Source organism: Pseudoalteromonas sp. G5_S1_54_S4 (assembly GCF_054968565.1).
The window spans coordinates 1-57,671 of record NZ_JBQKUL010000002.1; the positions used below are offsets into that span (position 1 = coordinate 1).

48 protein-coding genes and 1 pseudogene (1 of these 49 running past the window's edge) are annotated in these 57,671 nt (G+C 38.9%); 30 read left to right on the forward strand and 19 right to left on the reverse strand.

Translation table 11 applies throughout. The annotated features are described in order from the left end of the window. From ACTRWE_RS01230 to ACTRWE_RS01270, 9 genes are all read right to left on the reverse strand, one after another. Positions 1–989: DEAD/DEAH box helicase family protein (locus ACTRWE_RS01230; protein ID WP_462879333.1), on the reverse strand; the 989-nt coding region annotated here is incomplete at its 3' end. Beyond that, positions 913–1,737: a type I restriction endonuclease gene (locus ACTRWE_RS01235; protein ID WP_462879334.1), complete on the reverse strand. Its 825-nt coding sequence runs from the start codon at positions 1,735–1,737 to the stop codon at positions 913–915. The genes ACTRWE_RS01235 and ACTRWE_RS01230, both read right to left, overlap by 77 nt. Before the next feature lies 1 nt (position 1,738). Further along, the gene (locus tag ACTRWE_RS01240; protein ID WP_462879335.1) at positions 1,739–3,760 is read right to left on the reverse strand and encodes a DUF262 domain-containing protein; all 2,022 of its coding nucleotides are present in this window, start codon (positions 3,758–3,760) and stop codon (positions 1,739–1,741) included. Next, positions 3,753–5,192 carry a DUF262 domain-containing protein gene (locus ACTRWE_RS01245; RefSeq protein WP_462879336.1) on the reverse strand — a complete coding sequence of 480 codons (1,440 nt, stop codon included), beginning with the start codon at positions 5,190–5,192 and terminating at the stop codon, positions 3,753–3,755. Before ACTRWE_RS01245 ends, ACTRWE_RS01240 begins: the two co-directional genes overlap by 8 nt. 163 nt (positions 5,193–5,355) lie before the next feature. Beyond that, positions 5,356–6,822, reverse strand: a complete 1,467-nt coding sequence (locus tag ACTRWE_RS01250; RefSeq protein WP_462879337.1) for an ATP-binding protein — start codon at positions 6,820–6,822, stop codon at positions 5,356–5,358. Then, on the reverse strand, positions 6,822–8,174 hold the full coding sequence (locus ACTRWE_RS01255) for a restriction endonuclease subunit S (protein ID WP_462879338.1): 1,353 nt from the start codon (positions 8,172–8,174) through the stop codon (positions 6,822–6,824). Before ACTRWE_RS01255 ends, ACTRWE_RS01250 begins: the two co-directional genes overlap by 1 nt. Further along, positions 8,171–10,651 carry a type I restriction-modification system subunit M gene (locus tag ACTRWE_RS01260; RefSeq protein WP_462879339.1) on the reverse strand — a complete coding sequence of 827 codons (2,481 nt, stop codon included), beginning with the start codon at positions 10,649–10,651 and terminating at the stop codon, positions 8,171–8,173. The genes ACTRWE_RS01255 and ACTRWE_RS01260 overlap by 4 nt, the downstream gene beginning before the upstream one ends. Before the next feature lie 32 nt (positions 10,652–10,683). Then, a complete protein-coding gene (locus ACTRWE_RS01265) occupies positions 10,684–10,923 on the reverse strand; it encodes an HTH-like domain-containing protein (protein ID WP_024611833.1) in 240 nt (79 codons plus the stop codon). A 155-nt stretch (positions 10,924–11,078) separates the two neighbouring features. Next, positions 11,079–11,792 (reverse strand): hypothetical protein, encoded by a 714-nt coding sequence (locus ACTRWE_RS01270; protein WP_462879340.1) that lies wholly within the window; start codon positions 11,790–11,792, stop codon positions 11,079–11,081. A gap of 180 nt (positions 11,793–11,972) precedes the next feature. Here ACTRWE_RS01270 and ACTRWE_RS01275 point away from each other — a divergent pair, with 180 nt between their 5' ends. The 7 genes from ACTRWE_RS01275 to ACTRWE_RS01305 all read left to right on the forward strand — a co-directional run bounded on the left by ACTRWE_RS01275 (position 11,973) and on the right by ACTRWE_RS01305 (position 20,341). After that, positions 11,973–12,947 carry a helix-turn-helix transcriptional regulator gene (locus tag ACTRWE_RS01275; protein WP_462879341.1) on the forward strand — a complete coding sequence of 325 codons (975 nt, stop codon included), beginning with the start codon at positions 11,973–11,975 and terminating at the stop codon, positions 12,945–12,947. A gap of 74 nt (positions 12,948–13,021) precedes the next feature. Further along, complete coding sequence (locus tag ACTRWE_RS01280; protein ID WP_462879342.1) at positions 13,022–14,113, forward strand: cell division protein FtsZ; 1,092 nt, start codon at positions 13,022–13,024, stop codon at positions 14,111–14,113. A gap of 81 nt (positions 14,114–14,194) precedes the next feature. Continuing rightward, positions 14,195–14,521, forward strand: coding sequence for a cyclic-phosphate processing receiver domain-containing protein (locus ACTRWE_RS01285; protein WP_462879343.1), 327 nt, complete (start codon positions 14,195–14,197; stop codon positions 14,519–14,521). Between the two features lie 25 nt (positions 14,522–14,546). After that, positions 14,547–15,266 carry an SIR2 family NAD-dependent protein deacylase gene (locus ACTRWE_RS01290; RefSeq protein ID WP_462879344.1) on the forward strand — a complete coding sequence of 240 codons (720 nt, stop codon included), beginning with the start codon at positions 14,547–14,549 and terminating at the stop codon, positions 15,264–15,266. A 166-nt stretch (positions 15,267–15,432) separates the two neighbouring features. Continuing rightward, positions 15,433–16,254 (forward strand): prolipoprotein diacylglyceryl transferase family protein, encoded by an 822-nt coding sequence (locus ACTRWE_RS01295; RefSeq protein ID WP_462879345.1) that lies wholly within the window; start codon positions 15,433–15,435, stop codon positions 16,252–16,254. Between the two features lie 241 nt (positions 16,255–16,495). Then, positions 16,496–19,423: a TonB-dependent receptor gene (locus ACTRWE_RS01300; protein WP_462879347.1), complete on the forward strand. Its 2,928-nt coding sequence runs from the start codon at positions 16,496–16,498 to the stop codon at positions 19,421–19,423. A 120-nt stretch (positions 19,424–19,543) separates the two neighbouring features. Continuing rightward, complete coding sequence (locus ACTRWE_RS01305; protein WP_462879348.1) at positions 19,544–20,341, forward strand: response regulator transcription factor; 798 nt, start codon at positions 19,544–19,546, stop codon at positions 20,339–20,341. A 37-nt stretch (positions 20,342–20,378) separates the two neighbouring features. On the opposite strand, the gene ACTRWE_RS01310 is transcribed toward ACTRWE_RS01305, so the two are convergent. The 6 genes from ACTRWE_RS01310 to ACTRWE_RS01335 form a co-directional block, all read right to left on the reverse strand. After that, positions 20,379–22,466 carry an EAL domain-containing protein gene (locus ACTRWE_RS01310; protein WP_462879349.1) on the reverse strand — a complete coding sequence of 696 codons (2,088 nt, stop codon included), beginning with the start codon at positions 22,464–22,466 and terminating at the stop codon, positions 20,379–20,381. 179 nt (positions 22,467–22,645) lie between these two features. Continuing rightward, positions 22,646–23,323 carry an SDR family oxidoreductase gene (locus ACTRWE_RS01315; RefSeq protein WP_462879350.1) on the reverse strand — a complete coding sequence of 226 codons (678 nt, stop codon included), beginning with the start codon at positions 23,321–23,323 and terminating at the stop codon, positions 22,646–22,648. 57 nt (positions 23,324–23,380) lie between these two features. Beyond that, on the reverse strand, positions 23,381–24,379 hold the full coding sequence (locus ACTRWE_RS01320; protein WP_462879351.1) for a DUF4382 domain-containing protein: 999 nt from the start codon (positions 24,377–24,379) through the stop codon (positions 23,381–23,383). Positions 24,380–24,508: 129 nt separating this feature from the next. Continuing rightward, positions 24,509–25,855, reverse strand: a complete 1,347-nt coding sequence (gene astB / locus ACTRWE_RS01325) for an N-succinylarginine dihydrolase (RefSeq protein WP_462879352.1) — start codon at positions 25,853–25,855, stop codon at positions 24,509–24,511. 428 nt (positions 25,856–26,283) lie between these two features. Continuing rightward, positions 26,284–27,378, reverse strand: coding sequence for an L-dopachrome tautomerase-related protein (locus tag ACTRWE_RS01330; RefSeq protein WP_462879353.1), 1,095 nt, complete (start codon positions 27,376–27,378; stop codon positions 26,284–26,286). Positions 27,379–27,425: 47 nt separating this feature from the next. Continuing rightward, complete coding sequence (locus ACTRWE_RS01335) at positions 27,426–27,860, reverse strand: MarR family winged helix-turn-helix transcriptional regulator (RefSeq protein WP_462879405.1); 435 nt, start codon at positions 27,858–27,860, stop codon at positions 27,426–27,428. Between the two features lie 129 nt (positions 27,861–27,989). Here ACTRWE_RS01335 and ACTRWE_RS01340 point away from each other — a divergent pair, with 129 nt between their 5' ends. The 5 genes and pseudogenes from ACTRWE_RS01340 to ACTRWE_RS01360 all read left to right on the forward strand — a co-directional run bounded on the left by ACTRWE_RS01340 (position 27,990) and on the right by ACTRWE_RS01360 (position 33,473). Beyond that, positions 27,990–28,418, forward strand: coding sequence for an organic hydroperoxide resistance protein (locus tag ACTRWE_RS01340; protein ID WP_462879354.1), 429 nt, complete (start codon positions 27,990–27,992; stop codon positions 28,416–28,418). 201 nt (positions 28,419–28,619) lie between these two features. Further along, positions 28,620–28,976 (forward strand): metalloregulator ArsR/SmtB family transcription factor, encoded by a 357-nt coding sequence (locus ACTRWE_RS01345; protein ID WP_462879355.1) that lies wholly within the window; start codon positions 28,620–28,622, stop codon positions 28,974–28,976. 16 nt (positions 28,977–28,992) lie between these two features. Further along, a complete protein-coding gene (locus tag ACTRWE_RS01350; RefSeq protein ID WP_462879356.1) occupies positions 28,993–30,006 on the forward strand; it encodes an ArsJ-associated glyceraldehyde-3-phosphate dehydrogenase in 1,014 nt (337 codons plus the stop codon). A 15-nt stretch (positions 30,007–30,021) separates the two neighbouring features. Then, positions 30,022–31,242, forward strand: coding sequence for an organoarsenical effux MFS transporter ArsJ (gene arsJ / locus ACTRWE_RS01355; RefSeq protein ID WP_058155776.1), 1,221 nt, complete (start codon positions 30,022–30,024; stop codon positions 31,240–31,242). 113 nt (positions 31,243–31,355) lie between these two features. Continuing rightward, a pseudogene (locus ACTRWE_RS01360) lies at positions 31,356–33,473 on the forward strand (methyl-accepting chemotaxis protein). Between the two features lie 124 nt (positions 33,474–33,597). Here the strand turns inward: ACTRWE_RS01360 and ACTRWE_RS01365 are convergent. After that, positions 33,598–34,185 (reverse strand): TetR/AcrR family transcriptional regulator, encoded by a 588-nt coding sequence (locus tag ACTRWE_RS01365; protein ID WP_013462952.1) that lies wholly within the window; start codon positions 34,183–34,185, stop codon positions 33,598–33,600. A 113-nt stretch (positions 34,186–34,298) separates the two neighbouring features. On the opposite strand from ACTRWE_RS01365, the gene ACTRWE_RS01370 reads away from it, so the two are divergent. After that, entirely contained in the window at positions 34,299–34,841 is a 543-nt protein-coding gene (locus tag ACTRWE_RS01370; RefSeq protein ID WP_462879357.1) for a carboxymuconolactone decarboxylase family protein, read from the forward strand. Positions 34,842–34,945: 104 nt separating this feature from the next. Here the strand turns inward: ACTRWE_RS01370 and ACTRWE_RS01375 are convergent, their stop codons facing one another. Further along, positions 34,946–35,476, reverse strand: a complete 531-nt coding sequence (locus ACTRWE_RS01375; RefSeq protein ID WP_462879358.1) for a hypothetical protein — start codon at positions 35,474–35,476, stop codon at positions 34,946–34,948. A gap of 51 nt (positions 35,477–35,527) precedes the next feature. Between ACTRWE_RS01375 and ACTRWE_RS01380 the strand changes: the two genes are divergently transcribed. Then, positions 35,528–35,893, forward strand: a complete 366-nt coding sequence (locus ACTRWE_RS01380; protein ID WP_290191171.1) for a DUF1294 domain-containing protein — start codon at positions 35,528–35,530, stop codon at positions 35,891–35,893. Positions 35,894–35,940: 47 nt separating this feature from the next. Here the strand turns inward: ACTRWE_RS01380 and ACTRWE_RS01385 are convergent, their stop codons facing one another. Then, positions 35,941–36,285, reverse strand: a complete 345-nt coding sequence (locus tag ACTRWE_RS01385; RefSeq protein ID WP_028834242.1) for a PEGA domain-containing protein — start codon at positions 36,283–36,285, stop codon at positions 35,941–35,943. A 176-nt stretch (positions 36,286–36,461) separates the two neighbouring features. Then, entirely contained in the window at positions 36,462–38,435 is a 1,974-nt protein-coding gene (locus tag ACTRWE_RS01390; protein WP_462879359.1) for a serine/threonine-protein kinase, read from the reverse strand. 394 nt (positions 38,436–38,829) lie between these two features. On the opposite strand from ACTRWE_RS01390, the gene tagH reads away from it, so the two are divergent. The 16 genes from tagH to tssH form a co-directional block, all read left to right on the forward strand. After that, entirely contained in the window at positions 38,830–40,101 is a 1,272-nt protein-coding gene (tagH, locus tag ACTRWE_RS01395; RefSeq protein ID WP_350605629.1) for a type VI secretion system-associated FHA domain protein TagH, read from the forward strand. 15 nt (positions 40,102–40,116) lie between these two features. After that, complete coding sequence (gene tssJ / locus ACTRWE_RS01400) at positions 40,117–40,581, forward strand: type VI secretion system lipoprotein TssJ (RefSeq protein WP_013462959.1); 465 nt, start codon at positions 40,117–40,119, stop codon at positions 40,579–40,581. Between the two features lie 15 nt (positions 40,582–40,596). Continuing rightward, complete coding sequence (tssK, locus tag ACTRWE_RS01405; RefSeq protein ID WP_013462960.1) at positions 40,597–41,925, forward strand: type VI secretion system baseplate subunit TssK; 1,329 nt, start codon at positions 40,597–40,599, stop codon at positions 41,923–41,925. Between the two features lie 22 nt (positions 41,926–41,947). Next, on the forward strand, positions 41,948–43,228 hold the full coding sequence (gene tssL, locus ACTRWE_RS01410) for a type VI secretion system protein TssL, long form (RefSeq protein ID WP_028834239.1): 1,281 nt from the start codon (positions 41,948–41,950) through the stop codon (positions 43,226–43,228). A 10-nt stretch (positions 43,229–43,238) separates the two neighbouring features. Further along, positions 43,239–46,748, forward strand: coding sequence for a type VI secretion system membrane subunit TssM (tssM, locus tag ACTRWE_RS01415; protein WP_462879361.1), 3,510 nt, complete (start codon positions 43,239–43,241; stop codon positions 46,746–46,748). Next, positions 46,730–47,458, forward strand: coding sequence for a type VI secretion system-associated protein TagF (gene tagF / locus ACTRWE_RS01420; protein WP_024602748.1), 729 nt, complete (start codon positions 46,730–46,732; stop codon positions 47,456–47,458). The genes tssM and tagF overlap by 19 nt, the downstream gene beginning before the upstream one ends. Further along, positions 47,451–48,248, forward strand: coding sequence for a PP2C family protein-serine/threonine phosphatase (locus ACTRWE_RS01425; RefSeq protein ID WP_024602747.1), 798 nt, complete (start codon positions 47,451–47,453; stop codon positions 48,246–48,248). Before tagF ends, ACTRWE_RS01425 begins: the two co-directional genes overlap by 8 nt. Before the next feature lie 203 nt (positions 48,249–48,451). After that, positions 48,452–49,567, forward strand: coding sequence for a type VI secretion system protein TssA (gene tssA / locus ACTRWE_RS01430; RefSeq protein ID WP_462879362.1), 1,116 nt, complete (start codon positions 48,452–48,454; stop codon positions 49,565–49,567). 15 nt (positions 49,568–49,582) lie between these two features. Then, entirely contained in the window at positions 49,583–50,086 is a 504-nt protein-coding gene (gene tssB, locus ACTRWE_RS01435) for a type VI secretion system contractile sheath small subunit (protein WP_010389380.1), read from the forward strand. Further along, complete coding sequence (gene tssC, locus ACTRWE_RS01440) at positions 50,083–51,573, forward strand: type VI secretion system contractile sheath large subunit (RefSeq protein WP_013462966.1); 1,491 nt, start codon at positions 50,083–50,085, stop codon at positions 51,571–51,573. Before tssB ends, tssC (ACTRWE_RS01440) begins: the two co-directional genes overlap by 4 nt. Positions 51,574–51,610: 37 nt before the next feature. After that, positions 51,611–53,137 (forward strand): type VI secretion system contractile sheath large subunit, encoded by a 1,527-nt coding sequence (gene tssC / locus ACTRWE_RS01445; protein ID WP_462879363.1) that lies wholly within the window; start codon positions 51,611–51,613, stop codon positions 53,135–53,137. 2 nt (positions 53,138–53,139) lie between these two features. Then, complete coding sequence (locus ACTRWE_RS01450; RefSeq protein ID WP_024602744.1) at positions 53,140–53,919, forward strand: type VI secretion system accessory protein TagJ; 780 nt, start codon at positions 53,140–53,142, stop codon at positions 53,917–53,919. A gap of 15 nt (positions 53,920–53,934) precedes the next feature. After that, positions 53,935–54,420, forward strand: a complete 486-nt coding sequence (tssE, locus tag ACTRWE_RS01455) for a type VI secretion system baseplate subunit TssE (RefSeq protein WP_013462969.1) — start codon at positions 53,935–53,937, stop codon at positions 54,418–54,420. After that, positions 54,417–56,243 (forward strand): type VI secretion system baseplate subunit TssF, encoded by a 1,827-nt coding sequence (gene tssF, locus ACTRWE_RS01460; protein WP_013462970.1) that lies wholly within the window; start codon positions 54,417–54,419, stop codon positions 56,241–56,243. The genes tssE and tssF overlap by 4 nt, the downstream gene beginning before the upstream one ends. Continuing rightward, positions 56,240–57,229: a type VI secretion system baseplate subunit TssG gene (tssG, locus tag ACTRWE_RS01465; RefSeq protein ID WP_462879364.1), complete on the forward strand. Its 990-nt coding sequence runs from the start codon at positions 56,240–56,242 to the stop codon at positions 57,227–57,229. Before tssF ends, tssG begins: the two co-directional genes overlap by 4 nt. A gap of 23 nt (positions 57,230–57,252) precedes the next feature. Continuing rightward, positions 57,253–57,671, forward strand: the start of a protein-coding gene (tssH, locus tag ACTRWE_RS01470; protein WP_462879365.1) for a type VI secretion system ATPase TssH. Its footprint extends 2,200 nt past the window's final position; the window shows 419 of its 2,619 coding nt (coding positions 1–419); it begins with the start codon at positions 57,253–57,255; its stop codon lies off the right edge, out of view.

A 57,671-nucleotide genomic window follows, 5' to 3' on the forward strand; every position in this document is an offset into this window, starting at 1 on the left:
GTCACAATTGCACATTTGTTAGCTAAGTCTGATTTACTAAATAAGTCATAAACAACACAGGCCTGATGAACGCTTGCGCAAACTAACATAGCATTACCCCTGCCAGACATGAGTGCAGGTTTGATCTCCATATCCATTAAAATGTCACTAACAATTTGCTCTAAGCGAGATTTACTCGAGAGCACTTTTTGCATCGTGCCCCACTTTTGTTTGAGCTGCATTTTTGCAAGGTTTGAAAGCCCTTTTGTTTTTGCAGCAAACCACTGGTCTACTTTTTTATCAGAGGTTAAATGCTGATCTATATCTCTAGCTTCATACCTTAAGTCAAGTACTACACCATCATTTACAGCTTCATCAAACTTATAGGTGTGAATGTATGGGCCAAATACCTCTAAAGACTTTTTCTTGTCCTTTTTCATTAATGGTGTACCAGTAAATCCAACAAACATAGCCTCAGGTAAAAGCGCTTTCATTGCTTCGTGTAACTTACCCGACTGCGTTCTATGGCACTCATCCACAAACACAAATAAGTTGCCTTTAGCAGCAAAGTCATTGGGTAAGTTTTTAGTCAGTGCTTCAAGATAATCTTTTGTTGCTTCTTCATCGTCTTTATCGGTGGGAGCTTCACCATTGCGGCCAAATTTGTGCACTAATGAGCAAAATAGCCAAGGATTAGGTTGGTTTAAGGTGGCAACTAAATCTTGGCCACTTTGGGTACGATATATCTCTTCATCAACACCAGAAAAAACCTTCTCAATTTGTTCATCTAGTTCGGTTCTATCCGTCACGATTAATACTCGTGAGTCAGTTATGTTTTCGCGTATCCATTTAGCTAGCCACACCATAGTGAGGCTTTTACCTGAGCCTTGAGTGTGCCAAATAATACCATCTTGCTTTGCTGTTACATGTTTTTTAGCGGCTTGAATACCAAAAAAACTGATTATGCCGACAGGTTTTTTTAACGCCAGCATCAAACACAATAAAATCATGTATAAGCTGCAAAAATCGATGCTTATCGCATAATTGAGCAAGATGAGTATCTAGTAAGGTGTCTGCTGTTACCCCCGCAGCTGGTAAGCCTTGTGTTCTATTTGGCTCTTTCCATTCTAGGTAATATTTTTCAGAGGTTTCAATTGTACCGTAGCGTATACCTTGCGTATCGTTACCCGCCATAATCAGTTGCATGGTGCTAAAAAAATTACGAATAAAATCTTTTTTCTGGTTATCTAAGTTTTGGCGAATACCTTCACTTACTGATACCGAGGACCGCTTTAATTCAATTACGCCTAGCGCAATGCCGTTAACGTAAATCACAATATCAGGGCGCTTTCTTTTTGGTGAGAGCTGGTCGCCTTTTACGGTTACCTCTTCAGCAATCGCAAAATGATTTGCTTCTGGGTTCTCCCAATCGATCAGCCAAACTGTTTGATTTTGCTGTCCCGTGCCTTCTTTTTCTTTTATGCCATAACGCAGTAGTCGGTATACATCTTTATTAGCATCAAATAGCTTTTTACCTTCGCCTAGGGCAGCGGCTGCGTCTAATTTTCGTAATGCACGTTTAATAAGCGTTTCAGGTGTTCTACGGGCTTTAAGCCACCTAGTAAGCAATGCTGTTTCAATGTTGCTGTTGCCTTCGCGGTATTCCCAATCACCTAAATAGTCGTAATTTAACTGCTCTTTGAGAAATGTTACTGCTCGGTTTTGGGTTTTTCGTTCTAATTGACCGACATTACTCATACTACTTCCTTGTTTGCGTTTTCTTTTTTGTTGAACCACATAAAATAGACAGCATTTCTTGTCCATGCTTTATTATTTGGGTTTCTTCCCAGCTATCGTCTTGCTCCATTAGTTGTAGCATTTCATATAGCTTTAGGCTATCGATCTGATTTTTCTTTAATCCAGCGGTAAAATGATTAAGTTTTGTTTTAGGGGGGAAATTACTTAAACGTGAATTTTTACTATGACTTATTAAGCACAAGTTACCGAACTCGTGAAGCGAACCACCTTTAAGTGGTTCGAAGTCATTCATTGGATGTTGAGGATAAAAGTGCTCAACTGAGCTTCTAAATGTAAACTCGAACTCAGAAATAACAGCTGTTGAATTACGCTTTTTTCGCCAAAGCAAATAATCAAGATAGTTAAAAACAAAGTTATTCTCTATTTTCCCAAAACACAGCTTATCAATATTAATATCATTTGCGGTTAAATTTTTTGGATAGTCGTTTAATTTCGACTTATAAATCATTTCAAAGTACGTTTTACCCTCTTGATGAGAGAGAAAACGGTCAAATATAAAGCGTTTAGCTACCCGTCTTAGGTGCTTCATGTAACCTTCAAAATCCACTTCTTCTGCGTTGTATAGATAGTAAAGAGCAGCATTGAGCCAATGCTTATAAACCAAAGTCGGAGTGGAAACATGAAAAGCCGACAGCAACATTAGGCATACTCGGTTTTCTCCCTTAAAGCCATCTTCATCATCTAGTTCATTACTGCCACCAAAAGTGTTTATATAGCTTTGGCTTTTTGTATTATAAAAATGCAGACGTTTTAAGCTCCATTTATCTTTACCGTCACTAAATTCACGTTTGATGATGAATTGGTCAAAAAGGTATTTGCACTTTAATAATGCATAAACGAAGTCTTTTACTGCTTTAACTTTATTGTTGCTGTCTTTTAAATATCTATCAAACTGTTCTAGTAAGCGCTTATCGTCTAATGCGATGTCTTGTTTTGTTAAAACTCGTAACACATGAAGTAAGAAGTTTGAAAAGTTAATCACGCTATTAAAGCGCTCAGGTGTAAGCGTAATATCTGTCCCTAAAGACGACGGTGGTGGCTTGGCTAACATGTCATTTAGCGAAAGAGAGGCGCTTTCAATTTTTCCGCTCTGTTTTGTTTTGGCTACGCTTTCAATACACGCAGCTAAATCAGCATAATTTATTGGCGTAAATTGCCCCCAGTCGTCTTTACCAAATATGCAGTGGCGCTCATCTGGATTAAAACCATACTGAATGTAACGTTCCATATTAGCGGTAGCGTCCCAGACCTTACTTAATAATTCTTTATCATTGTCATCGGTTAGCACCGACATCAATCTTGCTTTAATCACTTCATGCTTTTCAAGCTGCTCACCACGATTATTCATTACCTCAAAGTAATGATTCAAATCGGTATCTTCTGGTACACAAACACGAGTAATTTCTACTTTATCGAATAAGTAAGAGCAAAAACCTTCTAGCTTAGCTCCAAGCGCTAATAAGCCCTTTTCAAGTAATGTATAACCATTAATTACATCTAAATTATAGTCATCTGTGCTTAGATGCTCTAAAGCAACGCCCTGAATCAAACTTGCAAAAGTGTCAGATGACTTCTGACGACTTTCAAAACTGAGATTTACTACGTCATACCAACCCATATTAAAGGTTTGATACTTAGTGACCATACGTTTAAGAGCAAAAGCCAATAAGGTAAGGGTCGTAAAGCGCTGCTGGCCATCTATGACTTCATAGCTGTCATCTTTGCGCTTAAACACCACCAATGTACCAATATAATAGGTTTGATTTGGTTTATTTTCCTGATAATCCAACACATCTTGTATTAATTGATTAATTTCACCTTCACCCCATGCATAGTTACGTTGATACATAGGGACTAAATATCGGTTAGTATCACTTAATAACTCTTTAACTTTGTAACTATGTATCTGATTGTTCGCGTTGACATTACTGCTTTGCACCTTGAGCGCTTGGACATTATTCATAGTACTTCATTTCCTCAAACAGATTAGCGATCTCAGTAAGCTTAGTTCCATTACATTCAGACTTTTTCAATGTTGGTAAAGGCCAATTTAATACATCACTTGGTTGTACTGCTTGTTTTATTCGCTCAAACACATTATGGGTGAGTGCATGTTTATTCATGCGCTCAATACCAACAACCTGCATTTTCAAGCGGCAGCTATAAGTCCAAATAAACAGCTTTTCTATAGCTTGCGATAGCTCATGTGGGCCAAACTTATCCAAATAAAAAATCACCGCGCAATCAAATAGATTACGTATATAGCTATCACCTGTTCGTGTACGTGAACTGTAGCTGTTAAGCGTGTATAAAATCTTACAAGCACGTGGTTCTAGTTCGTTATCTAATATGCGAATAAGCTGCTTAGGGTCGTTATTTTTGCTATTACGTTCATCGCTCACTATCTCAGCAATTTTTTGCTGATAATGACTCGTCATTTCAAAAAAGCGCCTACCGTTTATAATCATTTGATCAAGGTGGAAAGGAAAACGCATACGTTGATGATCAATATGGCGCTGATATTGCGCGTTATAGTCATCAACAAAGTGATGGGAAATGCGAAGTGGTTCTACATATGGGTAAAGTCCAACCTGGTCAAGATTTACCCCTTTAAATAATCCCACTTGTGATTTGTTAAAATACAGTGCCGATTTCCCTTGTGCCCAGTTGCGAATACGAAATAAGTAGTTAGCAAACAATCGTGCTAGCTGTCCGCTCTCTAAGCTTTCCCAATGGCGTACAGAATCGGCTTTTAATTCGGTTTCAGCGTCTGAAAACTCACGTAAATGAAAGGCTTTTAACAAATCGTGCGGATCTAAATCTCGGCCTCTAGCATTTTGTGAATCAAAAAACTGAAAGGCTTCAGATACATCATTAAGTACAAAAGTAACCACTTCACAGCGTTTCAATAAAAACTCAATATCGGCCTCGGTAAAATCATTTCGTGCTACCGCGCGTTTAGCTGCCATAAAATTTTGATGTAAATTACGATGCGATATATCACTATTAAAGGTTTGACGTTGTAAAAAATTATTAATTGGTTGCTCAAGTGAGAGCAGCAATGTTTTTACATCTTGACGTTTAATTTGTGCATTGGAGTCACTTGTATTGAGCCGTTCATCTAGCAAGGCTTTTACCAATAGCACAAGTGTGAGCGTACGTTGCTGCCCATCAACAATGTCGAGCGTTTCTTGTTTTTTTTCTGAATGCTGATGAAATACAATAGATCCAAGGCGGTAAGCTAATTTACCTCTATAAATTTTTAAATCGCCGAGCAAATCAGCAAGGTTAGCTTGTGTCCATTTGTAAGGGCGTTGATAGTTGGGTATAGCTAAATTACTCTTTTTGAGTAATGTGCTAACCGATATAATGTCCTTATTAAGTTTTTCTGTCATAGTTATTATTTCAACTTCATATTTTAGATTATTAAAACTCTTTATTTATAAAGTAATCAAGCAAATCGATTTAAATAAAGTTTATAAATTACAGTTTGTTATGTTTTTTTTTGCTTTATAAAATCACTTAATTGATTGTCTAGTCAAGCAACGGTCAAGCAAATTAATACCAGTGTGGTACGTAGCGCATTGCTTTGGTTCCTGCATCGGCATCATAAGGTTTAATTAAGCCCGCATGGACTGTATCCTTTAATATTCTACTCACCATTGCGCTATTCTTTTCTGCAATAGCAAAGCGCTCGCGTAGCGACTTATTATTCATATGCTCTCTGTTTACATGCTTTAAACAACAATGCTGATAACAGGCACGAATACGATCTTCTTTGTCCATTTCAGCAAATTCCCTATGACCAAATAAAACAGAACGAGTATGGTGCTCTGTTACTTCAAATAAAGGGGCAGGTAATTGATATAACTCAGTTTGAAAAATAACTTTATCGATACCCGTACCGCGCTCTTCACAAATATTAATACGACGCATAAAAGAAGCTAGCGCTTCGTTACGGCTTCTAGGTGGGGAATCTAAAAATCGATCTGTATCGACTAGCGGAATACCAGGGTTGGTTATTTCCATGCGCGTATCGAATAGCTCAACCATAGGTCCTGTGCCTGTTAACGAAAAATCTTGATGAATAATAGCGTTAGCCGCTAATTCGCGTATCGCTAGCTCTGGATACATAGGTACTTCTTTACGAAATGCTTTGCCAATTTCTTCATTAGAAGGCAGTAGGGTCTTTAAATAATCTATAAGTCCTTCGAAGCCAACGGCATAGCCTTTATTACCTTCGAGTTCTCGTACTGTTTCTACTCGGCTATTCCCTTTATACTGTACTAACCGTACGGCTTTGCGAGCTAGATGCTGAAAATCTTGCAGCTTTTTAGCAAATAATATCGCCCCTAAATTGGTAATATGCCATTTACCCGCTTGCGTTGCACTAATGAGTTTATCAGCTTCAAGTGCGTTTAAAATCCCTTCGCGACCTTCAGGTAGAGGCAAATTAACTAAGTCAAAATAAGAGGGGTAGTCTATAAGCTTTAGCACTTCTTCAACATTGCAATTTTCTGCTGCTAATTGTTGCTCAAACGGGGTGTTATCAAATACGCGCCATAACGCACGTTCTTTTTCGGGATATTCACGTAGCTTTTTTTTGTAAGAGCCAATACGAATAAACTCTGTACCATCAAATTGCACAGGTGTATGCGCTGCTGCCTGCACCTCCAAAATAACAACAGGTAAATCGTTAATATGGGTAAACTCGTAAAACTGAAAATGTATTTTGGGTGCGGTTTTTTGTAACAACCAGCTCTCTAGCTCTTGCCCTTTATGCTTTTGAGTTGAAGGTTTAAAGTTGGTACCAATTACATCATGGGTCTTATCATCTACACCATAAACTAAGTACGCAGTTTGCTTGCCAAGTAGCGCGGCTGAGTTTGCGAGTGCAGAGATATATTCGCCAATTTTAATCACATCAACATTATGCTTAAATTCCACCCATTCGGTTTCATCGGGTAAATGGCATAACTCTTTTAACAGAGCTCGCAGCTGGGCAAGGCTTTGTTCTGTCGGCATCAGCTACCTCCATCCTGTTTAGTCTCAAGTTTTTTAAATGGCAACCTTGTGCGGCCTGAGAGTAGCTGTTGCATCATACCTTGCTTGATTTGGCGCGTTTTCGTCAAGCGTTGTTCAAGGGTTTGGATTTCGTTATCCATATCCGAGAGGATAGTGGCTATAGCGGTTTGTTCTTCTTTTGAAGGAAGAATGCAAGGTGTCGATTCCATCATGCCTTTTGTTATGTGTAGCATAGTACCACCACTAGAAGAGCTGTTTTTTAACTTCTCAGTCATATCTAATAAAACGAAATAAAGGAATTTGGAATCTGATATTTCTTTCTTCTCAATCTTCCAAATATGGTAATGGTAAATTGCTTTATCACCTTTCCAAATTACAGGGCCAAATGTTGCAGACCACATAAATAATAAATCACCATTATCACAATATTGTTTTTCAGGTAATTTTAAATTGGAATAGTAGTAATCAGCACCTCGTCCTGTAAGGTTTTGAAGCCGAATAACAGGTGTGCCGCTTGTTTCCCATTCATGTAACGCATATGCACGACCATTTATGAATGTTGCTGCGCCACCTAATGTAGAAACATCCCAATCCTCAGGGATTTCGCCAAGTTCGCTGGGTTTTGTGCCTTTGTTCTTTTCTTGAATAGCGCCTTCGGTGTAAGTGGCGAATTGCGGTAAACGGGTTTTTCCTGTTAGCAGTTGCTGCATGGTGGCGGTTTTAATCGCTTGTTTTTTCGCTATCAGCTTTTCCAATTCCGTTAATAACGCATCAACATCGGATAAGGCATTGGCAATGGCGGTTTGTTCTTTTGAGCCGGAAGGGTAGCAAACTATAAAATTGTTTATATCCCTTACCGTCAGTTGAGGTTGTGCGCTGCCAAATGACATTGTTGATAATTGTTTTTGAACAATATGAGATTTTAATACACTGTAAAGGTAGTCAGGTTTTATTTCTTTGGAAATCACCCTAACTAAAACCATTCCAGAATTAATTCTCAAATGCTCATAACCAATAGTCTCATCATAAAAGGCATACTGACCCACTGTGCCTCTAGTTGTCAAAACTATGTCATTACGCTTTAGTTTCCCTTTCCTCAAAGCTTCATCTTTTGTTTTATCAATGAAGGAAATGTCTTTGAATGAAAAGCCTTTTTTCGTCACGTTACTTGCACTCAAAAACACACAATACCCATCAGAAGAAAAATCATTTGCGCTAGGGTAATTGTGGCCTCTATCTCCATCAATAACCTTCACAAGCTCAAATAGTTGTTCATCTTTCCAATCTTCAGGAATGGTTCCAACGTCAGTTTGCTTAAATCCTTCAGGTATAGCTTGCCCTAAAGCGCTCATAAAGACCACTCCAAGCCCATTGCTTGTAAATGGCCTGCAACTTTATCGCCAAGTTCATCAACTGATTTAGTGAGGGTTGGCAATGGCGTGCTGTATCGTTCTTCCAATTGCTTAACGCGATTCGCCATTTGTTGCGTAACACGCTCAATTTCGGCAATGATATTCGCTTGTAATGTAGCTAGCCACTTATCATCAACAATTAGAGTTTTGATTTCATCAATAGTCAGTTTTGGATATTGGTTAAATACGGCTAAATCCAAAGCCTCTTGCGCTTCTTTTACCGATTTTTTGGCAGTAGTTTCAGCATTAAACAATTTGGTTGCTTGTTTCAAGGCTTTAACTTCATCAGCATCGGTTGCTAACTTAGCTCTGGCTGCAACGCTGGCTTTGGTGATTTTGTCTTTATCGTTAAGAGCTTCAACCAATAAACCATCTTCACCGCCATTTTCCTCTAGGTAACTTTCTAGTGCTTGGGTGGCTTCATCTTGTTTAGCTTGCAGGGCATCAATCTGAGCTTGAACACCTGCAAAATAACGAGCAACTATTAAGCTTGGTGGAATAAGCTCGGCTTTGTACTTTGTTTTATTGATAATTAAATCGGGCGTTTCTTTAAGCTTTTCGCCCTTTTTAGCAATTAACTCCCGTAAGGTATTACCTGCTTGCCAATCATCTTGTGCTATTACATACACATCGTCTTGTTGGGTATCGGCCCAGTAGTCCATCAGAATTTGGTAAATATCGTATTTACTGAGTAGTTCGCTATTGGCATAGCTGCCCAGTAAGTTTTCTGAAATATCGAAAATAAACTCTTTTGGATTATCGCCTACTTTAATCTCTTTTAATTTAGCTTCAGGTATCCAATTTTTAAATGGCAATAAGCTGCGGTTGGCAAAGTCTTTAAATTCTTGATGCGCAAGAATGCTACTTTTAACTTGGCTGGCTTCAAGCATACAGAGACTGTAACCGCTTCGTTTAGGTTCAGGCGCTGGCTTGAATAAAGTCGCTCGAATGCTTGGGAATACTTGCCAGTAATGCTGTAGTGCATCAATATCTCGGTTAGGAATACCGCCTTGAAGGTGAGCGCTTAAATCGTGTAAATCTTCTGGCTCAGATGAGTCAATATAACGAGGGATATTAAGGTTAAAGTCATTATTGGCTATTTCATCAATTGGCACTAATCGGCTAAATCGATCTAACTCTAAACCTTTGTTAAATACATCAACAACTTTATGTATGTCTTGGCTACGAAGGCGGTTTTTATTGCCGTCTTTAATAAAGCCTTTGGAAGCATCAATCATAAAAATAGAGCGACCTGCAATGGTCGGTAGATTTTTATCGTCTTCAGTGAAATTAGTAACCGCTTTTTGCGCGTGTTCTTTATCGATCACGATAATACAAGCGGGAATACCCGTACCGTAGAACAGGTTAGCAGGTAAGCCAATAATGCCTTTGATGTAACCTTGCTTGATTAGGCTTTCACGAATGGTGGCTTCGGCATTACCACGGAATAATACTCCGTGTGGTAATATTACTGCCCCCTTACCGGTACTTTTTAAGCTTTTAATAATGTGTAGTAAAAAGGTGTAGTCGCCGTTTTTTTCTGGTGGTATGCCCCACGTAAAACGGTTATATAAATCGTTTTCTGGCGTTAAGCCGCTAGTCCAGTTTTTGTTTGAAAAAGGCGGATTAGCGACTGCAAAATCAAAAGTTTTAAGTTGACCATCTGCGTCTTTCCAGTGTGGTTCAGAAAGCGTATTACCCTTGAAAATTTTAGCCGTTGTATTGTTGTGCAATATCATGTTCATACGAGCGAGTGCGCTAGTCGCGTTATCCATTTCTTGCCCGTAAATAGACAGCCCTCGGGGTGCTTCGTCACTGGCTTTTAATAATAACGAACCAGAGCCCGATGTAGGATCGTACGCGGTAGCATCTTGCGGGGTATCTTTTGTTATCCCCACTACTTTGGCTAATATTTGAGAAACTTCTGATGGCGTATAAAACTGGCCTTTTGATTTACCCGATTCAGTCGCAAAGTGACGCATTAAAAACTCATAAGCATCACCTAGTAAGTCGTCGCCGCCAGCGCGGTTGGTTGATAAGTCTAACCCCTGAAATATACCTACCAATTTGGTTAGGCGGTCAATCATGTCTTTGCCTTTACCGAGCTTGTCTTCATCGTTAAAGTCGGCAACATCAATCACGCCCTTAAGGTCGTTCTCTTCAGCAAGGGCTGAAATGATTTTATTAATTTTATCGCCAATTTCTTTATCGCCTTTAGCGGCAATCATATCGTCGTAGCTTGCACCTTTTGGAACGACTATCATGCCGTAAGAGTCGCCTTTAAATTTATCGCTTACGTACTTCATAAATAACATAGTTAGTACGTAGTCTTTATATTGGCTGGCATCCATACCACCACGTAGTTCGTCACAACTTGCCCAAAGAGATGAATAGAGTTCTGTTTTTTTAATAGCCATTGGAGTTTCGTTTAATCCTTGTGAAAGCGTGATTAGAGCAAGTCGGTGCTTAAGCCTGCGGCTTTGAGTCGTTGAGTGAGGTTGCGCATTTTTGAAAATTCAGTGCCAAAACTGTCTTTTAACCCTACACCTTGGCAAAATTCTTTAGCGGTTATGCTTTTTAAATTATCAGCGTATTTAATCATTTGTAGGTGCATTTCGACAGTAAACTGATTGCGTGGCGCGTTGTTTAACGCTGTTTTGATATTATCGAATATCACTTGCTCGTTCATAAGAGTGTACTTTGAGAAGAGTATTTAGCTAATTTATATAAATTAGCTAAATAAGCAAGTGAAGATTGATGATTGTTTTTCTTTATGTGGCTAACTTATTGTAAAAAATAGATTTACTGGGATGTTGATTTGATAAATATTAAGCCTCATTACTATCAATCAAACCTTAGAGTGTTTGCCATTTCAAATACATCATCAGTAACATCTTTTGCTCTGTGTCCTTTTCCTTCAGGTTGACAAACAAATTTAAGAGAGTCTCGAATTGATACTGCTTCTCCAGAGTAGTCATCGCCGATGATAAAGTTATCTGCAAAAGGAGCTATGGCATTTGCAAAGGCTGAATTGATTATATCTCGTGACTCAAAATCTCCGTTTCCTAATGAGATCATAGCACCTATTATTGCTGCATCTATCATAGTGCCTTCAAGCCAATTACATGATGAAGCGTATCCCATACACCACCTAAGGCCTGATTCTTGAATATAAACTTCCATTTCAAGGGTTTTCTTGCCAATAAAGCAAGAGCCGAACAAAAGTCCTGTTATGTTTTGACGCTGCGAAATATAAGATACTTCACCAAGTATGTGGTCAACTTTTACATTACCAATTTTGTCTTCATATCCATGAGCGGCAATATAAATAATGGTATTTTTGAAGCCTTCACGGGTGATACAATCTAGTGCGTAATCAAAACTTTTTTTATCGTAAAAGTTTGCATGAAAGACTTCTGTATCACCGGTATATTTTGCAATTCCTTGCATGAAAGGAACGACAGAGCTTCTGTTATTGTCTTTTTCATCTAATCCCCAAGGCGACTCTAAGACCAAAATTGCGTTTGTAGAGCTTCCTCTTCTTTTTATAATTCCCATATTATTTCCCTTTATAAATATTTAAAATCGACTCTGTAATGTACTTACAGTAACAAAAGTACTAGTAATTTCAATTTATATTAGAGGTTTATTTGATATGTAATAATTTTATTAGATATTGAATTAATAACATATTATGAAAATTAGATAATTTTCTACTAGCTGGTAAGACTAATAAAAATGAAACCTTTACGATACCTAACTCTTTTAGAATATATACCTATCAGCCCTTTAAGTATTTCAGTCAAACAGCTACGAGAAAACTTATCACTACGAGGTGTTGAATTATCAACCCGCATGCTCCAGCGAGACCTACAATCGCTTTACGAACAAGGTTGTTTTGGGCTTGAAAAAGACACGCGTAGTAAGCCGTATGGTTGGGCTATTAATGCGCAGTGGCGGGGTGGTAACTTAAAAATAATGAGCAGTGAAGTCGCTGAGCATTACTTGTTGCTGGAGCCGTTACTACCGCAATCTGTCCCCAGCGATGTTAGACAGTCTGTAAACGTAAGAGCAGAGCAGGCGCTTAAACGTTTTAATGGCCATGTGCCTGATTGGCTTTCAACACTGCCAAAACCGTCGTTAAAAGTGAATATTGATACTCAGCTAGTGGCGCAAATTGAGCATGCGATTAAGTATAAGCGTGCAGTGAGCGCTGAGCTTTATAGAGTACTTTACGATGAGGCGCATTGGCTAAAGTTTGCTGAGTTGAGTTTTTACAACTTAGTTGAGCAAGGCGGTGTGTTAATGGCGCAGTTTATGGTTGGAAGGCTTCACGATAAATGTTACCAGATGCCGGTTTACCGCATTCGTAATGTACACATTTTGCAAAAGACACGGCGTGAGCCAAGTGCTGAGCAGTTAAAGTCTTTACGTAATGCGATTAGTAAAGGCATGTCGCAAGAAGCGATTGAGTTAGTTGTGAAAGTGCCTAGCCACTCAGCGGTTAATCAAGGGTTTATTGAGCTTGGGGAGCTAACTGACAAGCGGCAGATTGACGATAAAAACGTATTACTTACCTACCAGACTATTGATACTGAACAACTAACCGATGAGCTATTTAAATGTGCGCATTGGCTCGAAGTGATTAAGCCGGAAAAACTGCGACAAAGAATTACTACAAAGCTTAAAGCGGCCGCAAACATTTATAAATAACTTTAACTAGTTTAGGTGCGTCAAAAATTGACGCACCTGTTTGTTATGCTCCTTCTAAAGGTGAAGGAGGTGTTATGTTTCAATTAATTCAGCAGAATGATGGTTTATCAATCGGTGTATTTGGTATTGGTGGGTGTGGCTGTAATACCCTTAACAGCATTTTTGAACAGCGCGAGTCTGAGCAAGCTCACTTGTATAGTGTTAATACCGACAAAGTGGTACTTGAACATACACAGAGTGATGAAGCAGTACTAATAGGTGCAGAGCTCACTAATGGTTACGGTGCTGGAGCAGATCCTAAAGTTGGGCTACAAGCGGCAGAAGAAAGTAAAGAGCAGCTTTTAACGCTCATTAATGGCTGCGATATAATACTCTGTGCAACAGGGCTGGGTGGTGGCACTGGGACTGGCGCTAGCCCTTACATTGCACAACGTGCTAGTGAGCAAGGTAAACCCATTATATTTGTTGCTACATTGCCTTTTAGTAGTGAAGGTGAGTTTAGAAGCAATATAGCGCAAACCGGCCTAAATGATCTAAAAGAACATGCGAATGCGGTTATTACGCTCCCAAACGATCAACTGATTGAAGTGCTAGGTAACGATATTGGCTTATTCGATGCGTTTAAACACTCAAACCAAATACTACACTCACTCATAAAATCGTTAATCGATATGCTTTGCTTTCAAGGCTTAATAAACGTTGATTTAAATGACTTTGCCAAAATTATGGACTGCCAAGGTGATGCTGTATTAGGTGTTGGTAAATGCGATGAAGAAAGCGAGCTTACTACTGCGCTTGATGGGGCACTTAACAATCCGCTGGTTAATCAAGTGGATATGTCGTCAAGTACGGGTGTAATAATACAAGTAAATTGCAAAGATGAAATTTCACTGGGTAGTTATAACCTCATTACCGATACAGTGCGTCAGCAGGTAAGCCCAAATGCGTTGGTTATTTGTGGTGTTTCAAAAATAGAAAATTTAGCAACGAATTATGAACTGTTGGTTATCGCCACAGGTGCAAGCGCTAAAATGGTTATTGATACTAGTAATGATACTATGAGTAAAGAGGTCAAACCCTCTGCAACAAGCCGACCTAAAACGTCAGATATTTTTGATATACCCGCATTTATTCGTAATCAAGCGCCACCACCAAATATAAAGTAATATATTTATTAGTAATATGATCAGAAGGGGTGTTAGTGCGCAGTTTCAGAGTCTGAATACATTTTTCAGTGATATAAACCTATGAACGTATATTTAGATGACGAGAGGGGAACTCCAGGCGGTTGGTTACGAGCCTATTGGCCTGATGAAGTGATTAAACTTTTGAAGACTGGTAAAGTAAAGCTGCTCAGCCTTGATCATGATTTAGGAAATGATAATAAAGGCACTGGCTATGACGTTTTACTTTGGATTGAGCGGGCAGTGTTCATTGATGGCTTTGTACCACCAGCAATAGCCGTTCACTCAGCTAATAGCTCAGCACGCATAAAAATGGAGCGCGCAATTACACAAATTAATTTACTGGCTAAAAATCAAAAGGGTTCTAAACGCTGTAATGACGAGTGGTGAACTTTGCAAGTAAACAGGAATATTTATGAATACGTTATACATTACAGGTTCTGGAGTGAGTGCTGCTAGCGGTATTCCCACCTTTCGCGGTAAGGATGGCTTTTGGACTATTGGTAGTAAAAACTATACGCCAATGGAAATGGCGACACGTGCAATGTATGAAAATAACCCGAGTGAGTTTTTAGCTTGGTATTATCATCGTTTTGCAACTTATCGTAATCATGGTCCTAATGAAGTGCATCATTGGCTTAGTGATAAAAACTTAATTACCCAAAATATTGATGGGCTAGATGGTAAGGCGGGTAATAAAGATTACATTGCGATTCATGGTCGGCTTGATCAAATGACTGTATTTCATCATCAAGGTGATAACGTTACACCACAAGCTACGCTATGGAATAATGTTGATGAGAGTAACTTACATCGCTCTTTACTTGCGTTATTCAATATTGAAAACCATCAGCCAAAGCTTAATCATTCTTTAAAGCCCTTTGTGTTGTTATTTGATGAATATTACACCGAGCTATACCGCATTACTGAAGCGCAATCGCGAATGATTGCGGCCGATAAAATGGTGTTTATGGGTACTTCGTTCAGCGTTAATATTACTCAAATGGCGCTCGAGATTGCGCGAAGTTACAGTATTCCTATTGAAATTGTTGACCCCGACCCTGCTCATGTATTGCACTCAAATGTAAGCTATAAAAAAATGACTGCATTGGAGTACATTCAACAAAAAGGTTAAACGTACTTATGTACTATGTAAAATAGATTACGTGTTACTGGTATACACCATCAATTATGCGTTATTAATAATCAGTACAGCTTAGGCTATGTTATTGTTAGCCTTTAATTCACACTACGTACTGGTTATTTTAAGTACTTAAATACATTATAAGAAGACGACAGCAATGTTGAGCATTTCTCTTGGGCCTTTGGTTATTTCTATTTCACAGCTAATTATTTTTTTAGGATTAGGCATTTTTTGGGGGCTTACCTATTTATTAACACGCCAACATCCATTACAAAAAGCAATTTTAGACACAGTCTTCAAAGCAATTGTGGTGGGGTTTTTAGTCTCTCGGTTAGCGTTTGTGTTTACCATGTGGGATGCCTATCAAGGTAACTGGTGGCAGCTTTTTAATATTAGCGATGGCGGCTTTATTGGTTATTATGGCTGGCTCAGCGGTATAGTGGTTTTAGCATTTTATGCACGTGGTAAAAAAGCGGTAATGAAAAACTATGCTATTGCTGGGTTTGTTGGTTTTTGTTCAATGATTATTCCTAATTTTGCGCTGTCTATCTACCAAACGGGTGTGCAGTTACCGCAGTCTGTTGTGCATAATATTCAAGGGCAGCAAGTTAACTTACAAAACTTCAAAGGTAAGCCGGTGGTGATTAACTTTTGGGCGTCGTGGTGTCCGCCGTGTCGAAAAGAAATGCCAGTGCTACAAGCGGCTCAAAAAAATAACCCAAACATTACAGTGGCGTTTGTCAATCAAGGCGAAGACTTACACACGGTAAAAGCGTTCCTTAATGAACAGCAACTCGACCTAAATCATGTGTTTTTTGACCAAAGCAGTAATGTGAGTCGCGAATCAGGTGCTGCGGGCTTACCAACCACTTTGTTTTATAATAGCCAAGGTGAGTTAGTCACCAGCCATATGGGAGAACTTTCTCATGCCAGCTTGGGCTATTATATCCAAGCTATTAGTGATAGTGATAAAAAATAACAGTGCCTGTTGTTTGATCTAGTTACTCCTTCCTAAGCAGCTAAATAGTTATTTTGCTGCTTAACTTCTTGTTTATATTTGAATTGGCTATTTATTGACAAGGTATTCAGTTACTCATCAGTTTGCATTAACAAGCTATTAAGCTTGGTTATGTAAAATACAGCTACTTTTTTCGTACCATCTTTAGCTAGTACGATCATCTTTAAGTATTAACTGTATTTTAAATGGAACTGTTAAAACTATGACCGCTCATCGGATAACCCACGCTGCACATCACTCTCTTCCACTTTTTATTAAATCAACGCTATGCGTGTCTATTCTATCTGTTGTCAATCATGCATATGCTGATGAAGCAGAAGATAAAGCATTAAAAAGCAAAGATATGGAAGTAATTGAGGTACGCGGTATCCGTTCCAGTATGGCGGCTAATTTAGATATAAAGCGTTTGTCTAGCTCTGTGGTTGATGCCATAACAGCGGAAGATATTGGTAAGTTCCCTGATAAAAATGTCGCAGACTCATTACAACGCGTACCAGGGGTAGTGATTGACCGTGACGGTGGCGAAGGCTCATCGGTTAGTATTAGGGGGTTATCATCTGAACTCACCTTTTCTCAGTTAAATGGTAATTTTATTGCGTCATCACCAGGCGAGCCATCTCGTTCGTTTGATTATGCATTACTCCCCTCAGCCATGATTGAAAGCGTGGAAGTGTATAAATCACCAGAGGCACGTTTAGATGAAGGTGGAGTGGGCGGCACGGTATTAATGCATAGTCGTAAGCCGCTAAGTATGGATGCAAACTCAGGGGTGATTAATATTGAAAGCACTTATGCCGATGTGACTGAAGAATCTGAGCCGCAAGTAACCGCACTTTATTCTTGGAAGAACGATGCTGATACTTTTGGTGTGTTGTTTGGTTACACCTCACAAACACGCACTAACCGAACTCTTTCGGGTGGCACCGATGCAAATGTGTGGCGCTTTATTGGTGAAAACCCGGTTGATGTTAATGGCGCGCCGGTTGAAAACAATAATCAGTGGGGCTCAGTAAGCGATTCTCAGGGCAATAACTATGACAATGTCTGGTTTCCTCAAGTGGTTCGAGGTTCAATTGTAAACGAATTACGTGAGCGAGAAGGGATACAATTTAGCACGCAGTGGCGCCTAACTAGCCGAGTAGAAATTGGTTTTAACTATTTTGGATTTTCACTTGATAAAAATAGAACTGAGTCGGTGATTGATATACCTGAGTGGTCTTTAAATCCTGACTTTTTAACCGATGTAAGTTTGGATGAGTCGGGCACGATAGTTAATGGATTGCAATTTGATGCAGCTGCAAGTGGCATAGAAAATGATATGCAATTGCCGTGGATGCGAGGCAGCTATGTGCGTGAAGAGTCAACCTCTGACACTTTTGATCTCAACTTAACCTACGAAGGTGATTACTTCAAAGCCCGTTTTGTGGCGGGTAATACACGTTCTGAAGGTGGCCCGAAAGAGAGTTGGGAAGCAGCTTATAAAAGTTCTAACGCGGGTGAAAATGAAAGCCGCATAGAAAATGCAGCGCAAACAGCGGGTTGGAAAATTAATGAGAACGATATTAGTTTAAATATAGATCCAAATACGTTAGCTAACTTACTCAATGGTGTGGGTGGTGGTCGCGATCCGGGTTCGTCAAATTCGAGTTTTGTGCGTAGTGAACTTGAAGAAGATTACTACCAAGCTGATTTTGATATTTATACCGATTGGGGCATTTTAAGAACAATTAAAACTGGGGTTAAGTATCGAGAAGCTACGCTTCACCGTGAAACCGGTAATACCTTCTTTTTAGATCCTAATTTTGATATTGCCGCAGCAGAAGCCAGTAAGGGTGGGGTCACACGCTTTGATAGTTACCAGTGGAATAACGGTATGCCACTAGCACAAGATGTGTTTATCAACGAAGGTAATATTGCGGGTGGTTTTAATATAAACCAAATGCCTGGCATTGATTGGGATAAATACCGCGATATTGTGACCAGTAATTATGTGCCGTATACACGCAAAGAAGATAACTTCATTTATGATATTGAAGAGCAAATAGCGGCATTTTATTTACAAGGTGATTTTGAATTTGATAGCGTGCGCGGTAATTTAGGGGTACGTGTTGTACGCACGAAAACCATGACATCATCAACCGATCTGTACACATATTTGCTGGATCATACTGACGATGAAAGCGGGGAGGCGGTAACCGGAGACGATAGATTTGTTGAAGATTATCAACTCATTACGCAAGAGAATACCGATACCCAAATTTTACCTAGCTTTAATATTGCATGGGATGCAAGCGAAGATATTGTTGTGCGCGGCGCGATTGCAAAAGTAATGTCTCGCCCTGATTATGCCGATTTAGGCGCACAACAACGCATTACGTTTGTTTCAGATGAGTGGGCCGACGACAGAGCTGAATTTAATGAAATTCCGGGTTTTAGTGGCAGTGGCGGTAATAAAAATTTAAAACCGTTCGAGTCGGTGCAAGCGGATTTATCTATTGAATATTATTACAGCGAAGGCTCTGCCGTTGGTTTAGCACTATTTCATAAAACTGTTGATAACTTTGTTGTTCCCTTAGTTATTGACGTACAACAAGATTTTGCAGGTAAAGAGGGCATAGTTGAGGCAGGAAATATTACTGTGTCGCCATATAGCACTGTAGGCAATGGCACTGATGCTGTATCTAAAGGGGCTGAAGTATTTATACAGCATGCCTTTGATAGTGGTTTTGGTTTTTATGCAAACTACACTTATAACAAAACCAATAAGGCCGATGTAGAAGTAGATGGTAAAGAGTTTGGTAAATCGCCTTTAATTGGCAGTGCTAAGTACCAGTACAATACCTCGATATATTATGAGGGAGATGCTTTTAATATTCGTGCTTCTTACAACAAGCGGGGTGAAACCGTGTTGGGTTTAAATAGTGGTTTAAACGTGTATCAAGACCCATACGAGCAAGTTGACGTAAATGCATCAATTACTTTATTAGAAGACTTGAGCCTAACAGCCGCTGTGATAAATTTAACTAAATCTGAGTCAGTAACCCGATTGGGTAACGATACAGAGTCTCGGTTATTAAACTCAAGCTATTCGGGTAGACGATATTATGCGGGCATAAACTATCGTTTTTAAGCTGAGTTTGTTGAGTTTAGGTAAACAAGCTGTTTTGTTGCTGTTTTAGCTTTTTCTTGTAAGTTATTACTTTATAATGAGCATTATAAAAATTATTTAATTAATATTAACAGGATTGAAATGAGTGATTTAACGGCAATAGCCAACTTATCTATTTTATTAGTTGAGCCTTCTGAAGTGCAACAAAAGCTAATAAAAAAATCACTGGCTCAGTGCGGTGTTACACAAATTGAAACGGCCAGCACTCAAGAAAACGCGCTGGCTGCTTTATCAAATTATCACCCTGATTTAGTCATTAGCAGCATGTACTTAAGTGATGGCACAGCTGATTCTTTATTACAGGCAATACGCAGTAATAGTAATACCGAGCAACAGGCATTTATGTTGGTATCGAGCGAGCGTAATAAGCGCCATTTAGAGCAACTTAGGCAATCGGGGGTATTAGCGATTTTACCTAAACCGTTTAGTGCCGACGAAATAACCCGGGCGCTTAAAGCGACTTTAGATATTATTAGCGAGCAAGAAGTGGAACTAGAGCACTTTGATGTGACGCTTCTTAGAGTGCTTGTAGTTGATGACAGCCGTTTTGCACGAAAACACATAATACGAGTGCTAGCGGGGATGGGAATTCCAGCACCGGTAGAGGCCGAAGACGGTAAACAAGCAATTGAAATGTTAAACAGCCAATCATTTGATTTAATTGTTACTGACTACAATATGCCAGAAATGGATGGTAAAGAATTAACTGAAACGGTAAGGCAATCGAATGCGTACTCGCATATTCTAATCTTGATGGTGAGTTCAGAAGCTAACGATACCCATTTAGCTAATATTGCTCAAGCGGGTGTGGACGCAATATGTGACAAACCATTTGAACCTGCAACGGTGCGCGATTTGCTTTTTAAAATCATGAGCTAACTCGCAGCTGTAAAAGCACTTTTTAACTAAAGTGCTTTTAAGTCGCTTTGCAGTAATGTAATGAAAAATTAAGTAACTTGGCACCAGATAAGGGCTTACTTAAATAAAATCCCTGAGCAATATCGCAGTTTAGTTCGTTAAGTAAATCTAGCTGCTCTTTGGTTTCTACCCCCTCTGCAACTACTTTTATTTCTAGGCTGTGTGACATCGCTATGGCCGCTTTTACTAAATTACAGTCGGCCTTGTTATCTGTTATGCCACTAATAAAGCTGCGGTCAATTTTTAGCACATCAAAGGGGTATTCTCGTAAGTAACTTAATGATGAATAGCCGGTGCCAAAGTCGTCCATTGACAGTTTTATGCCCAGTTCATCAATTTGCACTAAGGCCTCACGAATTGAAGTTTGTCCATCCATTAATACCCCTTCGGTGATTTCTAATTCTAAACATTCGTTACTAATGGTGTTTTCATTAAGAGCATGAATAATTATATTCACCAGCTCTGGATCTCTAAACTGACGCGGCGATAAGTTAACAGCCATGGTGTATTGCTGGTTGTTGACAGTTTGCCATTCATTTAAGAAACGTAAAGCTTGATTAATAACAAACACACCAATAGGTGCAATTAAGCCAGTTTGTTCAGCAATAGGAATAAATTCATCAGGGGTAATTTCCCCTAACACAATATTATGCCAACGTAGCAAAGCTTCAGCGCCAATGATAGTGTTTGTTTTTACATCTATTTGCGGTTGGTAATAAAGCTCAAATTCGTTTCGCTCCAGTGCACCATGCATTTGCTCTTCTATTTCAAAACGGCGGCGCATAGCAACGTTCATTTGCGGGGTGAAAAAAGAAGAGGTATTGCGACCCAAAGCTTTAGCTTGATACATAGCCGTATCCGCATTTCGTAATAATACCGACGCAGAGGTGCCATCTTTAGGGGAAATTGCAATACCAATACTTAATGTGAGTATTAAGTCTCTGCCTTCGAGTTTAAAGGGCTTTCTAAATGCTTTAAGTAACCGCTCAGCAATTGCTAAAGCATCATTTTCATCGTTTAAACTGGATATTAAAACAATAAATTCATCACCCCCTAATCGACCGACAGTGTCATTTTGCTTTAGTGTTTGCTGTAATCTAGCGGCTGCTGCAATTAACAGTTTATCGCCTACTTCATGCCCTAATGAGTCATTCACTTTTTTAAAGTCATCAAGGTCTAAAAAAAACACTGCAGCTTTTTCATGACTCTTTTGTACTTCCATTAATATTTGTGACAAGCGATCTAAAGACAAAAAGCGGTTAGGCAAATCGGTTAAGCTATCAAAGAGAGCCTGATGACGGATCAATTCTGCTGAGCGGTGTGGTTCGCTAATATCACGGATAATCACCATGATTTGGTTTTTTTTGGGCAGTAAGCGCAATCTCGCCTCATAATAAATTACGCCTTCAGGCATGCTCAATTCATATTCAAAACTGACCATACTGTTTTGAACTATTGTTTTTTCTATATGAATTTGAAATTTTTCCGCTACTTTTTCAGGTAGTACATCAATCATTTTCTTACCAATGAACTGCTCAGGTGAAACATACAGATCGTTGTTATTGTTTGCGTGATAGTCAGCAATAGTGCCATCTTGCTCTAGTACAAAAAATAAGTCAGGAATGGCTTCAAAGATAGTCTTCAACATACTGGCATTAAATGTGGCTTCAGCTTGCGCTTTATGCACCTCAGACAGGTCAATATCAATACAATACATTTGTTTTGTTTCGTATTGATTGGTAAACATAACATGGCTTGAAAATACAGCTACATCATTACCCGCTTTATGTTTAAGAGTGAGTTCTGAGGCGGGAATTTCAATATCATGCTTAATCCAATTACTATGGGCTTCAATTACGGGCTCTCGCATTGGTGTGGGTATAATTAAATCTTCGAGTTTTTTGCCAATGGCTTCTTGCTGTGAATACCCATAAAGCAATTCACTGCCTTTATTCCAATAAATTACACGTCGTTGCTCATCATAACCTTGCACTGATATTGAATCGACAGCATCAAAAAGCTGGTGTAACGGGTCATTAGTAACATATTGATGAGTCGGCATATTATTAGTTTTATTGGGAGCCATTAAATGGGTTCCAGTTATTGAATTACTTTATTTATATATTAGACATAAAGTTGTGATTTAGCATGGTAAGGGAGGTTTCAATGTGTGACTTTTCATTGATTTAGTCGAAAGTAATTTTAACAAAGCACAATTAAGTACTTTTAAAGCAAAGGCCAATAAATATTGGCCTTTATATTTTATTAGTTGGTGGGCATTAAATAGATTTCGCGCACGCTATTACGCTGATTAGCTTCAATGGCAAATAATACCGCATCGGCCACGTCTTGAGGGTCGAGCTTATCTGGTTTTGCTTCATCAAAAAATGGTGTATTCACCATGCCTGGGGCTATGGTTGTACAACGGCCATGCCAAGGTTTCATTTCCTCTGCAAGGTTTTGACCAAAGCCATGGGCAAACCATTTAGTGGCACCATAAATAGAGCCATCAATAGGTCTTCGCCCTGCTGCTGAGCTGGTTAAAATAAAATGCCCTTGGTTTTCACGTAAGTGAGGCAAAGTGAGTTTTGCGGTCCACAACAATGCTTTGATGTTAAGGTCAACCATGGCTGACCACTCATCGGGGTCGCCATTTTCGGTGCCTGGTGATGACACACCCATGCCCGCGTTAGCGAATGCAACGTCTAATCGGCCAAATTTTTCAATGCCTTTACTTACTACACTCTCAAGCTCGCTAAACTGAGTGGCATCGGCTGAAACGCTAAATGCATTTTCATGGCCTAATTCGTTAACTAGTTTATTGAGTTTATCTTCACTGCGCGCAGTTAATATTACTTTGTGACCATTTTTAACTAATGTTTTAGCGGTCGCCTCGCCAATACCACTAGAGGCACCGGTAATTAAAATTACTTTATGTGTCATAGTTCCTCCAAACAAAAAGCCCGCAAGTGCGGGCTAAAATTTATAATAGTTGATTGCTTATTGGGCAATGTCAAATGTCACTTCAGTATCTTCACCGGTTACAACCGTTACTGGCTGAACCTGATAAAGAGTAAATGCTTCATCCTGAAGTTCAGCATCATCAATATGTGCGTTACAGGTATAACCGAGCTGGTAATCGCCAGGCGTAATAAATGCTAATTCAAATTCATATTGGCTAGTTTCATTGTTTAGTACAACATTTGCAGTAGCCAATGGTGCGTCTACAGGGGTTTCACCCTCAGTGACTTCGTAATTATCAAGTGGTTGCTCTACATCACTGTTATACAAGTAAACAGCATGGCCAAATGAACCATCTTCAGCGGCAACCTCAATGTTATCGGTTTCACAATTTGCATAAAGTGATTCGCTTACTGTACCTTCAATATCTTGTGACTCAGCAAGGTTTTCAAGACGAACTCCACGTGGTTTTAATACTATTTCGTTACCGCTTTGTGGCGCAACTAACGATTTTTTAAGATCAAACTCAAGTACAAAAGTGTTGTCCGTTTGATTCAGAGTAAAACCATCAAGTTGAATTTCACCGATCCCGTCATTGCCTTTTCGTTTTACGATTAACGGTGCAGTGCTGTCATCTTCATAAACAACATGCGAGGTTTCGGTTAGGTTGTTTATATCACCATTGATTACATCAGCACGTATCCACGCGTATTCACCTGCAGGTACGTCTTCGCCCTCTAGTAAGGAAAAAATATCATCGCCAGTGTAATCCAATAAGTTAACCATTTCAGCTTCGGTTGAATCGCTGGCTTCACGTGTTTCGAAGCTAAAATCTTCGCCACCTTGTGAGCGCAAGGTAATAGAGTCAAAAACCACATTAACCGCTTTTAAGCCTGTTACTGGCGCATCTGAAACTCCTAAACTGAACGTTGATTTTTGCGGATCGGTAGGAGTAATAGGGGAGTCATCATTTGATGAACCACAACCCGTTAATGCTAATAAGACGGCGCTACTAAGTAATGTTGATTTTAAGTTCATGTTAGGTTTCCAAATACTTTAAAGTATCACTCAGTATAGATACAAAAACTTAACCTAAATTGAATTAAAATTATTAATTACAGGAAGAAGATTTAAATACTGTGTATCTTCCCCCTATAAAAAAAAAGCTTAGGCTTCTAATTGGAAGGGATAAACTGATCCCAAGCTCAGTAATTGTGTTAACTCATCAAGGGCTTGGTAGCTTTCGGTTAGTAAAGCAGGGTCTGCAAAGTCGTTGGCACCAAGCTTATCTCGGTAATGGCGAGTAGCCCAATCACATAATTGGCTATATTTTTCGTCATTTAAAATAACATCAGGATTTACCGCTGCTAATTCGTGGCTGTTTAATGCAACTCGTAATCGCAAACAAGCAGGCCCACCACCATTTTGCATACTTTGGCGCAAATCAAAAAACTGCACTTGATTTATGGGGTTATCGGCAACAATTAGCTCTTCAATATACGCTTTTACAGCAGGGTTGCGCTGGCATTCTTGTGGGGCAACGAGCAACATTGCATCGTCACTAAGGCTAACCAGTTGGCTATTAAATAAATAGCTACTGACAGCATCTTGAATACTCACTTTGCTGGTTGGCACCTCAATAATATAAAGCTGTTTGTTACCTACATAGGCTTCTCGGATATCGTCTAATGCTTGCGTTTGGTTTAAAAACGCCTGTTGATGGCATAATAAAACATTGGCGTTACCCACTGCAATTACATCATTATGGAACACCCCTTGGTCAATCACATCAGGGTTTTGTTGTAATAGTATTTGGCTGGTATCTTTTATATTGTGCAATCGACAAATGGCTTCAGACGCTTCCAAAGTTTGCCTTGCAGGGAACTTAACGGGTTTAACCAGTTTACTGTTAAAGGCACTTGCACCAAATACAAATAACTCTAGCCCGGTTTCACCATGGCTGTCGCACAGGCGAGTATGGTTTGCTGCGCCTTCATCACCAAAAAAACCTTGCTCAGGCAAATGTGAATGGTGTGCAAAGTATTGCTCGTTATTAAACATTGCTTTAAGCAAACGTGTAGTGGTGTTTGGCTCTAAAGAGCGATGAAATTTATTATTCAGGTTAGCAGCAGTAAAGTGTACTTTGCCATCGTTAGTATCAGGGGAGGGAGATACTGTAGCAGCATTAGCTGTCCACATGGCAGAGGCTGAGTAACAGGCGCGCAATAAAATAGGATCAGCTTTAAAAGCTTTATTAATGACTTGCGCATCGTTGCCAGTAAATCCTAGACGGCGAAGTACATTTAAATCTGGGCGAGCATGAGGCGCAAATACCCCTTGGGTTAAGCCTTTATCGTGCATAGCTTTCATTTTAGCCAGGCCCTGCAATACAGCTTCTTGCGGATTTGAAAAACTCGCCGCGTTATTTAACGAAGCAACATTACCATACGACAAACCTGCGTAGTTGTGAGTAGGGCCGACTAAGCCGTCAAAATTAACTTCTAAAGCATGCATACACGTTCCACTATCCGGTTAAATAGTCTTTTACAATACAACGCTATGACTCAGCTTGCAAAGTCTGTTCAAAAATAGTTTTTAGCGCGAGTAGATACGCTCTTTCTCACTGGTGGTATGCGTATTTGTTGGCTCATTAACTTGCCACACTGTGATATCTAAGCGCCATAAAAAATAAAGAGTGTTGTATAAATTAAACATAGCTTGTTCCTTGGTGTTGCTAACGTCAATAAGAGAGTAGGAAGAAGTATGCCAATTGTTTATTGAATATTTTATCAATATAAATCAGATGTTTACTATTATTTCTTTAATACCTAGTTTGGTTGAGGCACCAAATTGGGGGAGTAATTATAAAATATGCACTTTTTTGGTGTGATGTTATAAAGCCCTGCATTACATGACAGGGCTAGGGTAATTACGTTAGGTTATTAACGACCTACTTTACCTTTTACAAGGGGCGTAAACGACATCACTTTAAACTTATTAGGGTTTTGAGTTTTATCATTGCTTAACACCGGCGAGTTGTTCAAATCGTTTACTGTAAAATATATTTTATGATCTGCACCATAACTAAAGCCATCTGGCCAGCTTAGGCGATCATCTTTAAATAACACCTCATAGTCGCCACTTGGTTTTACGACGCCAATTGCACCATTGGTTATATCGGTCACATAGACGTTACCGCCCCCATCCACCGTAATGCCGTCGGAAATGGGTTTAGTGCCGTAGCGCATTACTTTGGCTTCTAGCGCTTTTGCTGAAAGCTGCTCGTTGTTAATTGCGCTGGTGGCAATACGATAAACCGAAGTCCCCGACATTGACCCAAAGTAAAGCCAGTCTTCGTTAGGGTCAAGCGTAATTGGGTTAACACCTAAACGCGCAGGTTGTCCGCCCAGGCGCATTGTTCGGCCATTAATAACCATATCAATATTTTCGGCGGTGGTGTATTGGCTATCTTGTAATACTCTTCGCGCTTCACCGGTTTTTAGGTTTACTATAATAATTGCAGCCTGAGTGCCTTGTGCTGTATCGGCAATGTAAATAACGCCGTGTTTATTATCGATAACTAAATCGTTTAAAAACGAGGTATCGGTAATTGTTGGTTTGGCTAGGTAAATAATTTTATGCAGTTGCTCTTGGTTGGTATCCCAACCAACTAATCTCCCCGCATGATCTGGCCCTGAGGTATCAAGCATCCATAGTATGCCGTCGCTTGATACATTAACACCGAGTACCCCGTAAAAGCCCTTACCTTTGTTGTATGCGTAAGCCCATTGCTCATTAGGGTAGGGTTTAGTGGTGCCATCACTTAATAGCTCCATGATTTTTTGATTTTGCCCATAAAAACCATGTATAGATAAGAACTTACGGCCAGATGGCGTAATGGCTATGTTGCCAGGCGGGTGTTGTGCATCAAATGTCGCAACAGTGGTTAATTCACTATTATTGGCAAGTGCTCCATTACTTACCAGTAATGTAATGCTGTAAGTAATAGCAATAAGTCGTTTTTTTAAATGAGTCATTAATTAACGCCTTGTTTGTTAAGTTATAGCTGGGTAAAGCTGGGTTTTTAGTCGGTCAGATCACTGACCACTAAGTCGAGTAACTGCATTAATTGTTGTGCTTGGGTTGTGTCGATACTGTCAAATTTGCAAAAAATCCTTTTTGGGATGTCGGCAGCTTCAAGTTTTAAAGAGTGACCCTTGTGAGTCAGTTGCACCAAACGCTTACGCTTATCGTGTTCGTCTTTTATAACGTTAAGTAATGACTTGTCGGTCATTTTTTTTAATATTTGAGTAAGCGCGCCACCATCAATTGCGGTTTTATCTATTAGCTCAGCGATGGTTACTTCATCTTGTTCCCACAGCGCCATCATAACAACATACTGAGGATAGGTAAGGTTAAGCTCAGCTAGAGGTTCTCGATAGGCACGGGCTATGCTGTTGGACGCCATATATAAACGATGGCATAACTGATTTTTTAATTTTAACTGTTCAAACGACATCGCTTTATCCTTCATTTCAATACAGAGTATTTTAGTTTGCATGCAAAGTATTTGCAATCGGAATTTAGTTGATCTATTATTTTGCATACAAAGTAATTAACTTGAAAATTTTAATCTTAGGAGTTCACTATGAATGTATTACAAAATGTAGCTTATACAGCAAAAGCAACGGTAACAGGCGGACGTGAAGGCGTTGCTAAATCGGATGATGGTCGTTTAGATGTTAACTTATCAACGCCTAAAGGATTAGGTGGTGACGATGGACAAGGCACTAATCCAGAGCAATTATTTGCAGCAGGTTATGCTGCCTGTTTTATTGGTGCACTTAAGTTTGTAGCGGGTAGCGAAAAAATTGCGTTACCAAGCGATACTTACATTAACTCTGAAGTGTCTATTGGTGCGATTGATGCCGGTTTTGGTATTGCTGTAAAATTGGCTGTATCACTAGGTGATATGGACAAAGCAGCGGCACAAGCCTTGGTAGAGAAAGCACATCAAGTATGTCCATATTCAAATGCAACTCGCGGCAATATTGAAGTAGAGCTGTCGGTTATTTAATTAACCCCTTTATATTGTTTATAAAAACACGCCATGAGTGATCATTGCGTGTTTTTTATTGGGCACACCTCTAAAAGCCAAACTTGAGTTGACGCGGAAAATAGATAACTTTAACTATATATACGAAATTTCATATATTCACTATTCCATATGTCTTTCTTTTCATATATTGTTGTTGTATGCAAAACAAGACTACACTGTATGAATCAACTAAATCCTCTGCATTTTTTTAAATGTATCGCTGACGACACCCGCTTAAAGACAATGCTGCTTATTGCGCATGAAGATGAGTTATGTGTATGTGAATTAGTGGCGGCACTTGATGTAAGCCAGCCTAAAATTTCACGGCATTTAGCTGTATTACGTCAATGCGGTTTGCTTGCTGATCGTAAGCAAAATCAATGGGTGTTCTATAGCTTAAATAAATCACTACCTGATTGGGCGAAAGATGTAATTACAAAAACATTGCATGCCACCCCTAAATTTTATGAGCATCAATTACAGCGTTTAAATGTGATGGGTAAGCGTCCTGAGCGAATTTTAAAATGCTGTGACTAACTAAAGGAATTTTATAATGACGATTAAAGTAGGCATAAATGGTTTTGGACGAATCGGACGTTTAACCTTACGAGCGGGAATTGATTGGCCTGAGGTTGAATTTGTACATGTTAATGATGTGGCTGCTGATGCGAAAACACATGCCCATTTATTAGAATTTGACTCGGTTCACGGGCGCCTAAAATATGAGGTGCAAGCCGATGATAATAGTTTTTCTGTAGCAAAGCATACGGTTAAAGTAACGAATAATAAATCGATTGCAGAGACTGACTGGTCACAATGTGATGTGGTGATTGAAGCCAGCGGTAAAATGAAAACAACAGAATTACTCAACGCTTATTTAGCGCAAGGTGTAAAGCGTGTGGTTGTTACTGCCCCAGTTAAAGAAGAGAGTGTTTTGAATGTGGTAATAGGGGTGAACGATCATCTTTATAATCCGCAGTTACATAAAATTGTTACCGCGGCTTCATGCACAACAAATTGTTTAGCGCCTGTGGTAAAAGTATTGCAAGAAAAAGTAGGGATTAAGCATGGATCCATAACAACGATTCATGACATTACCAACACCCAAACCATTATAGATGCACCTCATAAAGATTTACGTCGCGCGCGCTCATGCGGAACAAGTTTAATTCCTACCACTACAGGCAGTGCAACGGCTATTACGCAGATATTCCCTGAGCTCAAAGGAAAATTAAACGGCCATGCAGTTCGAGTCCCCCTAACCAATGCATCAATTACTGATTGCGTGTTTGAACTAGAGCGTGGTGTAACCGAACAAGAAGTGAATGGATGGTTTAAGCAAGCGGCTAATAACGAGCTAAAAGGCATTTTAGGCTATGAAGAAAAGCCATTGGTATCTATTGATTACAAAACAGACCCTCGTAGCACAATTATAGATGCGCTTTCGACAATGGTTATAAACCACACTCAACTTAAACTCTATGCTTGGTATGACAATGAATGGGGTTATGCCAACCGGACTGCTGAGCTGATGCTCAAAGTAGGACAAAGTGATTTAGTAAACTAGTTCAGGGTATTGAAGATGTTTTCGCAAATCGCCAATTTACCATCGGCTTTAAAACAGTATGGCATTATTACGGGTAATTACTGGGCTTTTACACTAACAGATGGCGCACTTCGCATGCTGGTGGTGCTGTATTTTCATCAGTTAGGGTATGGCGCGCTCGCGATTGCCATGCTGTTTGTGTTTTATGAGTTATTTGGGGTTATTACTAACTTAATTGGCGGTTGGTTAGGTGCGCATTTAGGTTTAAATAAAACCATGAACATAGGATTAGGGTTGCAAGTTGTGGCTTTAGCTATGTTGTGTGCACCAAGCGATTGGTTATCGGTAAGTTATGTAATGTTAGCGCAAGCCTTAAGTGGGGTTGCCAAAGATCTCAATAAAATGAGCGCTAAAAGTGCGATTAAATATTTAGTTCCCGAAGGTGACAATCAGCAAAGCCAATTATACAAATGGATTGCTATATTAACGGGCTCTAAAAATGCATTAAAAGGAGTTGGCTTCTTTTTAGGGGGGCTATTACTTACTTTATTAGGATTTGTTGGAGCGTTAGTTGCTTTAATTATGCTTTTAACTATCGCTTGGATCATTAGCTTAGTGTATTTAGAGGGTGATATAGGCAAAGCTAAAAATAAACCAAAATTTAAAGCGTTATTTTCTAAGTCTAGGGCAATTAATTTACTTAGTGCCGCTCGGTTTTGTTTATTTGCTGCTCGTGATGTATGGTTTGTTGTTGCACTGCCTGTTTATTTAGCCTCGCAATTTAATTGGCCACACTGGTGGGTTAGTGGTTTTATGGCACTATGGGTGATTGCTTATGGGGTAGTGCAATCTCAAGCACCAAAAATTACGGGTAAGTCACTTGTCAGTAATGATGCGATAAAGAAAGCGTTTTACTGGGGGGGAGTATTGGCGTGTGTCACCTTGTTATTAGCTTGTTTGATGCAGTTGAATATAGCTGTAAACACTACGCTAATTGTTGGGTTATTTATTTTTGGTGCTGCATTTGCTATTAACTCATCATTACACAGTTATTTGATTGTCAGCCTTGCTAAAAGTGATGGTGTTTCTTTGGATGTAGGTTTTTATTACATGGCTAACGCTGCAGGAAGACTGGTCGGGACAGTACTTTCTGGTTTTATGTATAAAGTATATGGACTGCAGGCCTGTTTGTGGGTAAGCGCTAGCTTACTTTTGCTCGTTTGTTTAATCACTCAACGGTTAACTAAACAAAGTTAGCCGAACACTAAATACTAAAATAAGTCACTAAACGGTATTTCTGAAATATTTTATAGTATGTTCTTTTAATTGGTCTAAACTAAAAAATACATATGTAAGGTAAGGTAATTTTAATGCGGGAAATAGCGTTAGCAAAAAAGTTATTGTGGATAAGTGTTGGAAGTATACTTTTAACGGTTGTACTATTTTCATGAATATTGTGGTCTAAATTATCATCAAGTAATGCACAAACCTCTTCAGAGGCAGAAACATTAATTGTCAGTGAAGTAGATGGTCGCTTAACCGCAAATGCAGCCGCATACGGTGAGAAAATTGCTGCATTTATCAATGAAGCTTATCGGATCCCATACGCTCTTGGCAGTATTTTAGAAGACGCCGATAAAACATCCATAAACAGAGAGTCTGTTGTTCTACTAAATCGCTCAATACTAGAAAGCAATGATGTTATTTCTAGTATTTACTCACAGTTTGAACAAAATGGCTTTGATGGCAAAGATAGTGATTTTACCCAAGGGTACGATCACTCAGTTGCTGGAGCTGGCACACTAGAGGTTTATCTAACGAGAAATTCGAACGGCGTTGTTGAACAACAAGTAGTAGAAGATGCCTCAGAAAAATATGTTGATAAAATTAATGAATTCGGTTTACGTGAAGCCGAATGGTACTTGTGTGCAAAAGACAAATTAAAACCCTGTATCATGGAACCCTACCTCTATGAAATAACACCGGGTTATTCTGAAATGATGACCTCTTTAGTGGTGCCTATTATTAAATCAGGCCAGTTTGTAGGGGTAACAGGCGCGGATATTACACTACCTGTATTTCAAAAATTGACAGAAGAGCTTTCAAAAGCGCTTTACGATGGCAAAGCAAAAGTAACGTTACTTAGTCATTTGGGTTTAATTGTCGGTACGAGTCATTACAAAGAAAAATTAGGCCGCCCGCTAAAAGAAGCGGTTAGCGCTAAAAGTTATGAGAGTTACAAAGCACTAAAAGGTACCAAAGGAACAAACAAACAAGGTGCTGAAATAATGGTGTCTTACCCGATTGAAATTAAGCTTGCTGATGTGAAATGGATGCTGCTAATTGAAGTACCCGCTGAACTTGCCTTTGAAGGACCTATTCAATTAACTGCTGGGATGTCTGAGGCTGCAAAAGAGCTGGGTGTGATTATTTTGATCACGGGAACTGTGATTGCGGTATTGGCATTTATAGTAATGAAACTTGTTGTAGGCAGTGTTGTGGCGCCACTTAAACAAATACAAGAACGTGTAGATAACCTAGCCAGCTCTGAAGGTGATTTAACACAAACACTACATGTTGATACGCATGCTGAGCTTATAGCTTTGGCCGGAGGATTTAATAAGTTTTTATCAAAACTGCGTGAACTTATTAGTGAGCTAAAAGCGGTCTCGGATCAAACCAAGCATCAAGGCGAAGTTACCTCAAATATTGCCGTAGAAACCAAGCATAATGTTCAGGCACAGTTTAAAGAAATTGAAAGTGTTGTGACGGCAATGAACGAAATGAGCGCGACAGCACTTGAAGTGGCAAAAGCTTCTGAGCAATCTGCGCAACAAGCTGATGAAATCAATACCTTAGTGGTTAGCAGCGAGTCGAGTTTATCTTCTGCGATGACCCAAGTTAAAACAATGTCTGAGGAAATCAAAGAAGCCAACCAAGCAGTCGAAAAAGTGGCCTCACGTAGTAATGATATTACGCAAATTTTGGATGTGATCCGAACTATTTCTGAGCAAACAAATTTACTGGCATTGAATGCCGCCATTGAGGCTGCACGTGCCGGTGAACATGGTCGAGGTTTTGCTGTTGTTGCGGATGAAGTTAGGGCTTTAGCGTCTAAAACTCGCTCATCCACCGACGATATTAGCAGCCTAATTGATAGCTTGTTATCAGAAGTAGGAAATGCATCAACTGTCATCGAAAAAGGCGTTGTACGTGCTGAAAATGCAGTTGATGAAACTTCTACTGCCTTTGATGCACTGCACAGTGTTGTTGTAAAAGTGGATGAAATAACTAACCAAATCACCCATATTGCAACCGCAGCTGAAGAGCAAAGTTTGGTCACTGAAGAAATAAATCGTAATTTAACTATTATTTCTGATGCGGCATCTCAGCTCTCTGATTTATCTGCTCAGGCAGGCGATAGCAGCCAAGAACTCAATAAGTTGGTTGCACAGCAAGACGCTGAGCTGAATAAGTTGAAAACGTAAATTTTTTATTTAGAGTTAAACAAGCGGCTAATTTAATACAGATTAGCCGCTTTTTTATACGCTGAATAATCAAACGGAATATAAAAAGAGTTTATTTAAGCGCAAAGACAAGCACCCAATAGGATTACAGTTTTTTGATTAGTACAAACATTTGGTTGATCATCGGCATCGCCAAATGCTCGACTGCAGGGCGATTAAAGTAACCTCGTAATCCTGTAAATTGCACTTGGAAAAATTGTGCGTATGCAGTTGCAGTTAAATCACCGCTTAGCTCCCCATTTTCAATAGCGCGGGTAAACAATGTGGTTAAATAAGATTCAAATTTAGTCAGTAATCCTGCGCTTAACTCACTTAAAGCCGTGTCTTTTTCAGCAAATTCGGTATTTGCTTTTACTAACATACAAATAGCACTTGGACTGCAGTCCTTGGTTTTAATAATTACATTTTCAACAAATGCCCGCAAACCACCTAAAATCGAATCAGAGTTTGCTATAAAGCCCTCAATTTGGCTTTTCATCTGTACGGTGTAGTCTTTTAAGGATTCGCTGTATAACCCCTCTTTAGAGCCAAATGCAGAGTAAATACTTCCTGGTCGCATATTTATAGCTTCCTGTAAATCGCGGGTAGAAGTAGCATGAAAGCCTTTCTCCCAGAACAGCTGACTTGCCACGCGAACAACATGTTCACGTTCAAATTTAATTTTATTGGCCATAATAGTTTCTATTAATTTGAGCGACTGTTCAATTTTAACTTGAGCGACCGCTCAGAATCAAATAATATGTTTCTCAACACGACTTGATACTATTTATTATATAGGAGCAAACTATGGCTGAATTTACCTTATACACGCAAGAAAATGCATCAGCAGAGGCAAAACCTTTATTAGCAGACCCTGTCGCCGCTTTTGGAATGTTGCCTAATCTTCATGCTGTGATGGCTGAGGCACCAACATTGCTAAAGGGTTATCAAGTACTGCATGAGTTATTTCAAAAAACATCGTTTAATGCACAAGAGTTAACGGTTGTTTGGCAATCAATTAATGTTGAGCACGAGTGCCATTATTGTGTGCCAGCACACAGTGGTATAGCCGCTGCCATGAAGGTTGATGAGAATATTGTGGATGCATTAGTCAATAAAACCCCGCTTGCTGATCCTAAACTTGAGACACTTCGTGAGACAACGCTTGAAATGACACGAGAACGTGGTGTGTTAAGTCAGTCACAGCAGGAAAAGTTTTTTGCAGCAGGGTATACAAAACAACAGCTTCTTGAAATTGTGTTGGGTCTTGCGCAAAAGGTGATGAGTAATTACACCAACCATCTTGCAGATACGCCTGTTGATAATGCGTTTAAAAAATTTATAAAGTAATTTAAGATCAGTGTTCTAGTTCAAAATCGTAATTATTAATGGCTAGAACACTGTTTTTTAAAGAACTAATACGTTTTTAGGTATTACAAGGCAATAAGTAAAACTTATTTAAACTTTACTTCTTTATTGCTGCGATGGTAGGTGCGAATTTGCGGCTTAGTCCATTCACCTTTTTTTAAATAACTGGTGGAAACAACAAATTGCTCATCTTTGAATTCACTAGTTGATTTAACTTTAGTGATTCCCTCTTGGCTGCCAGTGACGTCTTCATAAGCAACAAATTGTGTTGGGCTCAACACTTTCATGACTCCTTTGGTATAAAAGCCAGCCGTAGTAAAATAATAAAATACTAATGACTGTTTTTTGCGATCATAGAAAATCATTGATTCGCCCCCATACTCACCTTCATTTATAGAATGCCTAGTGCGAATGGCTTTACCATTTAAGGTGCGCTCCCATTTGGTCACATCTTGGGTTGGAAGCGGGTTTTTATCTATATGAAAATCAGCTTGCCAAGTACCTAAGTAAGGAGTGAATACCGCAAGCTCAGGCTCTAGTAAATCCGTTTTATTATTTGCTTGAATACTGAATATACATAGTGAAAACAGCAGCATCGAAGCCTTTAAATATGTCATAATTTAACCTTGGTGTTTCTTTTAATTATCTTCATTATAGGCGATTATTTTTTGATAAAAAGTAGCTTAATTATATTTTCCAGCTTGTTTATAGCCTTATTTTGGTTAGCTTACTTAAATAATGGAGTTGAAATGTACTTACCCATATATGTTTCATCGATCAGCTGTATTACATTTGTATATTACGCATGGGATAAGCGAAAAGCGGTACAATCAAACCATAAAAAAGTGAGTCGCATACCTGAACGACACTTACATCTATTGGCTTTATTTGGAGGATGGCCCGGTGCACTTATAGCGCAGCAAAGTTTACGGCATAAGTCACAAAAACGAGTTTTTATTGCAGTGCTATGGGTATGTATTGTAGTTAATATTAGTGTAATTAGTTATGCGTGGTTTGCCTATTACCGTATTTAAAATGCCTTTATTGAGCGTAATAAAGGCATTTTAAATTGATAATTCGCTTATTGCGCAGACTGGCTTAGCTGTTTTTCATCTAGCTCAATAGTTAAGATGGTTTTTTTGTCAACCGTTACCCATTTTCTATAAGTCACATAGCCTGCCTTACTTACTTCGATATCATATTTACCTGCATCTAGTTCTATAGCGTCTTGATATACAGGCACTATATTCATAATGCGTACTCTAGAGTCTGCAGGGTTAGTAATAACAGTCAGTGATATCGGCGCATTCTCTTCGCTAACTTGAGGCGTTGGCTCAATAACTACTTCCTCTGTTTTATTTACACTAGAAGTTGTCGAACAACCCGTAAGTATAACGGCTGCAGCTAATAAGCTTAAATTTTTCATAGGTACTCCATTAATTATAAAAAGTCTAAATATTTTAAAATCTTGGCGGAGTGTATGATGATGGAAATGCACTCGTCGTCCTTGACTTTATTATGTATATTTTGGGTTAGTCTAATAGCTAACTAATCTATATTCAATTATATCTGTGTTATTTTTGAGCAATATATAAGAGTTGTTTAAAGCATATTGTCTAACGATTGCGTGATGGCCTCACTTTTTTCAACTAAACGTTCAGCTGCTTTATACATTCTTTTTTTCATTAAATCGTTCGCTGTACTAATGTAACGTCTCGATAATTCTTTTCTAAGCGATACTAAAAGAGAAAAATCGTTGGGTAGTGCTGTCGATTCGGATTTAATAAACTCTTCAAATTCCATTAAAGCTTTATGATCTTCAATAGTTTCTAATTGTGCAGAAAAGCGTTGAAACTTTGGACCATAAAAAACGACCGCATCGGCACGAGGAAACTCAGCTTGTTCGCCTAAATTAATCTTTTGTTGGTATGCGGTTAGTGCATTAATTGCAGACTCACGCTTCATTAAATTAGCAAGAAGCTCTTCTGCTTTTTTGTTATTTGAAAATACAATTTTACCCACATTTAAAAGTACTTTTTGTGTGATGACATCATCGCTTTCTATGGCTGTGTTTAACGCAACAGTAAAGTTATCAAGATGCAGATCCGTTGGTTGATAACGGTAAGTTTTATCTACTTCTTTTAGATCTTTAACGAGATGAGCAATACTATTGGGCTGGTCTTCGTTGTAGCGTGATTGTTCGAGTAATAAATCTATTCTCGCGGTAATATCAAAAATAATTGATTGGCGCTCCCTCAATACACTTTCTAATTGCATCGAAAGCTTTTCTGAATCGGGATAGTAGTTCAGTGCATTAGAATAGACCGCTATTATTTTATCAAAATCTTTAAATTTACGGCCCGCAATATTATTAAACTGGCTTGCTTCACCATTAAAGCTATCTAATATACTTTGCTGATTTGATCTGAGTAATCCTTGTTTAAGCACCTCATACTGTGGCGGAATTTGTTCTAGTTTGTTTAAAATAGTAGGGCCTTGCCAAGACATCCATGCTTCCACTTGTTGGTTAATTGCCTTGGCGTTATCAAGTTGTGCCTGTAATTGCTTGGTATTATCTGAGCTTGAAAAATAATTTTGAGTTATTAAGGCAATAATTGCCACACTAGCCACACTGGCAAAAATAGCGGGTTTTAAGTTCACTTTTAGCGTTTTTGAAATTTGTTCTAGTGAATCGAGTCTTTGGCTGGCGCTTAAAGATAATGCTTTATGTAAATTTTTCCATAAAAGGAGAGGGCAATTACTTGGTTTTTTTACAGTAGTATTTTTAGGAACTTTATCTGCAGCAATGCGGTTAAATGGGTGCTTACTGCTTAGAAGCTCATAAGCAATACAGGCAAATGAAAATACATCATCTTTAATGGATGCTTCGCCGCCTTTTAGCTGCTCAGGGCTAGCATACGTTGGAGTATAACCACCAATGGTTGCAAACTCACTTTCGTTTTTAACAGCATATTGGTCGTCCAAACTTTTGTGTTTAGCAATACCAAAATCAAGCACTTTGAGGTTACCATTAGAGTCAAAAATAATATTCGAAGGCTTAAGATCATTATGTATTACGCCACGTGAGTGGGCATATATAAGGGCGTCAGTTAATTGTTCTAAAATAATTTTCGCTTTTTTAAACGCTAAACCTGAGGGTTTATTTCGCTTAATAATTTGTTCTAGAGTTTCTCCCTCAATGAGCTCCATAGTGACATAATATAAATCGCCATCAGAGTCTGCTGAGTACACTTTTACAATACTAGGGTGAGCAAGTTGTTGTGTTTTTGCTGTTTCATCTTTCAATAATGAAATAGCTTCTTCAGAGTTGGAAAACTCTTCTTGGAGCACTTTTATAGCGACCGATGCTTCAGAGCGACCGCTGTTTTCTAAAAAGGTATCTCGCGCACGATATATGTAACACATTCCACCTTGCCCGATGAGCTCTTCAATTAGGTAGCGATCGGATATCTTTTTGCCGAGGAGGTTTTGTTTATGGATGCTTGATGTTTTTTTTGTGCTGGAGTCTAGAGAAGCAATCTGAGTTTTATCGTTGTTATCATTAATATTGCTCATTAAAAAAATCCTTTTATTGTGTTTAGTTAAATAATTACAAAGGTAAATAATCTCTACTTACCTATCAATTTTCCCTCTGATATAAGCATGTATTTTACAAAAATATACAATTATAGCAATGCCTGAATAGCATATTGTTGCCGGTGAACTCGCTTTATAGTGAATTGAAAAAGCCGGTTTAAAGCCAGAAGATGTCTCTAAAGTGTTTATTTTTGGCCTAGTTAAAAAGCATTAAAAAGAAAAGTAACAAACGCCGTCGATGAGTATATAGGCCGTATTGTTTTAGAGACAAAATCTACAATGCGACATTTCTCTGTGTTAATTTCAATGTTGACAATAGTTTCGCTTCTACTTTATCCTGTTCACAATAATGCTATAGGGACTGACTTATCAAATGGAACTGATACTAAACATCACTAGTTATCACAGACTTTCGCCTGAAATCGAAGCTACCAAAACGGTAAAAGATTCACTCACTTTTGGCCGTTCTGAGGGATGTGATTGGCATCTTCCCGATCCTGAAAAAATTATCTCAAGTAAGCACGGTAGAATTGAAAAAGAAGGCGATTCTTTTTATATATACGATAATTCAACCAATGGCTTGTTTATTAATTTTGCAGTGGCGCCTTTAGGCCAAGGTAATAAACAACGTTTGTCAGATAGTGATGTTTTAACTATTGGTGATTTTCAGGTTGATGTTAGTTTAGCTGACGAGCCACACGCAGATATTAGTAATCCTATTACTTCAAACAGTTCTCAACAAGTAAGTACATTTGCTTCACATAGTAGTCAAACTGCAGAGTCTGCGCCGTTATTCAATGATTCAATTATGAATGAGTCTATGCCTGCGGTATCTGTAATTTCACAACAAGCAACAGCGGATAATCATATTCCAGAAGATTGGGATGAACTAACTCGCCTTATGAATACCGATGAGTTTGATCTTGGTAATGACGAAGTGAATTCTTCAGCGCCAGTTGACACTCCAGCTCCAATAAAAGAAAGTGCGCCGACTAAACGTTATAATGCTGAGCAGCAAGCTGTAAAACAAACAGCGCCTGTAAAAAGCTTTGCTCAAAATGATAAAGTGTTTTGTGATGCCTTTTTAAACGGATTGGGGATTAAGGATGAGCTTAAAAGTGCTCTAGATAATGAAAAACTGTGGTTTGAGATGGGGCAGGGCTTAAGTTTATTACTGACAGAGCTTATGGAATCTTTACGCCAACGTGCGATTGTAAAGAACAAATTAAGACTGAACCATACAATGTTTCAGACCGAACAGAACAACCCATTGAAGTTTTCTGCCAATATTGATGATGTTATTCAGAACTTGTTCATAAAAAATAGTGCAAGCTTTCTGTCTTCGAATGAATCTATTAAAGAAAGCTTTGTAGATACACGCAAGCACGAGCAAGCACTGCTCGCTGGTGCAGATGGCGTGCTCAAAGGGATGTTATCGCAAGTTTCTCCCATGCAAATTAATCAACAGGCAAACGATAATTCTAACGTGTTAAAAATTATTCCAGGCCAAATAGAGTCTAAATGCTGGAAGTTATATCAAAGTTTATATGATGATATTTCTCAGGAAGTTAACGCGAAAGGCGCTATGGCTATGTCTGATGATTTTTTAAAAGCATATAACGATCGAATCAAAGAAACGCTCTAGAAAGGAAAGTAAATAATGCATAAAGTTAAGCTCTATTTAATGAGTTTTAGTTTACTATTTTTGGTACTGGGATGTACTACGATGAATAAAATCGTACCTCCTTCTACAGATCTGATCATCAATGTATCTAAAAATGTTAATCCTGATACATCTGAACGTCCTTCTCCGGTGGTGATGAAAATTTTTGAGTTGAGCTCAAGAACAATTTTTGACACGCAGGATTTTTTTAGCTTATACGATACGCCAGAAAAGATATTAGGCCCTGATTTATTAAAAAAGGATGAGTTAGAGCTTCAACCTGATTCAGTACAGCAATATAAAATGAGCCTTAATCGTAATACTCGTTATGTTGGGGTTGTTGTTGCTTACAGAAATATAGACCAAGCAAGGTGGAGAGCGGTTATTGAAGTTGACCCCACCGGTTATGACGACATCAATGTAAATGTAGAAGCGATTGCTACATACATGAGAGAGCAATAAAAAAGGATTTTTAAAATGGGTGATAACACTCGTGTTGCTTGGACTGAGGGGATGTTTTTAAGACCTCAGCACTTTCAGCAATCAGATAAATATATTTCAAATGTGATTAAGCAAGTATGCAGTGGAAACCTTGCTGATCCATGGGGAATAATTGATATTAGTATTGATAATGAATTACTTAACAGTGGTCAATTCGCTGTTGATTCATTAACTGCAATCACCCCGGATCTATTGCCAATTGATATGCCTCAGTCAACCTCTTTACCTGAGCCTTTAGTGGTTAATAAAGATGTGTTTGATGAAATTGTTTATTTGGCTATTCCTGCGCTAAAAAATAGTGGCGTTAATATATCGTCAACTGACGATAATATGGTTACTCGCTATAAGCTTAACGATTTGGCAGTGAGTGATGACTTATTGGGAGCGCAGTCTCAAGAAATAATTCAAGTTGCAAAAGTATACAGTAAGTTGATGCTGTCTTCTGATGATCATTCAGGGTATATCGTGTTGCCTTTAGCACGAATAGTGGATGTGAGCAGCGAAGGGCAAATAAAGTTAGATGCAAAGTACATTCCTCCCTCTTTAAAAGTAGGGCAGTGTAAACCTTTATCGGGGCTAGTGAGAGAAATTGGCTCAATGATAAAGCAACGTGCTGAAAGCATTGCTGCTAGGTTGTGCCAAGGTTATGCGGGTAGTACGTCTGTTGCAGATTTTATAATGCTGCAAACACTAAATAAATATGACGCGATATTTAATAATTTGCTCAGCGTTAATAGTTTACATCCGAACGTGTTTTATAGCCGCTTAATTGAACTGGCAGGTGAGTTATCAACCTTTAGCACGGCTAATAAAAGAGTGCCTAAATTACCTAATTATGATCACACAAATTTAGGGCAAGTGTTTAGTGAAGTGGTTAACTTTTTATACCAATCATTAAGTCATGTAATTGAGCAAACCGCGACTGAAATTAAGCTTGAACAAAGTAAGTTTGGTATTTCGTTTGGTGCCTTAAAAGATAAATCTATTTTAAATTCAGCGCAGTTTGTTTTAGCAATTAAAGCAAGCGTTCCGCATGAAGAGTTGAGAAAAATTCTACCTTCGCAAATTAAAATTGGCAGCGTTGAAACCATTCGTGATCTTGTTAACAACCAGATCCCAGGTATTACAATTAGTAACTTGCCAACAGCGCCAAGACAGATCCCTTACCATGCTGGTTTTCATTATTTTGAATTAAATCGCCATGGTGAACATTGGGAAAAACTGCGCTCCAGCGGAGGAATTGCTATCCACCTCTCAGGAAGTTACCCAGAACTCCAATTAAGCCTTTGGGCTATTAGAACTTAACTTTTTAAAAGGAAGAGTTTCAATGGACGAAACCATTATAAAACCACGCCCTGGCCGACTAGGGCGAAATACCCCAAGCAGTGGTGCAACGCAAAATGATGCTGATAAAACCGTTATGTCGGTTGAGCCACCCTCTGCAAAGCCGATGAGCAATAATAAGGTATCAATTTTTAAAAATCCTTTGTTAGAAGCGGCAACAGATTGCTTTTCTCTTGTGATATCCATAAATCAATCGCTTGAAATGAGCAATCTAGCAGCGCTCAAACACCGCTGTGTTGAGGCTATAAAGCGTTTTGAAGTGGAAGTCCGTAACCAGCACCTATCAAAAGAAGTGATTAATAATTCACGCTATTGCCTATGCGCTATTCTTGATGAGTCTGTATTGAATTCAAAGTGGAGCTCAATGGAGTGGGCTGATGAAAGTCTGCTGTCGACTTTTCACAAAGAAACCTTTGGTGGTGAATATTTTTATACTCTACTTGATGCCGGGTTAGGGCAACCTGAAAAAAACAAACAGTTTTTGGAGTTGCAATACCATTGTTTAAACTTAGGCTTTAAAGGGAAATATCGATTAGATGCCGGCGGCGATACAAAAGTCGAAGAGTATCGTTCACAGCTTTATCATTTACTTAATCAGCTTGATGGCCCAATTAATAATAAACTATCTCCAAATTGGCAACAAAGAGTTGCTGCAGGTGTTGAACTAAGAAATCAAGTGCCACTGTGGGTCATATTTTCTGTGCTGGGGCTGATATTATTGATGATTTATCTATCAATAAATATGAAGCTAAATAACGATGTTTTTGCGATTAATGAAAAACTAGCGGGCATTCATCCGTTAGCTGTTAATCAAACGGTTGATAAAAAAGATCAGCAGCTGCGTGTACTTGAACAGTTACTGCAAACAGAAATTAAAATGGGGATTGTTGCTGTTGCAAAAAATTCCGATGGGATCCGCATAACGATAAACAGTGAAAATTTGTTTAAACAAGGGGATTCACAACTACTTCCATCATTTCAGCCTATTTTAGAAAAGTTAGCGTTAAGCTTAGAGGGAACTAAAGGGCGAGTGCTTATAACGGGCCACACAGATGACTTACCAATTAGTACAGATAAGTATCCTTCTAATTGGCATCTTTCTTTAGCCAGAGCAACACAGGTTGCTAATTTAATGGCTAAAAGTACCAACTTAAGCGGTCGTTTATGGCCAGAAGGAAAGGGCGCTGCAGAGCCTATCGCCAGCAATTCAGATTCAGCTTCTCGGTCATTAAACCGACGAATTGAAATCGATCTATTATTTTAATGAGGCTGCAATGAGTTTCTCACAAAAATTTAAAAAAATAACCTACGCACTAACATCACGAACCGCTATATTAATTATCGGCTTTTTAGCCTTATCATTATTAATTTGGTTTGGTGGCCCTTTAATCGCAGTGGCCGATTATGTTCCGCTTGCAGGTGTAGCATCACGATTATTAACTATTTTATTGGTATTATTAGTTTTTTCAGTGACCAAAATTTATCGTCTTATGCAGCAAAATAAGCGTGATGAAAAAATGGCGGATGAGTTAATTGATAACAATGATGCCAATAGTAGTGAAGTAAACGAAGAAATTAATACTCTTAAAACGAGAATGAATGAAGCTATAGATTTACTAAAAGATGTAAAGCTATTTAAAGGTAAAAATATATACCAGTTACCTTGGTATATTATGATTGGCCCTCCGGGTGCAGGTAAAACAACGGTTATTCATAACTCAGGCCTCGATTATCCATTAAAAGATAAGCTAGGCGTTGACTTAGTTCATGGTGTAGGCGGTACGCGTAATTGTGACTGGTGGTTTACCAATAAAGCGGTATTAATTGATACCGCAGGGCGTTACACAACACAAAGTAGCCACGCAAAACATGACTCAAGAGCATGGGAAGGTTTTTTAGGGTTATTAAGAAAGCATCGCCCGTTACGTCCTATTAATGGCGTGATGATCAGCATGGGTATTTCTGAGCTAATGAGCCAGACCAAAACTGAGCGAAACCTACATGCTCGTGCTATAAAACAGCGTCTTCAAGAATTACAAAACCAACTAGGGATGACATTTCCTGTTTATGTTATTTTTTCTAAAGTTGATTTAATTGAAGGCTTTAGAGAGTTTTTTGCTGAGCTAACTGAAGAAGAATGTGAGCAGGTTTGGGGAATTACCTTTGAACTTGATTTAGATAAAGATACTCAGGTAGATGCGTTCAATAAAGAGTTCCATGCTTTAATTTCTAAGCTTACGGAGATGTTAAATCGTCGGCTTATTAACGAGCGTAACGAAGCTATCCGTGCCAAAATTTTTGAATTCCCTCGACAGTTACGGGTATTGCAGGGCGTAGGTGATGACTTTTTAAAAGAAATTTTCACCCCCAATGCCTATGAAGAATTACCCATGTTCAGAGGGGTGTACTTAACCAGTGCGACGCAAGAAGGGACACCGTCAAGCTTTTTAAATGATGCGAGTGCAGGGAAAACAGATTACATAAATCAATCTAAAAGTTTCTTTATTAAGAATGTTTTAGAAAGTGTTATTTTTCCTGAGCAAAACTTAGCAAGCACTAACAAACATCATGATAAGCAAAATAAATGGCTTCGCGTTGCAAGTATTTCAGCTGCGTGTGTTGCTTTATTAGGTTTTTCAGTTTCGTGGTACTTTAGTTTTGCATGGAATAGCAACTTAATAGACGCCACCGATGAGGCAATTACTACTTACCAAGAGCTCGATGCCTCTTCGTTTGATAGAAATAATTTATTGGTGTTGAACGACAGACTAAATGCACTGAGAAATCTACCTGCTACTAACTCTGAGCTCATTAACCCTGAGGATGCTTCATCAGTTGGTTTTAATAAGTTAACCGAAATTAAAGAATCTTCTACTAATGCTTACAAGCGTTCTTTACAAACGTATTTAGAGCCATTTGTTGCTAATACTTTAATTAAGGAAATGGAAGCGCATCCAGAACACTTAAGCTATTTATATGAAACGCTAAAGTGTTACTTAATGTTGTTTAAACCTGAATACTTTGAAAGTGAAGATATTGTGGTGTGGTTCAGTGCTTATTTAGACAGAAACTTACCCGGTGATATGAATATGCAAACGCGTGGTGAGTTAATGAATCATATTTCAGCTTTACTCAATGAGGGAATCACGCAAACCGAAATAGATAACCAAGCTGTGCGAGTTGCACGTGCAGAGTTAACTAAACTACCGATTGCGGAAAGAGCATACCAGCGTCTTCAAGCTGATTTTCTCGATAGTAGTATTCCGCCTTTCAGACTAACCGATATTATTAGCTTTGAAAGTGCACAAAAGTTTACTTTTCGTAATAACGGCGACTTAACGCGAAGCATTCCAGGGTTATACACTTTTAATGGTTTTCATGGCATTTTTAATATTGAAAAAGGAAAAATGCTTGGCAACTTAATGGCTAGTAGCTGGGTTTACGGGCAAGAAGCCTCAGGAACTTACGATATTTCTAAAGCGGAGATAGAGAAGAAACTAGAGCAGCGCTATTTCCAAGATTACATTTATTATTGGCAGTCATTTTTAGATGACTTGAGTCTTAATCAATACAGCTCACCCGCTGAAGGCGTCAATATTACTGATGTGCTAGCAGGCTCTGAAGCACCGATTAAAAATATCATTAATGCGGTGAAAAAGAATGTTCAGCTTACTAAACTACCAGTATCTGAAAATCAAAAAGTAGCTGGTGATGTGGCAGCCAATGCCGCTAAAGTCGCTATGCAAACTAAAGCAAATCGAATTAAGCGCTTTTTACCTGATGAAGCTCCAAAATTTGAAATTGATCTACCAGGTTACCAAGTAGAAGAAGCCTTTGAAGATATTATTGATATTGATGTTCAGCAACTTGATAATATTCAGAAAAATTTAAGAGAGTTAAATATTTATTTAACCAAGCTTGATAGAGGCGATCAGCTTAAGTATTCCATTAAAGATCAAATAAGCGGTAAGAGTAAACCTAGCTTTATTCGCCAATTAGAGTATCAAAGCAGCGACTTACCTTATCCATTTAATAGTTGGTTACTGGATATTAGTAGAGATACTAGCAACATAACCAAAAATAGTGCTAACAGGCATCTAAATGAAATTTGGAAAAGTAAAGTTTTACGCGAGTATAACGCGGCGATTGTGGGCCGTTACCCATTTTCCCCGCAGGCTGAAAAAGAAGTCAGCATTAAAGACTTTACCCGTTTCTTTGGTCCTAATGGCACCATAGACAACTTTTTCAATAGCTACGTAGCTCCTAGTGTGGACATGAGCTCAACCCCTTGGAAGTTTGAAAAAGATATTGGTATTAGCAACAACACGTTAAAAATGTTCGAGCATGCTTATAAAATTCAAACCGCATTTTTTGACCGTGGTAGTAATACTCCAAGAATTGAGTTTGGCTTGCGTACCTTTAAATTAGACAAAACGGTCTCAAGCTTCATGATTGAAATTGATGGCCAATCTATGATTTATCGTCATGGTCCGCTTAAGGTGACCAACTTTGTTTGGCCTGGTGCAAGTGGTCAAAGCAAAACTCGAGTGGTATTTACTCCACCAAATGGTGGGCGTTCAATTAACACCACCTACCAAGGTGAGTGGTCACTTTACAGAATGTTAGATGAACTGAGTGAAAAGCGAAGTAAAACGCGAGAAGACTTAGAGCTGCATTTCTCACTAATGGGTAACAATGCAAAAGTAGAATTATTGCCGAGTTCAATCAGGCATCCTTTTTGGAATAGCAGTGTAGAGAAGTTCTCATGTCCGACCCGATTGTAGATATTGGTTATCTTGGCAAAGTCCCTTGTTTAGGCGACTTTGTTCAAGATAATGTTACTAAAGAGTTTTCAGAGCATTGGGAGCAATGGCTTCAGGCTGCCATTGCTGTAAGTAAAGAACAGCTTGGTGATGTTTGGCAAGAAAACTATTTAACAGGTCCCGTTTGGCATTTTGCCTTAAGCCCAAATATTGTGGGTGATACTGGCGTTATGGGCACGTTATTGCCAAGTATGGATGCTGTGGGGAGGCATTATCCTCTCACGGTAACGCGAACAACACATATTGCTCCTGTCGATGTGCTTCATTCTGGTGTTTTTTCGTTGGAGTACGAAGATGCAGTACTCAAAGTACTTGATGGCTCCGTTGATTTATTTTCTTGGCGCAAAGAGTTAGCTAATACTTTGAGCGAAATTACTTCAACTAAAAAGCAAGTTAGTTTTGCGAACTCGCTAGATAAGAATAAACAGGCTACAGCATTGGAGTTTTCTGGTACCGAATTAAGTGATCACATTTTACAAGATGCCATGCATGCCATTTTATATAAAAAGTATGGTGATTACAGTGTTTGGTGGACTCATGGCTCATGCAATATTAAGCCTATGGTGTTGATCACTTCGGCTCTACCGCCTGTAAATCAAGTGGCCGCTATGCTAGATGGACGATGGAAACATTGGGAATGGAATTTTACACAGGTAAAAAATAGTGATTAACAATTTAAGCTCAAGTTATGCCATTACCCACCGAGGTGCTGTTAGGCAACTTAACGAAGACGCGCATGTAGAAATTAACAGCCATAATTTATGGGTAGTAGCTGATGGTATGGGAGGACATGAAGCGGGTGAAGTTGCCAGCCAATTAGTTGTTGATGTTATAAGAACCCAGGTTGAAAAGTTTAAACTAGAAGATTTAAACGTCAGTGACATTGTTAAAGCCATTGAAGATGCAAATAAACAATTAACTGAATATAGCGCGCAATACTTAAGCAACAAAACAGCGGGCAGCACGGTGACAGCTTTGTTTGTTAAAAATGAACGCTATTACATTTTATGGGTTGGCGACAGCAGAGCTTATTTGTTACGCAACAGTAAGTTGACTCAAGTTTCTAGAGATCATAGTCAAGTTAACGACTTAATAGATGAAGGAATGATTTCTGTTGAAGAAGCTAAAAATCATCCACTGTCTAATGTAATTACCCGTGCCGTAGGGGTAATGGATGAAGTAAAAGTTGATGTTGTTGAAGGGGATATAAACACAGGCGATATATTTTTACTGTGCTCAGATGGTCTTACTGGCGAGTTATCAGATGAAGAAATATGTTTGTCATTAGAACCCTCTAGTATTATTGATTCAGGAATGGCGTTAATGCATTCTTCGTTAGTCAGAGGAGCCAAAGATAACGTGACCTGTATTTTAGTGAAATATGATGATGTGGATGCCAATCAATCGATACAATCTTGCAATTTGCAAGATGAGGCAACGATTCCATTGTTCACTAAGTAGCTGATTAAGCCTGTTTTAGTATAATCAAGAAAAAAAGTTGTAAATAAATCAGGAACAAAAAAACTGTTATTTCAATTATTTATAAAATAACATTAGCCAGCTTATCGGCATAATAGCGTCAAGGCTTGTAATTTAATTTAAAGAATGTAATATAATTTCCGCTTTGCTTCTTAGAGCACATGGATAATATTTAGGACAATGGAATGTTTTTATTTGAAGAGTATATTTCCCCTATTTCAGATGCTGAGTTTGCAGGTATTGATCCGCGCTCAGACGTCTCTCCAACGTCTACTTACTATGCCTTAAAAGATTTAAGAAACCAACTTCGTGCGGCTGAAAGAAATGCCTTAGTCGATGAAGAGGGAATTGCTTCACTTTCGCGAGATTGGCTGCCATTACTTGAACAATGCAGTGAGGCAGTTAAAAGCGAAAGCAAGGATATTGAATACCTTGCATGGCTAATTGAAGGTTTATGCCGCGTTCACGGGTTTAAAGGAATAGCGTTTGGTTTTCGCGTTGCCAAGTATTTGCTTGAACACCATTTTGAATCCCTTTATCCAACACTTGATGACGGTGATGAAATTTCAGACAAAGTGTCTGCCTTAGTTGGCTTAAATGGTACAGCCGGTGAAGGCACGTTGATCATCCCAATAAAAAGCATTTATATGACAGACAGTGTCAGTATGGATCCTTTTTCTTTTTGGGAGTATCAGCAAGGGTATGATATTTCGCGTTTAAATGATGAAAAGCGCGAAAAGAAAATAGCTCAAGGCGCAGTTGATTTTGAGCAATTAGAAAAAAGTGCCGCTGAGACCAGTACCGAATTTTTTGTGTCTTTAAAAAACGATATTGAAGATGCGATAGAGCAGTTTGCTGCCTTGAGCGAAGTTATGGATGAGGTGACAGGTGAGCCACAACCGACGTCTAACATCAAACAAGCATTAGAAGTGAGCTTAGCGGCGGTAAAACACGTAGCAGCAGATAAGCTTGAAGCAGCGCAAACTGCACTAGATAAAACTAACGCTGAGCCTGAAGAGGAACTCGTTGAGGATGCGATTCAAGCTGACTCAGAGCAACCTAAAAAGCTTAGCAGTGATGAGATTAATTCAAGAGAAAACGCAATTAAAAAACTTCAAGAAATTGCGACTTTTTTCAGAAAGACTGAACCTCATTCACCGATGTCTTACACGATAGAACAAGTTATTCGATGGAGCGAATTATCGCTACCTGAGTTATTAAATGAGTTAATTACAGATAGTGATGCTAGGACTGGATACTTTAAGTTGTCTGGCATTAAGATCAGCGAAACTGAAACATAGTAAAAGGAGTTCTCAATGAGTATCCATGATAAGTTAAAACGAGTTCGTAAACCTAGAGTACATATCACTTATGATGTGGAAACTGAGGGCGCGGCAGTAAAAAAAGAATTACCCTTTGTAGTGGGTGTGATGGGCGATTTTTCTGGTGATAATACAGAAGCGCTTAAGCCACTAAAAGATAGACGTTTTATTCAAATTGATCGTGATAACTTTAATGATGTTTTAAAGCGTATGAGCCCATCTCTACGTTTAAAAGTAGACAACACATTAACGGATGATGGTTCTCAGTTTGAAGTTAATTTGAACTTCAAATCGATTGACGATTTCGAGCCTGCAGCCGTTGTAAATCAAGTAGAGCCGTTACGCAAATTGATGGAAACGCGTAACAAGCTTCGTGACTTGATGACGAAGATTGACCGCTCAGAAGAACTTGAAAACGTACTAGAAGAAGTATTAAGCAACACAGCAAGCTTAGACTCGATGGCGAAAGAACTTAACTTAGAGGAGACTGATAAATGAGCACTGAACAATTAGCAACAGAATCAGAATCGGTAGCAGAAGTTAGTTCTTCACTTTTAGAGCAAGCAATTGGTGCGACTAAACAAACAGAGTCAAGCCGTGCTGAAGAGTTACTGAAAACGTTAACTGAAGAAGCATTAAAAGGTACAGTTCAATGGAACAAAAACATGACTGTGACGTTTAATGAAGCAATTCAATTAATCGATCAAAAAATCTCAAAGCAGTTAAGTGTCGTAATGCACACGGATGAGTTTCAAAAACTTGAAGGCTCATGGCGCGGATTACATCACTTAGTGATGAATTCTGAAACTAGCTCAACATTAAAAATTCGTGTTTTAAACATGAAAAAGAAAGAGCTGCATAAAGACTTAAGTAAAGCTGTTGAGTTTGATCAAAGCCAAACCTTCAAGAAAATTTACGAGTCAGAATTTGGTACCCCAGGTGGTGAACCGTATGGCACGATTGTAGGTGACTTTGAATTTACGAATCACCCAGAAGATGTTGAAACATTAAGCTTAATGTCTAATGTTGCAGCTGCTGGTTTCTGTCCATTTATTGCCGCATCATCACCGTCGTTATTTGGTTTTGATAATTGGGAAGAATTAACTAAGCCACGTGATTTAGAAAAAGTGTTTGAATCACTAGAATACACTAAATGGCGTTCATTTAGAGACAGCGATGATTCACGCTTTGTATCACTTACTATGCCGCGTTTCCTTTCGCGTTTACCTTATGGTGCAGCGTCAAAACCAGTTGAAGAATTTAACTACGAAGAGTTTGAAGTTGAAGCGAAAGATGGCCGTTCAGTCAGCACTGATAATAGTGATTACTGTTGGAGTAATGCCGCATACGCTATGGCAACAAACATGACCGCTGCTTTCTCTCAATATGGTTTCTGTACTGCTATTCGTGGCGCAGAGGGTGGTGGTAAAGTAGAAGGCTTACCAACGCACATATTTACAAGTGATGATGGCGATCCAGATCTTAAATGTCCAACAGAAATTGGCATTACAGACCGTCGTGAGGCTGAGCTAAGCCAATTAGGTTTCTTGCCTTTATGTCACTATAAAAACACTGATTATGCTGTTTTCTTTGGTGGCCAAAGCTGTCAAAAACCAAAAATCTACTCAACACCTGATGCAACCGCTAATGCTGCCATTTCAGCACGCTTACCTTACTTAATGGCGACTTCTCGTTTTGCTCATTACCTTAAAGTAATGGCGCGCGATAAAATCGGTAGCTTTATGGAAGCCGAAGACGTTGAATCATGGTTAAACCGTTGGATCCTGTCTTATGTAAATGCGACAGAGGGCGGTGGTCAAGATATTCGAGCACGTTACCCTCTTGCTGATGCGAAAGTATCTGTAAAAGAGATCCCAGGACAACCTGGTGCTTACAATGCTGTTGCTTGGCTTAAACCTTGGTTACAAATGGAAGAGCTTACTTCTTCTTTACGCCTTGTAGCTAAAATCCCAGAGATCGGTTAATAATACCGCTCTCTCGCATTAAGGATGATGCAATAGAATGAATCACGAAGAGTTTTCATTTATAAATCAAGACTTCACTTTTCAACAAAAGTCGCAGTCTAGAATAAGTGATAATGACGCTTTACTCGATAGGTTTTTAAACGAAAAAAACCTAGATAAAGCGTTATTATTATGGCTTGAAGGCTCTTCTGATTCTCCACTTTCTTGGAATAAGGAGTCATTGAGTCCTTATTTACAGCGTGTGATCATTGAACTCGATCAGCTGATTTCTGCACAACTCAATCATATAATTCATGCACAAAGCTTTCAAAATTTAGAAGCTAGTTGGCGAAATCTATGGTGGCTATTATTACAAACAGAGCAACAAGACAAAGAAAAAAAAGTAAAAGTTAAATTGCTTAATTGTGACTGGCCAACGCTCTCAAAAGACGTAAATAAAGCGATAGATTTCGATCAAAGTACGTTTTTTCAATTACTCTATCAAAACGAATTTGACAGTGCTGGCGGCGAGCCCTTTGGTATTGTGATTGGTGATTATGAAATTAGTAATGGTTGCTCAGCGGGCACTATTTACAACGATATAGATACGATTAAAGAAGTGTCAAGAACGGCTGCCGCCGCATTTTCTCCTTTTATATGTTCGGCATCGGCTAACTTATTTGGCGCTGATAGCTTTTCAGATTTAGGTTATTACTCTGATTTATTTAATCATTTTGAGCAGCCTGAATATATAAAATGGCAAAGCTTTAGAAAAATGGAAGAAGCTAGATTCATGGGTTTTACACTCCCTCATGTGCTAGTTAGGCCGCCTTATGCTAATGACGGTAAGCGCCATCAAGAATTCTATTTCAAAGAACAAATTATTAATCCAGAAACTGATATGCTGTGGGGAAATGCAGCCTATCAATTTGTATCAACAATAATCAGAGCTTACTGCGATAGCGGCTGGTTTGGGCATATACGTGGTATAGAGCCAGGGAAAGTGTCAAAAGGCTTAGTCACAGGGCTAGCTCGCGATAGTTTTGCTAATGATACTTATCAAAAAGAAGCCAAGCCGCCACTGGATTTGTTAGTAACCAGTAAGTTTGAAAAGCAATTTTCTGAACTCGGTTTTATCCCTGCCTCTTCGGTTACAAATACCGAACATATTGTTTTTTACAGTAATGCGTCGGTTCAAAAGACAAAAAATTACGACTCAAGCGCTGCTAATATCAATGCGCGCTTATCGTCTATGTTGCAATACATTTTATGTGTATCGCGCTTTGCGCACTATTTAAAATTATTGGCCCGAGATCGTGTTGGTTCTTATAGCACAGCACAGGCCTGTGAAAGAGATTTACAAGCGTGGATCAATAATTACACAACCGCGTCAGACTCTGCGTCTGAGCACATTAGAAGTAAATACCCACTCAGTAATGCAAAAATAAAAGTAAGTGAAAACAAGGCTAATCCGGGTCATTACTTTTCGGTTTTGCAGTTACAGCCCCATTTTCAGTTAGACCAAATGGTCTCGAGTATTAAGTTAATAACAGAGCTCAGTCCTCATCATAAAATAAAGGAATAGTAATGAAAAAAATACACAGTTTAATTCGCGAGGGAAAACTTGCTGATGCTTTATTATGTTGCGCTACAGAGTTGCAAGATGAGCCTTTAAATTTTGATATTAGAAGTCTTTATTCTGAATTACTTTGCATTAACGGTGAACTTGAAAAAGCAGATAAACAGCTAGATTTTATGGTGCAAAAGAACCCTGAATTTGCTGTAGGTGCGGTTAATCTTAGGCATTTAATTCGCGCACAACAATCGCGTGTAGATTTTTATCAAGGTAAGGGCATTCCTAAACTCTTTCATGAAGCTAATGAGCTAGACACCTTGTTCTTAAAAATGCACGTAGCCTTACTTGAAGGCGAAACATCTGAAGCGGCAACGCTTGCAAAACAAATGGAAGCACTTCGTCTTGAAAGCGTTGATGATGAGCATTCAGCAATTAGAGATTTAGATGATAGCTTAAGCCCATATTTAGAAGTGCTAGGCACGAATGGCGAGTTTTACCTTGCAAACTTTAATGAAATTGAAACATTAAAAGTAGAACCTGTAGCGTCTTTATTAGAGAGCATCTGGTTACGCGTTGAGATCACTATCAAAGACGGTCCTTCAGGCACGGCACATTTACCGCTGGTTTATGCAAACTCAAATACTGAGCTGGAAAAGTTAGGTCAGGTTTCTGATTGGGATGAGCTACAAGATGAGTTTATTGTAGGTAAAGGAATGAAAATGTTATTTGTCAACGATGAGGCAATCACCATTCCCAGTCTAAAAATCAACGCCGTTGAAACAGCAGAGTAAGCGCAATAAACGATTATGATTGAACATAAGCAGCAACTCCAAGCATCTATTTTAGATAGGCTCATTGACGATGAGCCTGACTTTCAAGATGCGCCTTCTCGTACTGAGGGGATCAGCATTAGTGAGCTGAGAAAAAATGTGCGTAGAGACATAGAAGCGCTGCTAAATGCTCGAATTCAGTGGCATACCTGGCCATCACAATATGCTGAGTTGTCGACTTCGTGTTTATCATATGGTTTGCCTGATTTTTCGAGTATGTCTGTAAGCTCACACGAAGGGCGTGCACTTTTATGCGAAACCGTAAGAAATACAATTTTAAAATTTGAACCACGGTTTATTGAAGTAGAAGTGTTTACCGATGATGAAGTACCCGTGAACAGAGTATTAAACCTAAGGATCAACGCCTTGTTGTATGCCGATCCAGAACCTGAATTTATTAGCTTTGATTCTGAAGTTGAGCCAGTTAATTTAGGTATGAAGATTATTGAGGCCTCTTTATGAACGATGAGTTATTGAAGTACTACAATCGCGAACTAGCGTTTGTTCGCCACATGGGTAAAGACTTTTCTGAAAAGTACCCTAAAGTTGCCGGGCGATTAAAGTTAAGTGATGACCATATTGAAGACCCTCATGTATCTAGATTAATTGAATCGTTCGCATTTTTAACTGCTAATATTAGACAAAAACTCGATGACAGCTTTCCTGAGCTAACTGATGCTCTATTGGGACAGATGCTGCCAGACTACCAAGCGCCTATCCCTTCTATGTCGGTGGTAAAATTAGAGGCTGAAAATCTGTCCACCACGGGTGTGGTCATTCCAAGAGGCAGTGAAGTAGAAACCAATGTTGAGTCGATGAAGCAATGTAAGTTTCAAACCTGTTACGAAACTTATTTATGGCCGGTTGAGATCACAAGTGCCCAATTTGATAATAGTCCGTTTGTTGCCCCTAAGCCTCGTTGGCATGAAAAAGCTAAGTCAATTTTCAAACTTGAGCTAACCGGTGAATATCCGGGTGTATCACTTGCTGAAACCGGGCTGGAAAAATTACGATTATTTATAAATGGCCAATGGCATCATACGCTTAAAGTGTATGAACTATTATTTAAACACGCTATTGGTATTGCTTTTGATAATGGTGAAGAGGGTATAAAGTACCTTTCTAAAAACCAGTTAAAAGCCGTAGGCTTTGATGCAAATGAAGCGGTGGTGCCCTATTCGCAGCGCTCAAGTGCTGGTTATCGGTTACTGGTAGAAAATTTTACCTTTCCGGAAAAGTTTCGTTTTGTTGAACTTGAAAATATTCGTTCATCACTGCCTAAAAAGTCTAACAAATGCAGTGTGTATATTTATCTTGATTCAGAGTCAACCGAGCTTGAAAAGCAAGTGGACAAAAATATGTTTTTAATGGGATGTACGCCCATTATCAATATGTTTGAGCAAGAACTAGAACCTATTCGCCCTGAACTGAGCGAATACGAATACCAATTAACGCCGCGTTATATGGACTCTGAGATTTCAGAAGTAATTGGTATTTCAGAAGTAATTGCCTTTGATCATAAGGGAAATAAACAAATAGTTTGTCCGTTTTATGGACAAACTCATCCACGATACCAAGGCCATGATGATTTGTTTTGGCATATCCGCAGAGAAACTGCCTCATGGGCAGGGGGTTATGTTGAGTCAGGTACGGAATCGTTTCTATCATTGGTAGATGCACGATTTGAAAATAGCGCTATGGATTATGCTGAAGGGAACACGGTCCTAACCGTACGTGCTAATTGCAGTAATCGAAACCTCCCTGCAAGCATGCCTTTTGGAGACGATGAGCTAGGCTTATTGATGCCAGAACGCGGTGATGTAATTAAAAAAATTAGGTGTTTAATTCCATTTACTCATGCAGTTAGACCGATATTAGCCGATGCAACTCGTTGGCAATTAGTTAATCATTTAACGCTCGACGCGTTTAGTGGAGATGATGCATGTAATAAGCTTAAAGAAGTGCTACGCCTTTATGACTTTAGAGCTTCACCGCAAACAAAAGGCCTTATCGATAATATTTACCGCGTGATTGTAGAACCCGCAACGGCGCGTGTTGTGCAAAAAGGGCGAGTAAGCTTTGCAACGGGAAGTGAAATTGAAATTACCTTCGCCAATGATGATTTTTCGGGAAGTGGCATGTTTTTCTTTGCCTCTATTCTTGATCATTTCTTTGCACAATTTGCGGCAATCAATAGTTTTACGCGTGTTAGTTTAAGGCTCAAAGAACAAGAGCAAGTGTATTATCAATGGCCTGCTCGAGTTGGGGAAAGCCCGTTAATATGATCCAGCATATTATTTCTCAAGCGTCACAAGTTGATTTTTATAAAGCTGTTTTCATTATTGAAAACCAGCTGAAAAAGCATGGCTTAGAGTATCGCTATGTAGGGTATGACAGTAGCCCAAAGCAAGAGTTAATTAAATTTACCGCAACACAAAAATTTGGTTACCCAGGTAACGCTATCACAAAATTAGAGCAAGCTAGCTTTGAAGATGGGTTGCATAAAGTCAACATGCAGATCTCTTTTATGGGATTAACGGGTTGCTCGGGTGCTTTACCCCAATTTTACAGCGAGCTGGTGATGCAGCGTCTTCGCTATAAAGATACCACCATGCGTGACTTTTACGATATGTTTAATCATCGTTTGGTGTCTTTATATTATCGAGCGTGGAAAAAATATAAGCCGTCTTTAAATCATGTGAACAAAGATAAAAACAAAGACCCATATACACAAATATTGGGACTTTTAAGTGGCGGCTATAATGATCATCAGTTGCACTTTTCAGGCCTTTATAGCCGAAAAATTCGCAACGCTTTTGATTTAAAAAGTGTATTGAGCTCTTACCTTGGTTGTGATGTTGTCATCAAACAAATGATAGGAAAGTGGCATGATCTGAAACCACAAGAACAAACTTGTTTAGCAAGTGAGCGCCTATATGAGGGACAACATGCTCGCTTAGGCGTTGATACCGTAATAGGTAAAAAGATATGGGATATTTCTTCTAATATTGAGATCCATATCAGCACTACTGATATTGATAAAGCAAAATCCTTGTTACCGAAAGGCAAGTTATTTGAGTTAGCTACAAAGATTGTAAAAGATTATGCGGGCAATGCGATTTCATTTCGACTTATCATCGAATCAGATTTTCAACAACTTGATGCGGTGCAGTTGTCTAAACGGGAATGCCAACTTGGCGCTAATAGCTTTTTAATGGCGAGTAAAAACACCCCTAAATTTAACCCTATTAAGTTATCGTTTAAAGGATAATTAAAAATTAAAAGGAACAGCGTATGTCAACGATGACATTAAATAAATTAGTTGAAAAACTAAGTCCAGATTGTAGAAAAAGCTTAGAGGCAGCTGTTGCAATATGTAATAGCCGCAGCCATTTTACTGTTGAATTAGAGCATTGGTTGTTAGCTATGATTGAGCAGCAACTAGACGATGTTAGACTCATATTCGGTTCTTTCGATATTGATATTGATCAGGTAAAGCAGGATTTAAACCAATCACTAGAGTCATTTAAAACGGGCAGTGATTCATCGCCTAGCCTATCAGTGCATGTGACTACATTATTAAGGCAGTCATGGTTAAGTACCAGTATTGAGTTCACCGATGAGCAAATTCGTAGTGCTTACGTTATTTATACGCTTACAAAAGACGATACCTTGTCTAGTTTAGTAACGCGTTGTAGTAAGCTTTTCAATAA

Coding starts and splice junctions, on each gene's coding strand:
- ACTRWE_RS01235 (WP_462879334.1), bottom strand. CDS start 1,737: ATGAGTAATGTCGGTCAATTAGAACGAAAAACCCAAAACCGAGCAGTA.
- ACTRWE_RS01240 (WP_462879335.1), bottom strand. CDS start 3,760: ATGAATAATGTCCAAGCGCTCAAGGTGCAAAGCAGTAATGTCAACGCG.
- ACTRWE_RS01245 (WP_462879336.1), bottom strand. CDS start 5,192: ATGACAGAAAAACTTAATAAGGACATTATATCGGTTAGCACATTACTC.
- ACTRWE_RS01250 (WP_462879337.1), bottom strand. CDS start 6,822: ATGCCGACAGAACAAAGCCTTGCCCAGCTGCGAGCTCTGTTAAAAGAG.
- ACTRWE_RS01255 (WP_462879338.1), bottom strand. CDS start 8,174: ATGAGCGCTTTAGGGCAAGCTATACCTGAAGGATTTAAGCAAACTGAC.
- ACTRWE_RS01260 (WP_462879339.1), bottom strand. CDS start 10,651: ATGGCTATTAAAAAAACAGAACTCTATTCATCTCTTTGGGCAAGTTGT.
- ACTRWE_RS01265 (WP_024611833.1), bottom strand. CDS start 10,923: ATGAACGAGCAAGTGATATTCGATAATATCAAAACAGCGTTAAACAAC.
- ACTRWE_RS01270 (WP_462879340.1), bottom strand. CDS start 11,792: ATGGGAATTATAAAAAGAAGAGGAAGCTCTACAAACGCAATTTTGGTC.
- ACTRWE_RS01275 (WP_462879341.1), top strand. CDS start 11,973: ATGAAACCTTTACGATACCTAACTCTTTTAGAATATATACCTATCAGC.
- ACTRWE_RS01280 (WP_462879342.1), top strand. CDS start 13,022: ATGTTTCAATTAATTCAGCAGAATGATGGTTTATCAATCGGTGTATTT.
- ACTRWE_RS01285 (WP_462879343.1), top strand. CDS start 14,195: ATGAACGTATATTTAGATGACGAGAGGGGAACTCCAGGCGGTTGGTTA.
- ACTRWE_RS01290 (WP_462879344.1), top strand. CDS start 14,547: ATGAATACGTTATACATTACAGGTTCTGGAGTGAGTGCTGCTAGCGGT.
- ACTRWE_RS01295 (WP_462879345.1), top strand. CDS start 15,433: ATGTTGAGCATTTCTCTTGGGCCTTTGGTTATTTCTATTTCACAGCTA.
- ACTRWE_RS01300 (WP_462879347.1), top strand. CDS start 16,496: ATGACCGCTCATCGGATAACCCACGCTGCACATCACTCTCTTCCACTT.
- ACTRWE_RS01305 (WP_462879348.1), top strand. CDS start 19,544: ATGAGTGATTTAACGGCAATAGCCAACTTATCTATTTTATTAGTTGAG.
- ACTRWE_RS01310 (WP_462879349.1), bottom strand. CDS start 22,466: ATGGCTCCCAATAAAACTAATAATATGCCGACTCATCAATATGTTACT.
- ACTRWE_RS01315 (WP_462879350.1), bottom strand. CDS start 23,323: ATGACACATAAAGTAATTTTAATTACCGGTGCCTCTAGTGGTATTGGC.
- ACTRWE_RS01320 (WP_462879351.1), bottom strand. CDS start 24,379: ATGAACTTAAAATCAACATTACTTAGTAGCGCCGTCTTATTAGCATTA.
- astB (WP_462879352.1), bottom strand. CDS start 25,855: ATGCATGCTTTAGAAGTTAATTTTGACGGCTTAGTCGGCCCTACTCAC.
- ACTRWE_RS01330 (WP_462879353.1), bottom strand. CDS start 27,378: ATGACTCATTTAAAAAAACGACTTATTGCTATTACTTACAGCATTACA.
- ACTRWE_RS01335 (WP_462879405.1), bottom strand. CDS start 27,860: ATGTCGTTTGAACAGTTAAAATTAAAAAATCAGTTATGCCATCGTTTA.
- ACTRWE_RS01340 (WP_462879354.1), top strand. CDS start 27,990: ATGAATGTATTACAAAATGTAGCTTATACAGCAAAAGCAACGGTAACA.
- ACTRWE_RS01345 (WP_462879355.1), top strand. CDS start 28,620: ATGAATCAACTAAATCCTCTGCATTTTTTTAAATGTATCGCTGACGAC.
- ACTRWE_RS01350 (WP_462879356.1), top strand. CDS start 28,993: ATGACGATTAAAGTAGGCATAAATGGTTTTGGACGAATCGGACGTTTA.
- arsJ (WP_058155776.1), top strand. CDS start 30,022: ATGTTTTCGCAAATCGCCAATTTACCATCGGCTTTAAAACAGTATGGC.
- ACTRWE_RS01365 (WP_013462952.1), bottom strand. CDS start 34,185: ATGGCCAATAAAATTAAATTTGAACGTGAACATGTTGTTCGCGTGGCA.
- ACTRWE_RS01370 (WP_462879357.1), top strand. CDS start 34,299: ATGGCTGAATTTACCTTATACACGCAAGAAAATGCATCAGCAGAGGCA.
- ACTRWE_RS01375 (WP_462879358.1), bottom strand. CDS start 35,476: ATGACATATTTAAAGGCTTCGATGCTGCTGTTTTCACTATGTATATTC.
- ACTRWE_RS01385 (WP_028834242.1), bottom strand. CDS start 36,285: ATGAAAAATTTAAGCTTATTAGCTGCAGCCGTTATACTTACGGGTTGT.
- ACTRWE_RS01390 (WP_462879359.1), bottom strand. CDS start 38,435: ATGAGCAATATTAATGATAACAACGATAAAACTCAGATTGCTTCTCTA.
- tagH (WP_350605629.1), top strand. CDS start 38,830: ATGGAACTGATACTAAACATCACTAGTTATCACAGACTTTCGCCTGAA.
- tssJ (WP_013462959.1), top strand. CDS start 40,117: ATGCATAAAGTTAAGCTCTATTTAATGAGTTTTAGTTTACTATTTTTG.
- tssK (WP_013462960.1), top strand. CDS start 40,597: ATGGGTGATAACACTCGTGTTGCTTGGACTGAGGGGATGTTTTTAAGA.
- tssL (WP_028834239.1), top strand. CDS start 41,948: ATGGACGAAACCATTATAAAACCACGCCCTGGCCGACTAGGGCGAAAT.
- tssM (WP_462879361.1), top strand. CDS start 43,239: ATGAGTTTCTCACAAAAATTTAAAAAAATAACCTACGCACTAACATCA.
- tagF (WP_024602748.1), top strand. CDS start 46,730: ATGTCCGACCCGATTGTAGATATTGGTTATCTTGGCAAAGTCCCTTGT.
- tssA (WP_462879362.1), top strand. CDS start 48,452: ATGTTTTTATTTGAAGAGTATATTTCCCCTATTTCAGATGCTGAGTTT.
- tssB (WP_010389380.1), top strand. CDS start 49,583: ATGAGTATCCATGATAAGTTAAAACGAGTTCGTAAACCTAGAGTACAT.
- tssC (WP_013462966.1), top strand. CDS start 50,083: ATGAGCACTGAACAATTAGCAACAGAATCAGAATCGGTAGCAGAAGTT.
- tssC (WP_462879363.1), top strand. CDS start 51,611: ATGAATCACGAAGAGTTTTCATTTATAAATCAAGACTTCACTTTTCAA.
- ACTRWE_RS01450 (WP_024602744.1), top strand. CDS start 53,140: ATGAAAAAAATACACAGTTTAATTCGCGAGGGAAAACTTGCTGATGCT.
- tssE (WP_013462969.1), top strand. CDS start 53,935: ATGATTGAACATAAGCAGCAACTCCAAGCATCTATTTTAGATAGGCTC.
- tssF (WP_013462970.1), top strand. CDS start 54,417: ATGAACGATGAGTTATTGAAGTACTACAATCGCGAACTAGCGTTTGTT.
- tssG (WP_462879364.1), top strand. CDS start 56,240: ATGATCCAGCATATTATTTCTCAAGCGTCACAAGTTGATTTTTATAAA.